This is a genomic window from Allobosea sp. TWI1241 (assembly GCF_039673065.1).
Lineage (GTDB): Bacteria > Pseudomonadota > Alphaproteobacteria > Rhizobiales > Beijerinckiaceae > Allobosea.
In genome coordinates, this window is the sequence record NZ_JBDJKW010000002.1 from 110792 (window position 1) to 166182 (window position 55391).

A 55391-nucleotide genomic window follows, 5' to 3' on the forward strand; every position below is an offset into this window, starting at 1 on the left:
CCGAAGATGATTCGCCCGCCCCGCCGCGCCGCTGGGTCGGCATAGGGCAGGTGCGTGAAGCCTTTCGCCAGTTCCGGCTCGCCATGCATGGCGATGGCGTGGTCCGCCTCGGCGCGGGCCGGCGCCACGGCGCCCGCGAAAAGCAGGGCCGCAACCGTAAGAAGGCCGCCAAGCCGCTGCCAGCCTGCGGTTTCGACAAGATTTCGGAGCATGAGAGACCTGATTCCCTGCCGGACCATATCATGCGGGCAAACTTGTCGCGCGAGCCTCTTCGGGCTGGAAACAGATGAAAGAACTCGCTAAACGCTAGCCGCGGCGTCATTCAAACGCCTCAATCGCGCCCGATGTGCTCAAGCCTTCCATAGGGCACCGCACATGCCGGTTGAGCCGGAAGGTGATGCCTGCGACCGTGTTCCGGTCGCCAGACAGTTTCCAAAAGGTCAGGGAATCTTCGATGTCAGCTTCGTCCCGCCTGTCCCCGCGTCAGGGCGCCACCGCGGCGAGCACGGTCCGTGGCCTCGCGCTCGTGCTGGGCGCCGCCGTCGCGCTCGCGCCGTTCGCCGCTCTCGCCCAGCAGAAGCCGGCGCAGCGCCCGGCCCAGCCCGCCCAGCAGCAGCAGCAGGCGCCCGCCAACGGCCCGACGGTCGTGCAGGTCAAGCCCGAGCCGTCCCAGACCAGCTGGACCAAGGTCTGCGGCCAGGACCAGGCTGCCGGCAAGGAAATCTGCTACACCACCCGCGACTTCGTCTCGGATCAGGGCCAGCCGGTCCTCGCCGCCGCCGTCTATGACGTGAAGGGCGACGCCAACAAGATCGTGCGCTTCCTGATGCCGCTCGGCCTGCTGCTGCAGCCCGGCATCCGCTTCGGCGTCGACAATGCGCAGCCGGTCACCGGCCGCTATGCGATCTGCTTCCCGAACGGCTGCTTCGCCGAGGCGCAGGTCAAGGACGACTTCATCAACGCGATGAAGAAGGGCAACACCCTCAATGTCAGCGTCCAGAACCAGGGCGCGCGCGAGGTCTCCTTCGCCATCCCGCTGACCGACTTCGCCAAGGGCTTCGACGGCGCGCCGATCGATCCGAAGGTGCTCGAGGAGCAGCAGAAGCAGCTGCAGGACGAGATGGCCAAGCGTCAGGAAGAGCTGCGCAAGCAGCTCGGCGGTGGCGGCGCGGCCGCACCTGCGCCCGCTCCGGCCCCCGCGCCGAAGCAGTAAGCGGCGTCTGCCGCTTCAGCTGATGACACCGGAACGCCGGGCCGCGAGGCCCGGCGTTCTGCGTTTCAGGAACCGGTCGAGGGGAGCTTGCGGCCGAGATCGTCGACGAGCCGGTCGATCCAGGAGCGCGGCAATTCGATCGACGTCACGCGCCAGCGCACGCCCTGAAGCCGCAGGCCCAGCGCGAGCGTGCCCTCAGCGCTGTCGGGCGCTTCGGCGCGGAAGGCGGTGGGACCGGTGAAACCCGCGGTGCGCAGCAGCTCCAGCCCGCCGCGCAGGCGCCCGAGCGAGGGCAGTGAGGCGGCCTCGCCGGCCAGCGCCGCCGGCGGGCGGCTGTCGCGCAGCAAGGCTTCCACGGCTTCTGGGGTGAAGGTCTCGGCGAGGTAGGCGTTGACGAAGCCGCCGACCACCATCGCGCCGGCCTGCCGACCGAGCGGCGACTGCTTCGCGATGTCGGGGTTCCTCGCCAGGAAGGCGCGCGCGAGCTGGCGTGCGATCGACTGGCGCAACTGGGGTAGGTCGAGGCGGGCGGTCACGGCCTCGACCCGGCGTGCCTCCAGATCCTGCGCCAGCCGGGCGACGGCGAGATAGGGCGAGGCGACATAGCCGAGGGCAACGGCCGCAAGCGCGGCGCCGATCAGAATCGTGCGGGTGTGACGAGCCATGCCCAGCCAACGCGCCGGGCGGGATCGGGTTCGGCCCTGCGACAGAGGGGCAGGTGAATCCGGCGCCTGTCACGAAAACGCCCCGGCCTGTCGGCCGGGGCGCGGAAGCGGATCAGTAGACCCAGCGGCAGTGGCGCACCGGGCGGCCGAACCGGTCACGGCGCACCGTGCAGACGCGGCGGCGGTGGCGCCGCGGGCGGCGGCGGTGGTGATACTGGCTGAACTCGGCCTCGAGCGTGTCGAGATCGCTGGCAGTATCGGCCGGCAGCGGGGCTGCGAGCGTGTCCGTGCTGGTCAGCGTGGCACCGGCGGCAGTCACGGCGAGGCCGCCGAAGAGTGCGGTCATGAAAGAACGGCGGTTCATGTCATGTCTCCTGAGTATAAATCGCCCACTTGAACGCTGTCACGGTCGGGTATGGACGATGAATGCAGCATGAAAGCTGATGGCATACGGGCCGACAGGTCCGCATTGCTGGACTGGATCGCCTTTGGGTTAGCGAAGGGTTAATCCGGCCGGTGGGGCCCGGCCTGTTCCGGGCGCATGAGGGCCCGCGCTCGCTCCGTCATGCCGCCGTGGCCGCCGCCTCGGATTCGCCGTCGAGGTGCAGGCCGAACCCTGCGGCGCCCCTGTCGCCGAGGCCGGGTCGGAGCTGCATGGTGGGGATGAGGTAGTCGCCGCCGTTCTGCCGGCGATAGGGGATCGGCGTGGTGGCCTCGAGCGTCCGCATGCGCGTGCGCAGGGCCTGCGCCAGCCCCTCGAACCCGGCGGCGTCGAGCCGGTCGACCTGATAGGCGACGAAGGGCGGCAGAACCGTGTAGCCGGGATAATGCAGGATGCCGTGATTGATCGGGAAGAGCAGGTCGTCGATCGGCCCGTTGATGCCGCGCGGCCCGTAATGCTCGGCCCAGCCGCCGGCGGTGACGACGAGCATCGCGCGCTTGCCCGCGAGACGGCCCTCGCCATAGCGGTCGCCCCAGCGCGTCGCGTCGTGCACACCGACGCCATAGGCGAAGCCGTGGGCATAGACGCGGTCGACCCAGCCCTTGAGGATGGCGGGCATCGAGAACCACCAGAGCGGGAACTGCAGGATCAGCATGTCGGCCCAGAGCAGCTTCTCCTGCTCGGCCTTGACGTCGTCGGTCAGCGTCCCCGCCGCGAAGTCGGCGCCCGATGCGGCCGGCACCTTCAGCCGGGAGTCGGTGGCCAGCGAGGGGAAGTCGGCCCGGTCGATCTGCGCCTTCCAGCCCTGGGCGTAGAGATCGCTGACGCCGACCGTGTGGCCCTGGGCCTCCAGTTCGGCGACGGCGATGTCGCGCAGCGCCGCGTTGAGCGATTGCGGCTCGGGATGGGCGAAAACGAGCAGGATGTTCATGGGGAAACTCCGGTGATGCGATCCTTCCCGAAATGGCCGATAAGGGGTTGCTGCGGAAGTCGGCGGCAATGGATATGATCCTGCCGGAAAATGGATAGACCAGACGCCACCCTGGAGCGCATGCGCAGCTTCGTCCGCGTTGCGGAGCGCGGCAGCCTGTCGGCCGTGGCGCGCGCCTTCGGCATCGGCCAGTCGAGCGTCACGCGGCATCTGCGCGAGCTCGAGCAGGCGGTCGGCGTGCCGCTGCTGAGCCGCACGACACGCCGCGTCACGCTGACCGCGGAAGGGCGCGGCTATTACGCCCACTGCCTGCAAATCCTGCGGCTGGTCGAGCAGGCCGCCGACGAGGCGCGCGCGGCGCGCGGCGCGCCGGCCGGCGCGATCCGCATCTCCTGCACCGGCGCGCTCGGGGTGCTGCATCTCGGCCGGCTGATCTTCGCCTTCCAGGACCGCTATCCCGAGATCTGCGTCGAACTCGGCCTCACCGACGAGCGGATCGACCTGGTGCGCGAGGGTGTGGACGTGGCGATTCGCCTCGGGCCGCTCAGCGACAGCTCGCTGAAGGTCAGGGCGCTCGGGCAGTCGCGGCGGGCCCTGGTGGCGGCGCCGTCCTATCTCGCCAGGCGCGGGCGCCCCGCGAGCCCGCAGGACCTGCGCGGCCATGAGGCGATCCGCATGACGAACATCGCCAGCAGCGACCTGCTGGTGCTGGAGGGGCGGGACGGTGCGCGCCACGAAGTGCCTTTCACCGGACGGCTGCGGCTCGACCACGGCCTCGCCGCGCGCGAGGCGCTGCTGGCGGGCCGTGGCGTCGCGCCGGCGCATTGCTGGCTGGTCGACGACCTGCTCGCCGACGGGCGGCTCGAGGTGGTCCTGCCGGATTACGCCCTGCCGCCTGTGCCGCTCAGCATGCTGATCCTGCCGGAGCGGGCGGCGATCGCCCGCGTCCGCCTGCTGATCGACGATCTCGCCGAGGCGATCGGCCGCCTGCCGGGCATCGAGCGGGCGCGGCCGGCCGGATAGGGCCGCCTTGCGCCCGGTCAATGGCCAGCGCCGCGGCCGGCGCTATGCTGCCTCCGGTGTACAGGCGGGAGGCGGCGCGATGGCGGACGATGTCCGGGACGAGGTGATCGCGCTGTTGCGGGCCGAGCTCGGCGGTGGCGAGATCCGGCTGGTGCGCACGCATATCTCGCTGGTGCTGATCGGCGCGACGCGCGTCTTCAAGCTGAAGCGGGCGGTGACGCTGCCCTATCTCGATTTCGCCACGCCGCGCCTGCGGCTCGCGGCCTGCGAGCGCGAGCTCGCGCTGAACCGGCGGACCGCGCCGGCGCTCTATCGCGGCGTGCGGCGCATCACCTGCGAGGCGGACGGAGGCCTGCGGCTCGACGGCGCCGGCGAGCTGGTCGACGCGGTGGTAGAGATGGCGCGCTTCGACGAGGCGGGGCTGTTCGACGCCATGGCGCAGGCCGGCACGCTGACGCCTGCGCTGGTCGCCGGGCTCGCCGAGCGGATCGCTTCCTTCCACGCGCTGGCCGCGCCGCGCCAGGACAGCGGTGGCGCGGCGGCGATGGCGGCGGTGCTCGCCGTCAATGCGCGAGCCTTCCGCAGCAGCCGCGTCTTCGCGCCGGATGCGCTCGCCAGGCTGGAGGCTTCTTTCCAGGACGCTCTCGCCCGGCACGCCCCGCTGCTCGATGCGCGCGGCCGCGCCGGCATGGTGCGGCTCTGCCATGGCGATCTGCATCTGCGGAACATCTGCCTGTTCGCCGGCGAGCCGACGCTGTTCGACGGGCTCGAATTCGACGAGGCGCTGGCGACGACCGACGTGCTCTACGATCTCGCCTTCGTGCTGATGGACCTGTGGCATCGCGGCCTGCCGGCGCTGGCGAACCTGCTGCTCAATCGCTATCTCGACGCCGCGCCGGAGCAGGAAGCCGGACTCGGCCTGCTGCCGTTCCTGATGGCGGTGCGGGCGGCGGTCAGGGCGCATGTCGCCGCGGCGCAAGCCGGCGAGGACGCGGACAAGCGCGCCGAGGCGCTGTCCTATGCCGCGCTGGCGGAGGCGCTGCTGGCGCCGCAGCCCGCGCTTCTGATCGCGGTCGGCGGCTTCTCGGGCTCGGGCAAATCGACGGTCGCGGCGGCTCTCTCTCATGCGGTCGGGCCGGCGCCGGGGGCGCGGATCCTGTCGAGCGACCGGCTGCGCAAGCAGCGTTTCGGCGTCTCCGCGCAGACGCGCCTGCCGCAGGAGGCGTACCGGCCGGAGGTCTCGGCCGAGATCTATGCCGGGCTGATGCGGCGCGCCGAAACCATCCTGCGCGGCGGCCATGGCGTCGTGGCGGATGCGGTGTTCGACCGGGAGGACGAGCGGGCGCGGACCGCCGCTGTGGCGCAGGCGGCTGGCGTGCCTTTCCTCGGCCTCTGGCTCGATGTGCCGCAAGACGCGCTGGCGGCGCGGGTTGCCGCCCGGCGCGATGACCCGTCGGACGCGACACCCGCCGTGGTCGCGGCGCAGCTCGCCCGCGGCGCCGGTCCGGTCGAGTGGCGGCGGATTGCGGGCGAGGGCGGGATCGCGGCGGTGGGGGCTGCCGCCTTGCAGGCGGTCGCTCAGGCCCAGGCGGTGGCTCAGGCCATGGTGTGAAAGCCGCCATCGGCGAAGACGACCGAGCCGGTCATCGGCGCTGCGGCCTCGCTGGCGAGGAAGGCGGCTACCTTGCCGATATCGTCGATGCTGACGAGCTGGCCGGCCGGGGTGCGCTCGCGCATGCGGTCGAGCAGTTCGTCGAAGCGGTCGATCCCCGAGGCCGCGCGCGTCTTCACCGCGCCGGCCGAGATGGCGAAGGCGCGGATGCGCTCGCCGGCGAGGTCGGCAGCCAGATAGCGCACGCTCGATTCCAGCGCGGCCTTGACCGGCCCCATCAGGTTGTAGTGCTCGACCACGCGGTCGGCGCCGTAGAAGCTCACGGTGAGCAGGGCGCCACCGTCCGTCATCAGCGGCCGGGCGAGCTTCGCCATCCGCAGGAAGGAATGGCAGGACACGTCCATCGCCATGGCGAAGCCCTCGGCCGAGCAGTCGATCACGCCGGCATGCAGATCCTCACGCGGGGCGAAGGCGATCGAGTGCAGCAGGAAATCGAGCCGGCCCCAGTCGCGGGCGATCTGCGCGAAGACGTCCTCCAGCTGGCCGGGCTCGCGCACGTCGCAGGGGCCGAGCAGCGAGGCGCCGAGCCCCTCCGCCACCGGGCGGACATGCGGCAGGGCCTTGTCGTTGAGCCAGGTCAGCGCGACTTCGGCGCCGGCCTGGCGGAAGGCCGCGGCGCAGCCGGCGGCGATGCTGTGCTGGTTGGCGACGCCGACCACGAGGCCGCGCTTGCCGGAGAGATCGACGATCGCGGTCACGAGGCTCTGCCTTTCGGGTGGAGCAGCGAGACCGCCTCGTCGGCGATGATCTGCTCCTCGTCGGTGGGGATGACGAAGACGCCGACGCGGCTGCCCTCGGCGGAGATGCGCGGGGCGTTATCGGCGTTGGCAGGCGCGTCCAGCGCGACGCCGAGCCAGGCCAGGCGGGCGCAGACGGCGGTGCGGATGGCCGGCTGGTTTTCGCCGATGCCGGCGGTGAAGACGATCGCGTCGAGCCCGCCCAGCGTGGTGGCGAGCCGGGCGATCTCGCCGGCGATGCGGAAGCTGAAGACGTCGAGCGCCTCGCGGGCTTCGGGCGCCGCGCTCTCGATCAGGTCGCGGCTGTCGGCGCTGATGCCGGACATGCCGAGCAGGCCGGACTGCTTGTAGAGCAGCGCCTCAACATCGTCGCGCGAACGGCCCTGCGAGCCGATCAGGTGCAGCACCACGCCGGGATCGAGCGCGCCGCAGCGCGTCGCCATCGGGATGCCGTCCAGCGCGGAAAAGCCCATGGAGGTGTCGCGGCTGCTGCCGGCCTCCAGCGCGCACAGGCTGGCGCCGCTGCCGAGATGGGCGACAACGGTGCGCGCCCCGGCCAAAGCGGGCTCGCGCCGCGCCAGCTCGCCGGCGATGAAGCGGTAGGACAGGCCGTGGAAGCCGTAGCGCTTGACTCCCTGATCGTGCAGCGCGCGCGGGATGGCGAAGCGGCGCACCAGCTCCGACTGGCTGCGGTGGAAGGCGGTGTCGAAGGACGCGGTCTGCGGCAGCTCGGGCCGCAGATGCCGGATGGCGCGCACGAGCCGAAGTCCCTGCGGCTGGTGCAGCGGTGCCAGCGGCACGAGCGCGTCGAGCGCCGCCAGCGCCGCGTCGTCGAGCCTGACCGGCCCCGCGAAGCCGTCGCCGCCATGGACGATGCGGTGGCCGACCGCCGCGACGGCGCCGATATCGAAATGCCAGGAGAGGCGGCGCAGCGCCTCACGCAGCACGTCGTGCAGTTCCTCGTCGGGCGCGGCCTCCAGCGCGATGTCGAAACGGTCCGGCCCCTCGCTGAGGACGAAGCGCAGCGGCTGCTGGCGGAAGTCGATCATGCCCTTGCCGATCCGGCGCGGCCCGCTCGCCTCCAGGGCGAACAGGCCGATCTTCACGGTGGACGAGCCGGCGTTGAAGGTGAGCAGCAGTGCGTCGCTCATGCGGCACCCTGCGCTGGATCGCGGCCGGCGGCGACGAGCTTGGCGAGCGCGGCCGAGGCGATGCGGGTCTTCAGGGAATCGGCGCGGCTGGTCAGGATGATCGGCACGCGCGCGCCGAGCACGAGCCCGGCCGCATCGGCGCCGCCGAGATAGATCAGCTGCTTGGCTAGCATGTTGCCGGCTTCGAGATCCGGCACGAGCAGGATGTCGGCCTGGCCGGCGACGGGCGAGACGATGCCCTTGGTGCGGGCGGCGTCCGGGCTGATCGCGTTGTCGAAGGCGAGCGGGCCGTCGACGCGGGCGCCGGTGATCTGGCCGCGCGCCGCCATCACCGTCAGCGCCGCGGCGTCGAGCGTCGACGGCATGCGGGCGTTGACGGTCTCGACCGCGGCGAGCACCGCGACGCGCGGCTCGGCGATGCCGAGCACATGCAGCATGTCGACGGCGTTCTGGCAGATGTCGCGCTTCTGCTCGAGCGTCGGCTGGATGTTGATGGCGGCGTCGGTGACGATCAGCGGCTTCGGGTAGGACGGGACCGACATCGCATAGACATGGCTGACCCGGCGTTCGGTGCGCAGGCCGCTGCCGGGCGCCACCACGGCGCCGAGCAGTTCGTCGCTGTGCAGGCTGCCCTTCATCAGCGCCGCGACCTTGCCAGCCACGGCGAGCTCGACGGCGCGGGCGGCGGCGGCATGGCTGTGCTCGGTCGACTCGATCGCCATCCCGTCGAGCGAGACGCCGACCTTCTCGGCGGCGGCGCGGATCTTCGCTTCCGGGCCGATCAGCAGCGGTTCGAGCAGGCCCTCGTCACGGATTTCGACCGCGGCGAGGATCGCCTCGGGCGAGCAGGGATGGACGATCGCCGCAGTCAACGCGGGCAGGGCGCGCGCCCTGGCGACGAAGGCGCGGTAGTCGTCGTCGCGGCGCAGCGAGACCTCCGGGAGGCGCGCGCCCGGCACGACGATCTCGCGGTCGGGCGCGATCACCGTGGCGACGCCGGCCAGCACTTCCTCGCCCGTCTGGTTGACGGCGCGGGTGTCGAGCCGGACGCGGCGCTTCTCCGCCTGCTTCTCGAGCACCGTGACGGTCACCGTGATCGTGTCGCCCGGGCAGACCGGCTTGAGGAAATGCAGCTCCTGCCCGAGATAGATGGTGCCGGGCCCGGGCAGTCTTGTGCCGAGCACGGTCGAGACCAGCGCTGCCGTCCACATGCCGTGAGCGACGATATGGCCGAACAGGTCGGTCGCGGCGAAGGCTGAGTCGAGATGGGCCGGGTTCACATCGCCGGAGACGGTGGCGAACAGGTCGATGTCGTCGCGGCCGACGATGCGCACCAGCGAGGCGCTCTCGCCGATGGCGAGCGCGTCGAAGGGGCGGTTCCTGAGAAGCGGTTGGTCCATCGAGGCCTCAGCGTTGCAGGACATAGGTGCCGGGCGCGTCGGCGAGCGGCGCGAAGCCGGCCTCGGGCGCGCCCATCGGCGGCGGGGCGATGCGTTCGGCTGTCCCTTGGCCGGCGAGCCACTCGATCCAGGGCGTCCACCAGGAGCCCTCGCGCAGTTCAGCCGCCTCGACCCATTCGTCGGGCGAGAGGCTGAGCGCGCCATGGGCCTGCGTCGCGATGCGGAAATGCCGGCGGGGATGGCCGGGCTCGCTGACGATGCCGGCATTGTGGCCGCCGCTGGTCAGCACGAAGGTGACGTCTGTATCTGTCAGGTTGTGGATCTTGTAGACCGAGCGCCAAGGCGCGACATGGTCGCGCTCGGTGCCGACGACGAAGAGCGGCGCGCGGATGTTCTGCAGCGAGACGGGCCGCCCCTCGACGACGAGGCGCGCTGCGGCGAGATCGTTGTCGAGATAGAGCTTGCGCAGATATTCGGCATGCATGCGGTAGGGCATGCGGGTCGCGTCGGCGTTCCAGGCCATCAGGTCGTTCATCGGCATGCGCTCGCCCAGCATGTAGTCGCGCACCAGCCGCGACCAGACCAGGTCGTTGGAGCGCAGCAGCTGGAAGGCGCCGGCCATCTGCCCGGAATCGAGATAGCCGCGGTTCCACATCATGCTCTCGAGCACGTGCAGCTGGCTGTGGTCGATGAACAGAGCGAGTTCGCCGGGCTCGCTGAAATCGGTCTGCGCCGCCAGCAGCGTCAGGCTGGCGAGGCGCTCGTCGCCGGCCTTCGCCATCGCGGCCGCCGCGATCGAGAGCAGGGTGCCGCCGAGGCAGTAGCCGGCGGCGTGGACACGCTGGCCGGGGACGATCGCGGCGATGGCGTCGAGCGCGGCCATCACGCCGAGCCTGCGATAATCGTCGAGCCCGAGATCGCGGTCCTGCTCGCCGGGATTGCGCCAGGAGATGCAGAACACCGTGCGCCCCTGCGCCACCAGATGGCGGATCAGCGAATTCCCCGGCGACAGGTCGAGGATGTAGTACTTCATGATCCAGGCCGGCACGATCAGAACCGGCTCGGCGTGCACCGTTTCGGTCGCCGGCGCGTACTGGATCAGCTCGATCAGATGGTTGCGGTAGACGACCTTGCCGGGCGTCACCGCCACCTCGCGGCCGACCGCGAAGTCCTCGGTGCCGACCGGCGGCTGGCCCGAGAGCTGCCGCGTCGCATCCTCGGCCCAGTTGCGCAGGCCCTCGACCAGATTGGCGCCGCCGGTCTCCAGCGTGCGCGCGACGATCTCGGGATTGGCGAAGGGCAGGTTGACCGGCGACATCATGTCGAGTACCTGCCGCGCCGCGAAGGAGACCACCGCCTCGTGATGCGGCGTCACGCCCGGCACCTCGCGCGTGACGTTGTGCCACCATTGCTGGTTGAGCAGGAAGGCCTGCGACCAGACATTGTAGGGAAAGCGCTGCCAGGCCTCGTCCCGGAAGCGGTCGTCCCCGGGCAGGGGCTCGATGCAGCCGGGCGCGTCCTTGTCGAAGGCGGTCGACAGCAGGTGCGCCAGCAGCCGCTGCGCCTTGCGCGTCGCCTTGTAGGCCAGCTCGGCGCGCTTTCCGGGCGCGGCGGCGAGATGGATCGCCCAGTCGTAATAGGCGAGCGCCAGGGCCTGCGGCGAGAGCCCGCCGGTGAACTGGGCAGCCAGCGCCTCGCGCATGCGGTCCATGGAGCGGAAGGCTTCCAGCCCGAGCGCTTCCGGCGGCGCCGGGATGGCGGTCTCGTCGGGCCGGCTGGCGTGGGGTGGAGACTTGCGCGGCATGGCGGTCCTTTCGGCGGGATGGTCGGTCTGGGCGCGGCGTCTGGCAAGGCCGGTCAGGCCGGCGTCGCGTCGGTCGGCACGCCGAGGCAGGCGTTCAGCATGGCTTCGAGCATCGGCACGACCTCCTCCATCCTCGCAGGGTCGAGGGCCGGGAGGCCGAGACCCTCACCCAGCAATGCGACGCCGGCGAGACAGGCGAGGGCGAGCGTGGCGCGCGTCTGGCCGTCCTCGTCGAAGCGGGCGGCGAGCGGGGCGACGAAGTCGCGCAGCACCATCTCGCGCAGCATCGGCCTGGCTTGGCCGCTGCACAGCGAGCGCACGATAATGTCGAAGGGCGCCGGCTCGTCGGCCTGCGCCTGGCCAAGCTGGCGGGAGAGCCGGGCGGCGAGGGGCCCGGCCGGGGCAGGCGCGGCCGCAGCTTGCGCGAAGCCGTCGTCGAAGGCGCTCGCGACCGCTTCGCGAAACAGCGCCTCCTTCGAGCCGAAGGCCCGGTGCACCAGCGCGACATCGACGCCGACATCGCCGGCGATGTGACGCAGCGCCGTCGCCTCGTAGGACTGCGCGGCGAAGCGCAGCCGCGCGGCGCGCAGGATGCGCTGGCGCGTGTCGCGTGCCGAACGGCCGGAGGTCACGGGGGCGGGCATCGGCTTGGGATCCCTGTCGAGCATGCAGGCGCAGCGTAGCGGCGTCGGCGTCAACGCGCGTTGATCTCGATCAATGCAGGGTGACCTAGCGGCAGATAATCCGGCTTGCCATGACGGGGCGGCCCGCCGGGTTACGGCCGGGACGCGCCGCCATCGAAAAGATGGAGATGCGACACGATGGCCGAGGCCCCCGACCGCGCCGCTGCGACCGCTGCCGGCCCCGCCTGGCACGCCATGACCACGGAGGCCGCGATCTTAAGGCTGGCGGCCGTGCCCGGCGGGCTGAGCGGCGCTGAAGCCGCGCTGCGCCTGGCGCGCAACGGGCCGAACCGCCTGCCGGTGCCGCCGCGCCCCAATCCGGCGCTGCGTTTCCTGCGCCAGTTCCACAGCGCGCTGATCTATTTCCTGATCGCCGCGGCGGTCGCCTCGTCGCTGCTCGGGCATCTCGTCGATGCCGCCGTCATCGTCGCGGTGGTGCTGGTCAATGCGGTGATCGGCTTCGTGCAGGAGGGGCGGGCCGAGCAGGCGCTCGACGCCATCAGCCGGATGATCGCGCCGCGCGCGCCGGTGCTGCGCGACGGCCATCGCCTGTCGGTCCCGGCCGAAGAGATCGTCGCGGGAGACGTGGTGCTGCTCGAACCCGGCGACCGGGTGCCTGCCGATCTGCGGCTGCTGCGTGCCCGCAGCCTGCTGATCGACGAGGCGATCCTGACCGGTGAATCGGTCGCGTCCGCCAAGGCCGTGGCGCCGGTGGTGGCCGAGGCCGCGCTCGGCGACCGCTCGTCCATGGCCTATTCCGGCAGCCTCGTCGCGGCCGGGCAGGGCGCCGGGCTCGTCGTCGCCACCGGCGAAGCCAGCGAGCTCGGGCGGATCAGCCGGCTGATCGGCGCCGCCCAGCCGCTCGAAACCCCGCGGCTGCGCCAGATCGACCAGTTCGGCCGGCGCTTCACCTCTGTCGCGATCGCGGGGGCCGTGCTGGTCTTCGCGCTGGCGACGCTGCTGCGCGGCTATCCCTGGGACGATGCGCTCGTCGTGGTGGTGGCGTTGGCGGTGGGCGTGGTGCCCGAGGGCCTGCCGGCGGTGATCACCATCACGCTCGCCATCGGCGTGCGGCGCATGGCGGCCCGCAACGCCATCATCCGCCGCCTGCCGGCGGTCGAGACGCTCGGCGCGACCTCGATCATCTGCTCCGACAAGACCGGCACGCTGACCCGCAACGAGATGGCGGCGCGCCGCATCGTCGTCTCCGATGGGACGATCTTCGCCGAAGGCGTTGGCTATGCACCGGCCGGCAGGCTGGCCGACGGCGCCGGGGAGGCCGTTCCGGCGGGCGACACCGTCGCAGTCCCGGTCGCCGAACTCGTGCGCTGCGGGCTGCTCTGCAACGACGCGGTGCTGCGCCAGCGCGGGGGCGAGTGGCATGTCGAGGGCGACCCGATGGAGGGCGCGCTGGTCGCGCTCGCCGGGCGCGCCGGCTGCAACGGCGAGGCTGTGCGCGGCGGGCACCGGCGCCTGGACGAGATTCCCTTCGACGCCGAGCACCGCTTCATGGCGACGCTGCACGAGGACGGCGCCGGCCGTCGCACGATCTTGGTAAAGGGCGCGCCAGAGCGGCTGCTCGCCATGTGCGCGCTCCAGGCGGGGGCGGGCGAGCCCCAGCCGCTCGACCATGCCTTCTGGACGGCTTCGATCGCCGAGGCGGCCGGCGCCGGCGAGCGCGTGCTCGGCTTCGCGGCGAAGCCTGTCGCGGGCGAGGTCGAGACGATCGCCCGTGATGTGCTGGCGGACGGTCTCGTCTTCCTCGGGCTGGTCGGCTTCATCGATCCCCCGCGCGACGAGGCGGTGGCTGCGGTCCGCGAATGCCGCTCGGCCGGGATCGGGGTCAAGATGATCACCGGCGACCATGGCGCGACGGCCGCGGCGATCGCCCGCCAGCTCGGCCTGGCCGAGGCGCCACGCGTGGTGACGGGGGCCGAGCTGGAGACGGTGAGCGAGGACGAGCTTCCGGCGCTTGCGCTGGCGACCCATGTCTTCGCGCGCGCCAATCCGGAGCACAAGCTGCGCATCGTGCGGGCCCTGCAATCGACCGGCGCGGTGGTGGCGATGACCGGCGACGGCGTCAACGACGCGCCGTCGCTGAAGCAGGCGGATGTCGGCATCGCCATGGGGCGAAAGGGCACGGAAGCCGCCAAGCAGGCCGCGCAGATGGTGCTGACCGACGACAATTTCGCGACGATCGTCGCCGCCGTGCACGAGGGCCGCACGGTCTACGACAACATCCGCAAGGTGATCGCCTGGACCATCCCGACCAATGGCGGCGAGGTGCTGATGATCATCGCCGCGATCGCGCTCGGCATGGCGCTGCCGATGACGGCGGTGCAGATCCTCTGGCTCAACCTGGTGCTGACGGTGACGCTCGGCCTGGTGCTCGCCTTCGAGCCGGCTGAGCCCGATACGATGCGGCGCATGCCGCGGGCGCCGGACAGCGCGCTGCTGACGCCGTTCCTGCTTTGGCGCGTGGTGCTGGTCTCGGCACTGTTCATGCTGGGCGGCTTCGGCATCTTCGCCTATGCCCGGGCGAAGGGCCTCTCCGACGAGACCGCACGCACCATGGTGGTCAACACGCTGGTCGTCATGGAAATCTTCTACCTGTTCAACGTCCGCTTCCTGCACGGGCGCTCGCTGAGCTGGCGCGGCGCGCTGGGCACGCCGAGCGTGCTGCTGGCGATCGCGGCGGTGGTGACGGCGCAGCTCGGCTTCACCTATGCTCCCTGGATGCAGGATCTGTTCGGCACGCGCCCGGTCGCCTTGGCCGACGGCGTCGTCATCGTGCTGATCGGCGTCGCCATGTTCGGCCTGCTGGAGGGCGAGAAGCTCGTCCTGCGCCGGACGGGGCTGATGGCACGGCTCGGCGGCGTCTGACGCCGCGGCTGCGCGAGACCACGGACTTCAAGGAGAGAGCGATGCCTTCGACCCCCGCCACCGCCAACCTGCCGCGCAGGCTCCTGCTGGCGACCGATCTGAGCTGCCGCTGCGACCGGGCGCTCGATCGCGCCGTGGCGCTCTGCCGCCAGTGGCAGGCGGAGCTGGTCGTGGTCCACGCGCTGGAGAGCCAGCGGGCGATCGTCCCGCGCGAGCAGATCTCGGCGGAGGCGCGCATCGCCGAGGTGGAAGGGCGCCTGAAGCGCGACCTCGCCGGGGCATTCCTGCAGCCGACGATCGTGGTCGAGCCCGGCGATCCGGCCGAGCTCGTGCTGCGCAGCGTCGCCGAGCAGGGCTGCGACCTGATCGTCGCGGGCATTGCGCGCGACGAGATCTTCGGCCGGATCGCGCTCGGCAATACGGTGGATGCGCTGCTGCGCGCCGCGCCGGTGCCGCTGCTCGTGGTCAAGGACCGTCCGCACGGCGCCTATGAGCGCGTGCTGGTGGCGACCGATTTCTCGGGGGACGCGCAGGCCGCACTCGCCATGGCGGTGCGGATCGCGCCGAACGGCCTGACCCTCTTCCATGCCTTCGATGCGCCGTTCTCGGGCTGGACCGGGCGGACGCAGTACCTCGCCGATGCGCAGGCGGCGGCGCTCGAGCGGTCGGCCGCCTTCCTGGCGGAGGCGCCGATCCCCGAAGCGGCCAAGGCGAGCATCGTCTCGATCGCCGAGAACGGCACGCTCGGCCCGCTCTTGCAGGCCCATGTCGCCAGCCAGCAGGTCGATCTCGTGGTGCTCGGCCTGCCGCAGCGCGGCTTCGTGGTCGAGACGCTGATCGGCAGCCGTGCGCGGGCCGTGCTCGACGAGGTGCATTGCGACCTGCTGCTGGTCAGGGCCGCGGCTGCCTCTACGTAAACTTTGGTAGGGGGTGCCTGCATCGGCCGGGCTGATTTGCGTCGGATCAATGGCATGGCGGCGAAAGCCGGTTCTAGTCCCGGCCGATCGCCGCAACGCCGCCGCCGCCCGATCCCAAGCGGCGGAGACGCACCAGGAGGAACCGATGACCGCGCTGCCGACCAGTTTTCGCAAGATCCGGCTCGAGCTCGCCCGTGAACCGGGGCACCCCCAGGGCAATCCGAACGACGGCTACGAGTTCGTGGCGCCGCTGCTGCTCGACGGCCGCATCGACGCCGCCGCCTGGCGCGAGCATCGCGAGCATTGCCGCGTGCGCCGCTTCCAGGACGACGCGGAGCAGCGCTCCGGCTGGCTGGCGCGCAAGCCCGGCGGCCAGTGGTTCTTCGACTACCAGCGCGGCCACGACGCCGACGACGAGGCGGGCTTCCGTTTTTCCGAGGAGCGGTTCGTGCCGGGCGAATACGCCTCGATCCGCAATGAGGACGATGAGATGCATACCTATCGCGTCGTCTCCGTCCTGCCGCTCTGACCCTGTGGCACCAGACCGAACAACGAGAGGGAGCCCGCCATCATGGCCCATGATTTCAAGAGCCTGCTGATCGGCCTTCTGCCGTCGGACGAGGATGCCGGCGCGGTGACGCCCGCCGTCGCCTGCGGCATCGCGCTGGCCCGGCGCTTCGGGGCGCGCGCCACCGTCCATGCCTTCGTTCCGCGCGTCGTTGCGCCCTACAGCGCGGTCGGCGGCTTCGCCTCCGGCCTCGTCGCCAGCGAGAATGCGCGCCGCCGCGAGCTGGCCTCGGCAGCGGCCGCAGCCGCGGCCGAGGCGGCGACCGCCGCCGGGATTGCCCATGTCGTGGACGTGCCGGACCTGCCCTTCGACGAGCTCAGCGACCGGTTCGACCAGCTGTCGCGCCTGCAGGATCTCGTGGTGCTCGACGCCGGCGACGACAAGCTGGCCGGTGGCGGCCACGTCATCGAGGAGGCGCTGTTCAACAGTGGCCGCCCGGTGCTGGTGGTGCCGAAGACCGGCGGCAATGCCGAGCCGCGTCGCATCGCCATCGCCTGGGACGGCAGCGCCCGCTCGGCGCGCGCCGTCGGCGACGCGCTGCCGCTGCTGAAGGCGGCGCGGGCTGTCTCGGTGATCGTCGTGGCAGGCGAGAAGGATCTCAGCCGCGCCGCGTCCGGCCGCGACCTGCTGGCCTATCTCGCGCTGCACGGCGTCACCGGCGAACTGGCGACGATCCAGGCGGTCGGCGGCGACGTCGCCGAGGCGCTGCGCCGGCATCTCGTCGCGGCCAAGGACGAAATGCTCGTCATGGGCGCTTTCGTGCACTCGCGCTTCCGGCAGGCCGTACTCGGCGGCGTCACGCGTTCGCTGTTGCAGAGCAGCCCGGTGCCGCTCTTCCTGGCGCATTGAGCGCGTAGACAGCGCATCACCCCGATCATGCGTCCCGTGCGGCTTGCCTGCGGGGTGCATGGGCGGTCCGGGGCGTCCCGTCCTCGTCCGCTCACCGCGGACGGGTCCGGGGGGAGGCCGACGGGCGTCGCCGGACCGCCACCGACATCTGCACCGCCCTGCGGCATGGGCTTGCCCCCGCGCCGCGGGGCGGTGACAGTCCGCCCGCCATTGGTGCGGAAGGATTTGTCGGACGATGTCGCAACAGCCGCTCACACCACCCGCCGACGCCGGGGCCCGTCGGGCCCGGCGCCCCGTCGTCGTCTATCCGAACGGCACGCTGCCCGGCGCCGACATGGCGCTGCTCGGCGCGGCGCGCCTCGGCATGACGCTCGTCGAGGCGCTGGAGGTGCCGCCGCGCGACGCCCGCGCCTTCCGCGTGCCGGCGGGCCATTTCGCGCGCATCGTCAGCATCGAGGGGCCGCAGGTCGGCGATCTCAACCTGTGGAACGTGCATGATCTTTCGGAGCGCTTCTTCAGCGGCAAGACGCGCGCGCTGCACGCCACCCATGTCGGCACGGGCGACCGGCTGTGGAGCACGCTGCCCTGGCTGCGGCCGATGGCGACGATCACGCACGACACGCTGGGCTGGTACGGTTTCGACGACGACGGGGCCGGCGTCCACGACGTGATCGGCACGCGCTGCGATCCCTATACCCATCGCCTGCTGGGCGGCGGCGACTATCACCAGTGCTGCCATTCCAACCTGGCGCGGGCGCTGGGGCAGGCGCTCGGGCGCAAGGCCGCGGAGGTCGAGCATCACGTGCATGACGTGCTCAACGTCTTCATGTGCACCGGCTTCACCCGCGACACCCACCAGTACTTCATGAAGGCGAGCCCGGTGCGGCCCGGCGACTATCTCGAGCTCTTCGCCGAGATCGATCTGCTCGCCGCGCTCTCGGCCTGTCCGGGCGGCGATTGCGGCGAGACTCACTCGAGCGACAGGGCCGCCTGCCATCCGCTCAGGGTCGAGATCTGGCGACCTGCCCCGGGCGCGCTGGACGGCTGGCGTGGGCCGGAGCGCAATCCTTATGGACGCGGCCATGGCGAAACGCCGCAGGCGGGCGGCTGAGGCGACTTTGCGGCAGCGCGGCGAAACCCCTGTCGGAATGCGGATTTTCGGGGGCGAAAGCGCCCTGGTCGGCGCGGAAAGATGGCGCGGCGATGGAGCCGGGTTGACAGCGGTCGCATTTCCGACACCTTTGTGCCCGCCAAACAGGGCTAAGGGTGTCGTTCACCGGAGTCGCGCCGTCGCGTGCCTTCGGCTTAACGACCTCTTAACGGAATTGGCCGAAGGCTTTGCTTTCACCGCGCGATCGCGGCGAAACCGGCATCGTTTTTGGCGCAGAAGCGAGATTCAGGCATGATGCGAGGCGAGAGCTCACCGGCCGAGGCCCTGGCCCACGCAGAGTCGGTCAGCGATCCTGCCTTCACCGGACAGCCCGCCTACCGCACGGCCGTCCGCCTCGGCTGCGTCGTTCTCGCCGGCGTCTTCCTCGCCAACTGCGCCAACGATCAGGTCGCGCGTCGCGGCAAGTCGAAGGAAATCGGCGCCTTCTCCCATCCGAAATACGGCCAGGCCAGCCCGCGCGTGGTCGAGGACGGCAAGCCCGTACCGAAGGGCGGCGGTCGCGAACTCGTCGGCCGCAGCTACACCGTCGCGGGCAAGCGCTATACGCCCTACGAGAAGCCGGTCGGCTACACCCGCACCGGTCTCGCCTCCTGGTACGGCGTCGCCTTCCACGGCCGCCGCACGGCGAATGGCGAGGTCTATGACCGCCATGCAATCAGCGCCGCGCATCCGACCATGCCGCTGCCGGCCTATGCCCGGGTAACCAACGTCACCAATAATCGTTCCATCATCGTGCGCGTGAACGATCGCGGGCCGTTCCATTCCAACCGCATCATGGACGTGTCGCAGAAGACCGCCGAGGCGCTGGCCTTCCGGCATCTCGGCACCGCGCGGGTCAAGATCGAGTACATGGGCCGCGCCTCGCTCGGCGGTTCCGACGACAATATGCTGCTCGCCTCGCTGCGCACCGACGGCAGCCCGGCCTCCATCCCGGGCCGCAGCTCGACCGCCCAGATCGCCGAGGCCGAGCCGGCCGAGGAGGCGACGCCGGTTCGTGCCGCGCCGCCGGCGCCGCGCGCCGCCCCGTCGCAGCCGGTCGTGCAGGCCTATGCCGAGCAGCCGGCGCCGCGCACGGTGCAGAGCCCGATCATCCCGGTCAGCGCCAGCATCCCCGCCGGCGGCGTGCCGGTGCGTGGCGTGCGCCTGCCGCCAGAGCGTCCGTTCGATCTCGACACCATCGCCAATGCCGGCAAGCCGGTCCCGGCCGTGCGCCGCGCCGCCGCCTCCCAGCCGGTTTCCGGGCCGCGCACCAGCGTGGCCAGCCTGTTCGCCGCGCCCGAGCGGGCGCCAAGCGAGCGTTTCTCGGCCGGTCATCCGCTCTCGGGCGTCAAGTCGGACGCCCTGCGCCCCCTGTCGCGGAATTGATCCGCGGCACGCTTGACCCGCTGCGCCTTGCCGGCATCTGATCGCGGCATGGCGCGGGCACTGCTCTTCTCGATCCCGAATCCGCCGAGGCGCCTGCGCCTCGGTCTGGCGTTGGCGTCCGCGCTGGCGCTGCTGCCGACGCTCGCCGCGGCGCAGGGCTTCCAGTCGGCCGCGCCCTATGCGGTGTTGCTCGATTCCGGCAGCGGCGCTGTCCTCTACGAGAAGGCCGCCGACGAATTGGTGGCTCCGGCCAGCATGGCCAAGATCGCCACCGCGCTGGTTGCCTTCGAGGAGATCGCCGGCGGCAAGATGACGCTCGAGACCGAGATCACCATCTCGGAGAACGCCTGGCGAAAGGGCGGCGGCGTCTCGGGCGGTTCGACCATGTTCGCGATCGTGCACAGCCGCGTGAAGCTTGGCGACATCCTGCAGGGCATGATCGTGCAGTCCGGCAACGACGCCTCGATCGCCTTCGCGGAGGCGGTGGCCGGCACCGAGGACGCCTTCGCGCGGATCATGACCGAGCGCGTCCGCAGGATCGGGCTGACGAAGTCGGTGTTCCGCAATGCGACCGGCATGGCGGACCCGCAGCAGAAGATGACCTCGCGCGACCTGGCGCTGCTCGCCGACCACATCATCCGGACCTATCCGCAGCACTATCACTATTTCGGCCAGCGCGAGTTCACCTGGAACAAGATCCGGCAGAACAACCGCAATCCGCTGCTGGCGATGGATATCGGCGCCGACGGGTTGAAGACCGGCAATATCGATGAGACCGGTTACGGGCTGGTCGGCTCCGCGGTGCAGAACGAGCGGCGCCTCGTCGTGGTGGTCAACGGGCTGAAGAACGCCCGCGACCGCGGCAACGAGGCGCGCAAGCTGCTGGAATGGGGCTTCCGCTCCTTCGAGCAGAAGGAATTGTTCGCCGCCGGCGAGACGGTCGGCGAGGCGAGCGTCTATGGCGGCGCGAAGGGGCGCGTCGCGCTGCGGGCCAAGGGGGCGATCAGCCTGCTGATGCCGCGCGGCGGCAGCGAGCGGCTCTCGGCCCGGATCGTCTACACCGGCCCGCTGACGGCGCCCGTCGCCGAGGGTGCCGAAGTCGCGCGGCTGGTGGTGCGGCGCGGCGAGGTCAAGACGCTGGAGCTGCCGCTCTATGCGGCCGAGACGGTCGCCGTCGGCACGCTGCGGCAGCGCGCGTTCGACGCCCTGTTCGAAATGGGCACGGGCTGGATCCGGCAGGCGTTCAAGCGGGGCTGACGGGCATGGCGAGGCGCGGTCAGGCCGGCAAGGGCGCGACGCCGGGCCGGTTCCTCACGCTGGAAGGCGGGGAGGGCGTGGGCAAGTCGACCCTGTCCAGGGCGCTGGCCGGCAGGCTCGAACGGCTCGGCATCGCTGTGGAGCTGACGCGCGAGCCTGGCGGATCGCCCAAGGCCGAGCGCATCCGGGAGGCGCTGCTCAGCGGACAGGTGAAGCCCTATGGCGCCTTCGCCGAGGCGCTGATGTTCTCAGCCGCCCGCATCGACCATCTCGACAACCGCATCCGCCCGGCGCTGGCGGCCGGCCGCTGGGTGATCTGCGACCGCTTCATCGACTCGACGCGCGTCTATCAGGGCGTGCTCGGCGAGATCGCGCCCGACAGGCTCGCGGCGCTGGAGGCGGTGGCGGTCGGCCCGACCATGCCGGACCTGACCTTCATCCTCGATCTCGCGCCCGAGACCGGGCTGGCGCGCGCGGCGCGGCGGCGGGCGCCGGGCGAGGCGGTCGACCGTTTCGAGGGCGAGACGCTGGCCTTCCATCGCCGGCTGCGCCAGGGCTTCCTCGATATCGCCGCCGCCGAGCCGGAGCGCTGCGTCGTGCTCGATGCCGGCCTGCCGGCCGAGACGCTGGCCGAAGCCGCCTGGGACGCACTGGCCAGCCGCCTGGGCTTGGCCCAGATTGCGCCGGCATGACCGAATCGCTGCCCGATCCCGACCGCCTGCCCAAGGCCCCGCACCCGCGCGTGGCCGGCGAGATCGTCGGCCACGACCGCCAGGAGCAGGCCTTCCTCGCCGCCCTGCGTTCGGGCCGGCTGCACCATGCCTGGCTGCTCGGCGGGCCGGAGGGGATCGGCAAGGCGAGCTTCGCCTATCGTGTCGCGCGCTTCATGCTGGCCGAGGGCGATCCGCTGCAGCGGGCTGCCGGCGCGACGAGCCTGGCGACGCGCGACAGCGATGGCGGGGTGCGCAAGGTGCTCGCCCAGTCGCATCCCGATCTCCATTTGCTGCGCCGGGTGCTGAAGAGCGACGGCAAGGGCCACACCAGCAACATCCCGGTGGACCTGGTGCGCCGGATCATCGACCGGTTCGGAGCCAGCGCCGGCGAGGGCGGCTGGCGCGTCTGCATCGTCGATTCCAGCGAGGATCTCGACCGCTCCGCCGCCAACGCCCTGCTGAAGTTGCTCGAGGAGCCGCCCGCACGGGTGCTGTTCCTGATCGTCGCTCATGCGCCGGGCCGCATCCTGCCGACGATCCGCTCGCGCTGCCGGCTCCTCGGCTTCGAGCCGCTGCGAGAGCCACAGGTGGTGCGCGCGGCCGAGTTGGCGCTGGAGCGCGCCGGGCGCGAGGCCGACCCGTCGGCGCTGGAACGCGCGGCGGCGCTGGCGGAGGGCTCGGTGCGTCGCGCGCTGACCTATGTCGACCCGGCGACGCTGGCGCTGGTCGAAGCGGTCAGGGCCAGGCTCGACGCCTTGCCGAGCGTCGATCTCTCGGCGCTGCTGGCGCTCGGCGAGGAGGTCGCCGGCAAGGCGGGCGAGGCGGGCTTCGCTATCCTGATCGAGACCGTGCAGAACTGGCTCGGCGAGCATCTGCGGGCGCATGCCGGGGCCGGGGCGGCGCGACTTGCGCCTCTGGCGGAGGTGTGGGAGAGATTTGGCCGCGCGGCCCGCGAGGTGGATGTCTACAATCTCGACCGTCGCCCCCTCGTCATGTCGCTGTTTCACGATCTGTCGGAGGCGGTCGCCCGGTCCCGCGCTGCCTGAAACCCTGTTTGAGACCGGACTGCCATGGCCTCGGCCCCGAAGTTCTACCTGACGACCGCGATCCACTACACCAACGGCCCGCCGCATATCGGCCACGCCTACGAGATGGTGGCGTCCGACGCGATCGCGCGCTTCAAGCGGCTCGACGGCTTCGACGTCTTCGCCATGACCGGCACCGACGAACACGGCCAGAAGGTGCAGCGCACCGCGGCCCAGCAGGGGCTCTCGCCGAAGCAGTTCGTCGACGGCATCGCCGCGCGCTTCCAGGAGATGGAGCAGCGCCTGGGCTGCTCCTTCGACCGCTTCATCCGCACCACCGACGCCGACCACCTGCCCTCGACGCACGAGCTGTGGCGGCGCATGGAGGCCAATGGCGACATCTACCTGTCGAAATATTCCGGCTGGTACTCGATCCGCGACGAGGCCTTCTACGGCGAGGAGGAGACCACCCTCCAACCCGACGGAACGCGCCTGGGCGGGCAGGGCACGCCGGTGGAATGGGTCGAGGAGGAGAGCTACTTCTTCCGGCTGAAATCCTATCAGGAGCGGCTGCTCAAGCTCTATGCCGACGTCCCGGACTTCATCATGCCGGACACGCGCCGCAACGAGATCGTCTCCTTCGTCCAGGGCGGGCTGGAAGACCTCTCGATCAGCCGTACCACCTTCGACTGGGGCCTGCCGGTCCCGAACGACCCGAAGCATGTGATGTATGTCTGGGTCGACGCGCTCAACAACTACCTGACGGGCTGCGGCTTCCCCAACGAGGATGATCCGCGCTGGCATTACTGGCCGGCGGACGTGCACATCATTGGCAAGGACATCGTGCGCTTTCACGCGGTCTACTGGCCGGCCTTCCTGATGGCGGCCGGCCTGCCGCTGCCGCGGCGCGTCTTCGGCCATGGGTTCCTGCTCAACAAGGGCACCAAGATGTCGAAGTCGCTCGGCAACGTGGTCGACCCCTTCGCGCTGGCGGAGACCTATGGCGTCGACCAGTTGCGCTACTTCTTCATGCGCGAGGTCTCCTTCGGCCAGGACGGCAATTACAGCCACGAGGCGATCGTCGGCCGCATCAATGCCGACCTCGCCAACGATCTCGGCAATCTGGCGCAGCGCTCGCTGTCGATGATCGCCAAGAACTGCGAGGGCAGGGTGCCGCAGGCCGACACGCTGACCGAGGGCGACAGAGCCATGCTGGCGCAGGCCGACGGGCTGGTCGCCAAGGCGCGCGGGGCGATGGGCGAGTTTGCCCTGCATCTGGTGCTGGCCGACATCTGGGCCGTGGTCGCCGAGGCGAACCGCTATTTCGCCAACAACGAGCCGTGGAAGCTCTCCAAGAGCGATCCGGCCCGGCGCGATACCGTGCTCTACGTCACCATCGAGACGATCCGGCAGGTCGCGATCCTGACGCAGCCCTTCATGCCGTCCTCGATGGCCAAGCTGCTCGACCTGCTGGCGGTCGACGCCGACGGGCGCGCCTTCGCGGCGTTGGGCGAGGCCGGCCGGCTGGTCAGCGGCACATCGCTTCCGGCGCCAAGCGCGGTCTTCCCGCGCTTCGTCGAACCCGAAGGCGGCGAGGCGGCCTGATGCTGATCGATACCCATTGCCATCTCGATTTCCCGGATTTCGCCGAGGATATCGAGGGTTATGTCGCGCGCGCCAAGGCGGCGGGCGTCTCGCGGATGGTGACGATTTCCACCCGCGTCGCGCGCTTCGCCGACTATGCGGCGTTGGCCGAGCGCTTCGACACGGTCTGGTGCAGCGTCGGCACGCATCCTCATGCCGCGCATGAGGAACTCGACGTCACCGCCGAGCAGCTGGTCGCGTTGTCGCGCCATCCGCGCTGCGTCGCCATCGGCGAGGCCGGGCTCGACTATCACTATGACAGCAGCCCGCGCGAGGCGCAGGCGCAGGGCTTCCTCACCCATATCGCGGCGGCGCGCGAAAGCCGACTGCCGCTGGTGATCCATGCCCGCGAGGCGGACGAGGACGTGGCGGCGATCCTGCGTGCCGAAATGGCCAAGGGCGCCTTCTCGGCGATCCTGCACTGCTTCACCGCCGGCTCGATGCTGGCGCGCACCGGGGTCGAACTCGGCCACTACGTCTCGTTCTCGGGCATCCTGACCTTCAAGACCTCGGAGGCGCTGCGCGAGATCGCGCGCTCGGTCCCGATGGACCGGCTGCTGGTCGAGACCGACGCGCCCTATCTCGCGCCGGTGCCCTATCGCGGCAAGCGCAACCAGCCGGCCTATGTCGTTGAGACCGCAAAGGTGCTCGCCGAGGTGAAGGGCGTCTCCTATGAGGAGATGGCGCGCATCACCTCGGAGAACGCCCGGCGCTGCTACTGGAAGATGGACAACGCCGCGCCGCTGGCGCAGGTCGCCTGAGGAGGTCGCGCGGCCCCGCCATGGCGATCGAGATCACGATCCTCGGTTGTGGCTCCTCCGGCGGCGTGCCGCGGCCGGGCTCGGGCTGGGGTGCCTGCGATCCCGTCGATCCGCGCAACCGCCGCCGGCGCTGCTCGATCCTGGTCGAGCGCCGGGGCGAGGGCGGCGCCACCTCCGTGCTCGTCGACACCTCGCCGGACCTGCGCGAGCAGTTGCTCTCGGCCGAGATCGGTCGGCTGGACGCCGTCCTCTTCAGCCACGACCATGCCGACCACACCCATGGCATCGACGATCTGCGGGCGCTCGTGCTGCACATGCGCCGGCGCATCCCGGTCTATGCCGACGCGCCGACCAGCGCGACGCTGCGGGCGCGCTTCGGCTATCTGTTCGAGACGCCGCCCGGCAGCCTCTACCCCCCGATCCTCGATCTGCTGCCGATGGCGGCGGGTGAGACGGTGAGGCTGAACGGTCCCGGCGGGGCGATCGACGCGCTGCCCTTCCTGCTCGAGCACGGGCCGGGCTATCAAGCGCTCGGCTTCCGCTTCGGCGACGTCGCCTATGCCCCGGACGTCAGCGAGATTCCGCCCGCGGCCATGGCAGCGATGCGGGATCTTGACCTCCTGATCCTCGACTGCCTGCGCGAGGCGCCGCATCCGAGCCATTTCAACCTCGACCGCTCGCTGGAGGCGATCGAGGCGCTGAAGCCGCGGCGCACGGTGCTGACCAACCTGCATGTCGATTTCGATTACACGAGTCTTTCCAGGCGCCTGCCGGCAGGTGTTGAACCGGCTTACGACGGCATGACGCTGCGCGCCTGAGCGCGCGGAGAGCTTTGGAAGGCGCCGGTCGACAGGCCGGCGGCAGACGGGAACCCGGACATGGTCACGCTCTACGGCATCAGGAACTGCGACACGATGAAGAAGGCGTGGAGCTGGCTCGACGCGCAGGGCGTCGCCTACGACTTTCACGACTACAAGAAGGCGGGAATCGACCGCGCGCGGCTCGAAGGCTGGGTGAAGGAGCTCGGCTGGGAGACGCTGCTGAACAAGGCGGGCACAACCTTCCGCAAGCTGCCCGAGGCCGACAGGCAGGGCCTCGACGCCGAAAAGGCGATCGCGCTGATGCTGGCGCAGCCGAGCCTGATCAAGCGCCCGGTGCTCGATCTCGGAAGCAGGCGCCTCGTCGGTTTCAAGCCGGAGGCCTACGCGCAGGCCTTCGCCGGCTGATTCAAGACCGGGCGGCGGAGCGCACAGCCCCGCCCGGCATCCGCCGCACTTCCGCCGGCCCGCGCCTTGGGCTAGGCCGGCGGCATGACCAGCGAATTCAGTTTCCATCTGCTCGGCCGCGACCGAGCCGCCCGCACCGGCGAGATCCGCATGCCGCGCGGGACGATCCGCACGCCGGCCTTCATGCCGGTCGGCACCGCCGCGACCGTCAAGGGCATGTATCCCGAGCAGGTCCGCCAGCTCGGCGCCGACGTGGTGCTCGGCAACACCTATCACCTGATGCTGCGGCCGGGCGCCGAGCGGGTGGCGCGCCTCGGCGGGCTGCATCGCTTCATGAACTGGCCGCACCCGATCCTGACCGATTCCGGCGGCTTCCAGGTGATGTCGCTGGCCAATCTGCGCAAGCTGACCGAGGAGGGCGTGACTTTCCGCTCGCATATCGACGGCTCGAAGCATGTGCTGAGCCCGGAGCGCTCGGTCGAGATCCAGAACCTGCTCGGCTCCGACATCGTGATGCAGCTCGACGAGTGCGTCTCGCTGCCCTGCGAGGACAAGGTCGCCGAGAAGGCGATGCGCCTGTCGCTGCGCTGGGCCGAGCGCTGCAAGACCGCCTTCGGCACCCAGCCGGGTCGGGCGCTGTTCGGCATCGTGCAAGGCGGGATCGTGCCGCGGCTGCGCGTCGAGAGCGCACGCGAACTGGCGGCCATGGATCTCAAGGGCTACGCGATCGGCGGGCTGGCCGTCGGCGAGCCGCAGGCCGATATGCTGGCGACGATCGAGGTGGTCGAGCCGCATCTGCCGCAGGAGAAGCCGCGCTACCTGATGGGCGTCGGCACGCCAGACGATATCGTGCAGGCGGTCTGCCGCGGCGTCGACATGTTCGACTGCGTGATGCCGACGCGCGCCGGCCGCCATGGCCAGATCTTCACCCGCTTCGGCCGGATGAACCTGAAGAACGCCCGCCATGCGGAGGATCCGCGGCCGATCGATCCGGAATCGTCCTGCCCGGCGGCCAATGGCTATTCGCGCGCCTATCTGCACCATCTGGTCAAGGCCGAGGAGATGCTCGGCAAGATGCTGCTGACCTGCGTCAACCTCGCCTATTACCAGGAGCTGATGGCCGGACTGCGCGCCGCCATCGCCGAGGGGCGCCTCGCCGATTTCGTGGTGCAGACCCGCGAGGGCTGGGAACGGGGCGACCCCGCGTGATCGACCTCTGGCTGGCGGCCCTGCTGTTCAAGATGGCGGCGGCCGCCGCCATCGTCGTCGCCTGCTCGGTTATCGCCGAGCGCAGCGGGCCCCTGCTGGCCGCCATGATCGCGACGCTGCCGATCTCGTCCGGCCCGGTCTACGTCTTCCTGGCACTTGAGCACGATGCCGCCTTCATCGCCGCCGGCTCGCCCGGCAGCGTCGTCGCCGACCTCGCCAATGCCGGCTTCTCGGTCGGCTACATCCTGATGGCGCAGCGCTTCGGCACCGTCGTCAGCCTCGGCACGGCGCTGGCCGGCTGGCTCGCCTCCGTGGTGGTGCTGCGCTGGCTCGCCTTGCCGTTCTTGGTGCTCGTCGTGCTGTTGCCGGTGGTGTTCGGCGCCGTGCATCTCTGGGCGCGGCCCTATCTCGCGGCGCGGCCCAGCGCGCCGCCGCCGCGCGCCTGGTTCATCATCCCGATGCGGGCGGCGATCGTCGCGCTGGTCGCCGGCGGCGTCACCGCGCTGAGCAACGCCGCGGGGCCGAGCCTGACCGGCGTGCTCGCCACCATGCCGGTGGTGCTGTCGAGCCTGTGCGCCTTCCTGCAGCCGCGGATCGGCGGGCCGGCCACGGCGGCGGTGATCGCCAACAGCCAGCTCGGCCTGATCGGCTTCGGGTTCGGACTGGCCTCGCTCCACGTCACGGCGCTGCCGCTCGGCGTCTGGGGGGCGCTCGCGGTCGGCCTGGTGATCTGCGTCGCCTGGAACGGCATGCTGATGGCGCTGGACTGGCGCCGCCGCACCGCCGGCGCGCGCCGCGCCCAGGCTTAGGGCCTATTCAGGAGGGGCGCCGGATCTGATGCAGGCTCATGAGGAGTTTGGATATGCGTGATCTCGCTGCACTTGAAATATGGATACACTTGGTCAAACAGCGCCGGCGGATTCAAGTGGAAACGGCATGTCAAAGTCATTGCAGTTGCCCAAAATCTGAGCCATAAGCCGCCGGCATCGCAAGCATACGATCCTGACTGGCGCTCAGTTTGCCAAAATGACGGTAAAGCGAGCCAAATGAACTTGTGAATGCTGACAAGACAAAATCGCTCTCGCTTCACAAGATCCGGATACAGGTATCGACATATGATCAAGAAGACTTTTCAAGCGCCCGTTTTTGTCTTGTCTCTTTCGCTGTCCCTTGGGGTCTCATTGTCGGGCGCTGGCGCGCAAAGCACAGCGGATTCCGCCTATCTGGAGCGACGCAACGATCACGGCATCGTTGTGTATTGCAGCAGCAAGGGCTTGCTTGACGCGGATGCCGAGCAGTTTTTCAAGGTCGGCACGGACGAGATGTTTGGCGAAGTTAAGAACACGCCTGAAGCCGACCTGCATGAACAGAAGGGCCGCGATGGGATTTCCTATCTCCAGGGCGAGGAACAGTCACTGGCCGATCTGGCTGAAGCGAACGACGTCAGCGTCGCCGAGGTCTGCGGCAAGTACAAGACTCAGATCACCCTTGGACGCATGATGGCAAAAAGGAAGGCCGGCAAGTAATCGGCGCAGCAAGACGAGGCGCGATGCAAAGCCGTTGCCGCGCTCTCTTCTCCGGCAGCAACTGTTCCGCACATGATGCTGGCATCGGCCGCATCGGCGGATGAAACGCAGCAGCGGTACGACCCCTTGAGACCCCGGCTCGGCCTGATCAGGCATTGCGTCGAGCCGGGCTACTCGAGCGACGATGCGGTCAAGGCCCTGCCGGAGTATCGTCAGTGTTCTGCTGCCCCTGCCGGGCTCAGGCCGCATTGCGGCGCAATCGCAGAGGGATCCTGCTCGGCAGGCCGAACGGGTGGCGACGGGGCGCCGGCCGCTACGATCGCTGCCCGACCGTCTGCCTGGCTGCCATGGCCCTCGCAGCGACCGCGCTCCTTCCGGCTATGAGTCGCGAGCCTGGCGGGGCTGCACGCCCGGCCGTCGCAGCGATGCGAAGAACAGGCCGGATACGATGAAGACGATGCCGACGATCTGGAGCCAGCCGGGGATCTCGCCGAGCAGCGGGATCGCCAGCACGGTGCCGACTACCGGGATCATCGGCGGAAAGCGCCCGGCGACCGAGGGGCCCAGGATCGGAGCCGACCAGCTCCAGAGCCAGAGCCCGACGACGACGTTGAGCACGCCCTGATTGACCGCGTGGACGAGCAGGACCCACCAGGGCGCGACGTCGAAGCCGCGGAACCAGAACAGGAAGTAGAACGGCAAATAGAGCATCGAGAGTACGGAGACGACGGCCGTGCCCTTCAGCGGGTCGACGCGCCAGAGCTGGATCGCCAGTGGATAGCCGCCCCAGATCAGCCCGACGCCGAGAAAGCAGAGATCGCCGAACAGGATTTCGGGCCTGGCCTGGCTGGTGCCGGCGATGCCGAGGCAGGCGAGGCCGATCAGCACCGCGACGACGCCCAGCACGAGATTGCGGGTCAGCTTGGCGCCGAAGAGCACGACGCCGCCGACGATGCCGATCAGCGTCACGGTGCCGGGGCCGATCACGGCGCCATGGGCGGCGGGCGCGTAGGTCAGCCCCGTCATCACCAGGAAGCTCATCGGAAAGCCGCCCATGACCGCGAGCGTCAGCGCGCGGCGGAAGCCCAGACCGCCCCAGCTGCGCACGCCCCCGGCCATCAGGAAGGTCGGCAGCAGGATGGCGCCGGCGGTGGCGAAGCGCAGTGCCAGCACGTCGTGCGAGGTCAGCCCGTTCAGGACGGCGTGGCGGCTGATCGGGAAGTTGGCGCCGAAGATCAGGATCGCGACGGCCAGCCCGGCGAAGGCGAGACGCCAGCGCTGCCGATCGTCGGCCGCTGCGCGGGGAGACGAGGATTCCATGCAAGGGCGATCCTACGTCGCTGGGCTGCTGCCGCGGTAGGCGGGGCGGAGCATGCCATGCCCGCGCCGGGCGCGTCCGGGCTTCGCCATGCCCTGCCCAACTCCCGCCGAAATGGCGCCCTGCGCGCGTCAAGGATGGGCGGCTTGAGTGGCGCCGTCCTGCCATCGGAGCCGCCGTCATGGGCCTGTTCGTTCCCCGCACCCAGCCGGTCGCCCGCCGACCCTCGCGCCTGTCCGTCACGTTCGCCCTTACCGCGTTCGCAGCGATCACGGTCGGGGCTGGCCAGGGACTGGTGCAGCATTTGTCGGAGCGGGCGGCGGCGGAGCTTCCCGAGATTGTGGGCGGCAAGATCGTCGCGCGCCATGCGGCCGCGCCGTCGTCCGCTGCCATGCACGGCCTGCTGCAGCCGGCGAGCGTCATCATGCCGCTGAATGCCGGCTGGCCGGAGACGGCGAGCTGGCGCGAGCGCGACGAGGCGCCGGCCGCCCCGGTCGCGGCGCGGCGCAAGGGCGATCCCGGCTTGGTGCGGGTCTCCGAGCCGATGCGGGTTTCGGCGCCGGTGCGCGTCAGGGTCCAGGAGGCGCGGGCGTTGCCGGCGATCCAGGCGGTGGCGCTGGCGCCGCCGCTCGAGATCGCGCCGCTGGCCCAGGCGGACGCGGCGATGCGGGAGGACGGGTTCTGGCAGCGGACCGCGTCGTTGGCGCGCCTGCCGGTCGATGCGACGCTGCGGCTGGCCTCCGGCACGGCGGACGGGCTGGTCTCCGCGGGGCGGTGGACCGCCGGGCTCGCCGGCGGTCTCCTGTCGGGTCTTTGAGGGGCGCGCGCGGCGCGCCCCGGGGCGCAAGGCTCAGGCCAGCGCCTTCAGCGCGGCGCGGCCGGCATAGATCGCCTGGTCGCCGAGCTCCTCCTCGATGCGGAGCAGCTGGTTGTACTTGGCGGTCCGGTCCGAACGGGCGAGCGAGCCGGTCTTGATCTGTCCGCAATTGGTGGCGACCGACAGATCGGCGATGGTGGTGTCCTCGGTCTCGCCCGAGCGATGCGACATCACGGCGGTGTAGCCGGCGCGATGGGCCATGTCGACGGCGGCCAGCGTCTCGGTCAGCGAGCCGATCTGGTTGACCTTGACCAGGATGGAGTTCGCCGTCTTCGCCTTGATGCCCTGCGACAGGCGGGTGACATTGGTGACGAACAGGTCGTCGCCGACCAGCTGGCACTTGTCGCCGACGAGATCGGTCAGCGCCTTCCAGCCCTCCCAGTCGTCCTCGGCCATGCCGTCCTCGATCGAGACGATCGGATAGGCGCCGACCAGCTTGGCGAGGTACTTGGCCTGGGCCTTCGGATCGCGGGTCTTGCGCTCGCCGGCATAGACATAGGCGCCGTCCTTGAAGAACTCCGTCGCGGCGCAGTCGAGCGCCAGCGCGATGTCCTCGCCGGGGCGGTAGCCGGCCTTCTCGATCGCGCCCATGACGAAGTCGAGCGCGGCCTCGGCCGACTTGATGTTGGGGGCGAAGCCGCCCTCGTCGCCGACATTGGTGTTGTGGCCGGCGTCGTGCAGCGCCTTCTTCAGCGTGTGGAAGACCTCGGCGCCCATGCGCAGCGCTTCGGCGAAGCTGGGCGCGCCGATCGGCATCACCATGAATTCTTGGAAGTCGATCGGGTTGTCGGCATGGGCGCCGCCATTGACGATGTTCATCATCGGCACGGGCAGGACGCGGGCCGAGGTGCCGCCGACATAGCGATAGAGCGGCAGGCCCGAGCACTCGGCCCCGGCCTTGGCGATGGCCAGCGAGACGCCGAGGATGGCGTTGGCGCCGAGCTTGCTCTTGTTGGGGGTGCCGTCGAGCTCGATCATCGCCGCGTCGACGCCGGTCTGGTCCTCGGCGTCCATGCCGACCAGCGCCTCGGCGATCTCGACATTGACCGCCTCGACCGCCTTCAGCACGCCCTTGCCGAGATAGCGGCTCTTGTCGCCGTCGCGCAGCTCGACTGCCTCATGCGCGCCGGTCGAGGCGCCGGAGGGAACCGCCGCGCGGCCCATCGAGCCGTCTTCCAGGACCACATCCACCTCGACCGTGGGATTGCCGCGGGAATCGAGGATCTGGCGGCCGATGATGTCGATGATCGCGGTCATGGCAGGCTCCGAGCAGGATCGGGTAGGGAACAAGGCGCTTCTAGACAGAAGCGGCGGCGGCGGGAAGGGGCGGTGGCATTTATCCGGGCCGCGCCTTAAAAGCCGCGCATGAAACGCCGCTCAGCGGCCGCCTCACAACACGGCCCTCGCGACGGCGCCCGCCGCTCGGGGCCGCGCCTGGACAGGAGCCCCCGATGACCATCGACGCCGCGACCCTTCAGCTCGGCAAGGCCAGCGAACTGCCGCGCTCGCCGGAGGAGGCGCGGCTCGACCGCGTGCCCAACGTGCATGCCGGCACCGACTATCTCGCCCGCTTCACCTGCCCCGAGTTCACCTCGATCTGCCCCGTCACGGGCCAGCCGGATTTCGGCATCCTGGTGATCGACTACCTGCCGGGCGACTGGCTGGTGGAATCGAAGTCGCTCAAGCTCTATCTCGGCGCCTTCCGCAACCATGGCGCCTTCCACGAGGACTGCACGGTGACGATCGGCAAGACGCTGGTCGAATTGCTGGCGCCGAAATGGTTCCGCATTGGCGGCTACTGGTATCCGCGCGGCGGCATCCCGATCGACGTGTTCTGGCAGACCGGCGAGCCGCCGAAGGGGCTCTGGCTGCCCGACCAGGGCGTGGCGCCGTATCGCGGCCGTTGAGCCGGCTCAGCTGCGGCTGCCGCCGAGCGGCAGCACGCGCGGCGTGACGACGCCGAGCAGGGCGATCCCGATCGCGCAGAACAGGATCGCCCCCGTCGTGCCGACCAGATGCGTGGCCGCGCCGATCAGGAGCGGCCCGAAAGCGTGACCGGCGAAGAGCGAGCAGGCGAAGAGCGCCACCGCCGAGCCGCGCGCCTCGGGCGCCAGCTCCGTCGCCACGGCCTGGAAGGTGCCGTGCATCAGGAAGAAGCCGAAGCCCTGGGTCAGGAACACGCCTATCGCTGTCCACCAGGGCAGGGGCAGCGCGAAGACGGCATAGGCGCTGGCCATGAGTAGACCGCCGGTCGTGGTCATCCGGGCGGGGCCGAGCCGCTTCACCAGCTTGCGTGTCAGGATGCCGTACAGAATGCCGCCGAGGCCCAGCGAGCCGATGACCAGCCCGGCCTCGGAGGAGCCGACGCCCGAGCGCGCATTGAGGATCGCCGCGACATAGGGCGGCAGGCCGAAGACCAGCGCGCCCTCGGTCAGCACCAGCGCGTAGAGCACGATCGTGGTGGGATTGGCGAAGACCTTGCGATAGCTGGCGAGCGCGGCGGCCGGGCTCAGCCTGGGGCGGTCGGCGATGGCGCGCGGCTTCAGCAGCACCAGCACCAGGACGAGGCTGGCCAGCGCCAGCAGCGCCGCCAGCGCGAAGACGGCCTGCCAGCCGAGATGATGCGCGATCACGCCGGAGACCGCCGCGCCGCTCATCTGACCGAAGATCATCACGACGAGGAAGCGGCCGAGCGCGATCTGGCGCTCCGCCATCGGGGCGCGGTCGCCGATCGCGGCCATGGCGGCGGGGATGATGCCGCCGGCGAAGATGCCGGCCACGGCCCGCAGCACCAGCATGGCGTCGAAGCTGCGGGCCATGGTGGCCAGCAGCCCCGCGACGCAGACGCCGCCGAGGCAGATCGCGATGCTGCGCAGTTTGCCGATGGAATCGGCGATCGGGCCGAGGAAGGGCTGCCCGAAAGCGTAGGAGAAGGAGAAGGCGGTCGCCAGGATCGCGGTCTGCTGAATCGAGCGGCCGAACTCTTCGGCCAGCGTCGGTACGATCGGGTCGACGAGGCGCAGGGTGAAGTTGGAGGCGAAGCCGCAGGCGCCGAGCACCGCGATCAGGACGGACAGGTCCCGGCCCGCGGCGCGCCCCTCTGCGGGGCTCTGGGGCGGGGTGGGACCTGGCGCGTCGTTCATGCGCGAAGCGTATCCTGCGTCCGGCGCTTGGCAAGGCGATCAAAGTCCTGCAGCTCTGCAACCAGCGCAGGGAACTCTTTCAGCGGCACCATGTTCGGGCCGTCGGACGGAGCCTTGTCCGGGTCGGGATGGGTCTCGATGAAGACGCCGGCGACGCCGACCGCCACGGCCGCGCGGGCGAGAACCGGCACGAACTCGCGCTGGCCGCCGCTGGACGAGCCCTTGCCGCCCGGCTGCTGCACCGAATGCGTCGCGTCGAAGATCACAGGCGCGCCGGTGTCCTGTGCCATGATCGGCAGGGCACGCATGTCGGAGACCAGCGTGTTGTAGCCGAAGGAGGCGCCGCGCTCGGTGAGCATCACATTGGGGTTGCCGCTCTCGGTCACCTTGGCGGCGACGTTGACCATGTCCCAGGGCGCGAGGAACTGGCCCTTCTTGACGTTGACGATCCGGCCGGTCTTCGCCGCCGCGACCAGCAAGTCGGTCTGGCGGCACAGGAAGGCCGGGATCTGCAGGATGTCGACGATCTCGGCGACGGCGGCGCACTGGCTGGCCTCGTGCACGTCGGTCAGCACCGGCAGCCCGGTGCGGGCCCGGATCTCGGCGAAGACGGGCAGGGCGGCCTCGAGCCCCATGCCGCGCTGGCCGCGCGCGCTGGTGCGGTTGGCCTTGTCGAACGAGGTCTTGAAGACGAGGCCTATGCCGAGCCCGGTCGCCATCTCCTTCAGCGCCAGCGCGACTTCGAGCGCGTGGTCGCGGCTCTCCATCTGGCAGGGGCCGGCGATCAGCGCCAGCGGCAGGGCGTTGCCGAAGCGGACGGGGCTGGCGAGGTCGGCGCCTGCGGTGACGACGGCGTTGGCGCTCATGGCATCTCGATCCTGCTGGCGGTGGGCGCTCCGGCTCTAGAGGGCGGGGGCGGCGCAGGTCAAGCCAAGGGCGCGCGCGACGTATGCGGGCGGCGAGCGCGTTCCGGCTCGCATTCCGCGGCCGAAAGTGCTACCCGGCTGGCGGAACGCATGTCCGAGGCCCCATGACCGATATTTTCCGCGAGATCGACGACGAGGTCCGCCGCGCCAAGGCGGCCGCCGTCTGGAACAGGTATCGCAACGTCTTCGCCGTCGTGGCCGTCGTCGCCGTCGCCGGCGTCGGTGGCTGGCAGTTCTGGCAGCATCAGGAGCGCCAGACGGCGTCCGGCCTCGGCTCGCGCTTCGAATCCGCGCTGCGCGCCTCCTCGGACGGCAACGCCACCGAGGCGGAAGCCATGCTCACCGAGCTCGCGGGCGCCGGCAAGGGTGGCTATGCCCGCCTCGCCCGGTTCCGGCTGGCGGCCGAGGTCGGCAAGCGCGATGCGGCGGCCGGTGCCGCCGCCTTCGAGGCGCTGGCGGCCGACACCACGCTCGACCAGGCCTATCGCGACCTGGCCCGGCTGAGGGCCGGCCTGCTGCGCGTCGACATCGCGCCCTATGCCGAGCTGAAGACGACGCTCGAGCCGCTGACGACGGGCACCAATTCCTGGCGCCACACCGCCCGCGAGTTGCTCGGCATTTCGGCGATGAAGGCGAGCCAATACGACGACGCCGGCCGCTGGTTCGATGCCATCGTGACGGATCCCCAGGCGCCGCAGGCGTTGCGCCAGCGTGTCGAGCTCTATCTCGCGCTGGTTCGCGGCGGCGCCGTCGAAACGAAGAACTGAGCCCCGCGCCGCCGGTCCCGACCGGCGGCCGCCGGCGTGACGGGACGGAACATGACTGCGACCATCGCCATCGTCGGCCGCCCCAATGTCGGCAAGTCGACATTGTTCAACCGCCTCGTCGGCCGCAAGCTGGCGCTGGTTGACGACCGGCCGGGCGTGACCCGCGACCGGCGCGAGGGCGAGGCGACGCTGGGCGACCTGCGCTTCACCGTGATCGATACCGCCGGCCTCGAGGAGGACGACGCGCACGCGCTCGCCGGGCGCATGCGCGCCCAGACCGAGACGGCGATCGCGCAGGCCGACGTCGTGCTGTTCATGATCGACGCCAGGCTCGGCCTGACGCCGATGGACCAGGGCTTCGCCGATCTGGTGCGCCGTTCCGGCAAGCCGGTGATCCTGCTCGCCAACAAGGCCGAGGGGAACAAGGGCCGCGACGGCGTCTTCGAGGCGTTCTCGCTCGGCCTCGGCGACCCCGTGCCGTTCTCGGCCGAGCATGGCGAGGGCACGTCCGACCTCTACGAGGCGCTGGCGCCCTATTTCCCTTCGGAAGACGCCGACGACGAGGAGGCCTTCGACGCGTTCGACGAGGCGCCGGAAGACGCGGCGGACACGGATGAGGACGAGGACGGGATCGGCCCGGACCGGCCGCTGCGTGTCACCATCATCGGCCGCCCCAATGCCGGCAAGTCGACGCTGGTCAACCGCATGCTCGGCGAGGAGCGGCTGCTGACCGGTCCCGAGGCCGGCATCACCCGCGACACGATCTCGGTGAACTGGAGCTGGCGCGAGAAGCCGGTGAAGCTGTTCGACACCGCCGGCATGCGCAAGCGTGCCCGCATCGACGAGAAGCTGGAGAAGCTCGCCGTCGCCGATTCCATCCGGGCGATCCGTTTCGCAGAGGTGGTGGTCGTGCTGCTGGACGCGACGATCCCCTTCGAGAAGCAGGACCTCACCCTGGTCGACCTGACCGAGCGCGAGGGTCGGGCGGTGGTGATCGGCCTCAACAAATGGGACCTCGTCGCCGACCGGCAGGGCCTGCTGGCCGAACTGAAGGAGAAGGCCGGCTACATGCTGGCGCAGGTCCGCGGCGTCGAGATCGTGCCGCTCTCCGGCCTCGCCGGCGATGGCATCGACCGGCTGATGCAGGCGGTGTTCCGCGCCTACGCGGTGTGGAACCGCCGTGTCTCGACCGCGCGCATCAACCGCTGGCTCGAAGGCGTGCTCTCGGCCCATCCGCCGCCGGCCGTGGCCGGGCGCCGCATCAAGATCCGCTACATGACGCAGGCCAAGGCGCGCCCGCCGACCTTCGCGCTGTTCGGCAACCAGCTCGAACACCTGCCGGTGTCGTATATCCGCTACCTGACCAACAATCTGCGCGACGCCTTCGATCTGCCGGGCACGCCGGTCAGGCTGCACCGCCGCGGCGGGCAAAACCCCTACGACAAGTCTAAGGGATGACGACGGCGCCGCCGGAAACGGTGAGCGCGCTGTTCCTGGCGGTCGACGGACGCGTGCTGCTCGGCCTGCGCGCGCCGTGGAAGCGCGCCTGGCCCGACCATTGGGACGCCGTCGGCGGCCGCGTCGAACCGGGCGAGGGGTTGGAGCAGGCGCTGCTGCGCGAGTGCCGCGAGGAGGTCGGGCTGACGCCGCTGCGCTACCGGCTGATGCTCTCGGCGCCGGAGTATTTCCCCGAGCGCCATGGCGCGGCGCTGCACCATATCTACGTGGTCTCGGACTGGGAGGGCGGCGAGCCCGCCAATCTCTGCGACGAGCATGTCCGCATCGGCTGGTTCACGCTCGACGAGATGGCGCGCCTGCCGAACCTGACGGTGCAGGATTTGATCGCGGTGGTGCAGGCCTATCGCGCCGGCTGAGCGCCGGCGCGCAGCCCCAGAATGCAGTCCGCCTCAGACCGGCATCTGCGGCGTCAGCACCTTGCCCTTGGGGAAATCGAAGATCTTGCCGGTCTCGGCCCAGTCGGGCGCGCCAAGCGCGACCAGATGCGGGGCGAGATCCTGCGGCGTGCGCAGCGTCATTGGATCCTCGCCCGGCATGGCGTTGGCGCGCATGCGGGTGCGCAGCGGGCCTGGATTGACCATCATGACGCGCAGCGGCGTGCTCTCGGTCTCGGCGGCGTAGCTGCGGGCCATCGCCTCCAGCGCGGCCTTGGAGGCGGCGTAGGGGCCCCAATAGGCGCGGCAGCTATGGGCGGCGCCAGAGGAGACGAAGATTGCCCGGCCGGCATCGGAGGCCTTCAGCGCCTGCTCGACGGATTTCAGTAGGCGCCAGTTCGCGGTGACGTTGATGTCGAAGACCTGGGCCCATTCCTTGGGGCTGACATGGGTCAGCGGCGCCAGCGGGCCGAGGATGCCGGCATTGGCCAGCATAATGTCGAGCTTGCCCCAGCGCTCCAGCAGGGCCGGGCCGAGCCGCTCGATCGCCGCGGCATCGGCGAGGTCGGCGGGAACGAGGGTGGCGCTGCCGCCGACGGCGCGGATCTCGTCGTCGAGTTCCTCGAGCGCGCCGCTGGTGCGCGCCAGCGCGACGACATGGGCGCCGGCCTGCGCATAGGCGAGGGCGGCGGCACGGCCGATGCCGCGCGAGGCGCCGGTGACGAGCGCGATGCGCCCAGCGAGAGGCTTGGTCATGTCGTCTGGTCCTGTGCTGCGCGGCGTCGCCGCCGTCCGCATCGTCGCTGCCGGGTCACGCGATCTGCCCGCGCCCCGACCTCATGACCACGCGGCCGCCCGAGAGGCAAGGCGCGCGGCCAACTGCCGGTGGCCGTGCTTGGCGAAGGCCGGTCAGCCCGCCTCGGCCAGCAGCGACATTTCCTGCTTGGCGCTCTCGCCGACCACGTCGGTCAGCGAGGTCGGATAGTCGCCGGTGAAGCAGTGATCGGTGAATTGCGGCCGGGTGGCATCGCGCCGCTCGTGGCCCATGGCGCGATAGAGCCCGTCCACCGAGATGAAGGCGAGCGAATCGGCGCCGACGAACTGCCGCATCTCCTCGAGCGAATGCGTCGCGGCGAGCAGCTTCTTCTGGTCGGGCGTGTCGATGCCGTAATAGTCGGGATGGGTGATCGGCGGCGAGGAGATGCGGAAATGCACCTCGCGGGCCCCGGCCTCGCGCATCATCTTGACGATCTTGAACGAGGTGGTGCCGCGCACGATCGAATCGTCGACCAGGATGATGCGCTTACCCTCGACCACGCTGCGGTTGGCCGAGTGCTTCAGCCGCACGCCGAGCTCGCGGACCTTCTGCGTCGGCTCGATGAAGGTGCGGCCGACATAGTGGTTGCGGATGATGCCGAGCTCGAAGGGGATGCCGCTGGCCTGGGCGTAGCCCAGCGCCGCCGGCACGCCGGAATCCGGCACGGGCACGACCACGTCGGCCTCGGCCGGGGCCTCGCCGGCCAGCACCGCGCCCATCGCCTTGCGGCGCTCGTAGATGCTGCGGCCCTTCACCACGGAATCCGGGCGGGCGAAATAGATGTACTCGAAGATGCAGGGGCGCTCGGCCACCGGCGGGAAGGGCTTGTGGCTCTCGATGCCGCTCTCGGAGATGACGACGACCTCGCCATTTTCGATCTCGCGGACGAACTTGGCGCCGATGATGTCGAGCGCGCAGGTCTCGGACGCCAGGATCGGCGCGCCGTCGAGCTCGCCGAGAACCAGCGGGCGGATGCCGAGCGGATCGCGCGCGCCGACCAGCTTCTTGTTGGTGATGCCGACGAAGGCATAGGCGCCCTCGATCTGGCGCAGCGCATCGATGAAGCGCTCGATGAAGACCGGCTTGCGGCTGCGGGCGACGAGATGCAGCAGCACCTCGGTGTCCGAGGTCGACTGGTAGATCGCGCCGTCGCGCACCAGGTTGCGGCGCAGCGTCAGCCCGTTGGTGAGATTGCCGTTATGGGCGACCGCGAAGCCGCCGCCATGCAGCTCGGAGAAGAGCGGCTGCACATTGCGCAGGATGGTCTCGCCGGTGGTCGAATAGCGGACATGGCCGACCGCCTGCGCGCCCTTGAGCTTCTCGATGACGCTGGCGTCGGAGAAGGCGTCGCCGACCAGGCCGAGGCGGCGCTCGGAATGGAAGCGCTTGCCGTCGAAGGAGACGATGCCCGTCGCCTCCTGGCCGCGATGCTGGAGCGCATGCAGGCCGAGCGCGGTCAGCGCGGCGGCGTCGGCATGGCCGAAGATGCCGAAGACCCCGCATTCCTCGCGCAGGCGGTCGGCATTGGGGTCGAACACGTCGTCGGACACGCGAGACTGGTTCATCGCTGGCTCCATGGGACGGGGGACGCCGGTCAGGGCCGGGCGGGCTTAGCCGTCGAACCGGTCGAATCGATGACGCGCTGCAGCGCCTGCCTGTCGGTGGCCGGGGCCTGGCTGCGGCGGTCGGTCCCGGTCGGGGCTGGCGACTGCGCGGGCGGGGTCTGCCCCGGCGCGGTGCGCGGCTCCTCGGCTGGCGCCTCGGTCGGCTCCGGGCCGGCCTTGGACGGGATCAGCTTCTTGAAGAAGTCCGAGTTGACGTCCTGCGGCAGCATGGCCAGCAGGCTGCGGCCGGTCTCTTCGAGAATCGGCTTGGCGCGCGCCTCGCGCGCCCAGACGGGCTGCATCTTCTCGGGCACCAGCGCGGTGAAGAACAGGTAGCCGACGACGGCGAGCAGCAGGCCGCGGGCCGCGCCGAAGACGAATCCCAACGTGCGGTCGAGCGCGCCGATGCGGGAATCGAGCACGAAGTCCGAGATGCGCGCGGTGATGAGCGAGACAACGATCAGCGTCGCCAGGAACAGCGCCGCGATCACCGCCACCAGCGCCACCGTCTGGTTGGGGATGTGCTGCTGCGCGAAGGGCATCAGCTGGGGATGGAAGATCCAGGCGACGACGGCCGCGGCCGCCCAGGAGGCGATCGCGAGAACCTCGCGCGTCAGCCCCCGCACTGCCGCGAGCAACGCCGAGATGAGCACCACGCCGATGACGACGAGATCGAGAATGGTCACAGGCATGTCTGGGCCGCTTCGCTGAGAAACCGGGGCCGGCCCGCGTCAAATGGGGAGGCCGGACGGCTTTTGCTATACTCGGTCGCAGGGTGCGCGTCACCCATGCAGTCGGCTCATTTTGCAGCGCGGCGCGGGGCCGTGGCCGCGATCTCGGCGACGAGTTCCCCGACATGGGCCAGCCGGCGCAGCCTGAGCCCGCCGCCATCGCCGATATCGGCGCCCGCCGCGGGAAGTACCGCGCTCTCGAAACCGAGCTTCGCCGCCTCGCGCAGCCGCGCAGAAGCGACCGAGACCGGCCTGATCGCGCCCGAGAGTGCGATCTCGCCGAAATAGACCGCGCCCGAGGGCAGGATCGCGCCCGTCAGCGAGGAGATCAGCGCCGAGGCGACGGCGAGATCGGCCGCGGGCTCGCCGACGCGCAGGCCGCCCGCGACGTTGAGATAGACGTCGTGCTGTCCGAGCTTGAGCCCGCCATGGGTCTCCAGCACCGCCAGCACCATGGCGAGGCGGCTGTTCTCCCAGCCGACCACGGCGCGGCGCGGCGTGCCGAGCGCGCTCGGCGCCACCAGCGCCTGGATCTCGACCAGAACCGGCCGCGTGCCCTCGATGCCCGCGAGCACGGCCGCGCCCGGCGCGCTCTGGTCGCGGCCGGCGAGGAAGAGCGCGGAGGGATTGCCGACCTCCGAAAGGCCGAGCCCGGTCATCTCGAACACGCCGATCTCGTCGGTGGCGCCGAAACGGTTCTTCTGGCCGCGCAGGATGCGGAAGGCGTGCGTGCCCTCGCCCTCGAAGGAAAGCACGGCGTCGACCATGTGCTCGACGACGCGCGGACCGGCGATCTGCCCGTCCTTGGTGACGTGGCCGACCAGGATCAGGCAGGCGCCGGACACCTTGGCGTAGCGGATCAGCGCCTGCGCCGAGCCGCGCACCTGGGTCACGGTGCCCGGGGCGCTCTCGACCTCCGACGACCACATGGTCTGGATCGAATCGATCACCACCAGCGCCGGGCGCTCGCCCTGGCCGAGGGTGGCGATGATGTCCTCGACGTTTGTTTCGGCTGCGAGGTCGACCGGCGCCTCAGCCAGCCCCATGCGCTGGGCGCGCAAGCGGACCTGGCTGGTCGATTCCTCGCCCGAAACATAGACGACGCGGCGGCCCTGCACCGCCATGGCGGCGCAGGCCTGCATCAGTAGGGTCGACTTGCCGATGCCCGGATCGCCGCCGATCAGCAGGACCGAGCCCGGCACGAAGCCGCCGCCGGTGACGCGATCGAGCTCGCCGATGCCGGAGACGATGCGCGGCGCGTCCTGCGTCTCGCCCTTCAGGCTCTCCAGCGCGAAGATCCGCCCCCGGGCCCGGCCGCCGGAGGGAACGCGCCCGCCGCCGGGGACCGGAGCGGCCTTGGCCTCCTCCGAAAGCGAGGACCAGGTGCCGCAGGCGTCGCACTTGCCCTGCCAGCGGTGATAGACCGCGCCGCAGGCCTGGCAGATGTAGGATGGGCCGCGTTTGGCCACCCGCTAGAGCCCCGTATAGCGGCGCTGGTAGCGCCGGCCGAGGCTGGTCAGGATTTCGTAGCCGATCGACTTCGCCCCCGTGCCGACCGTCTCGAGATCGAGCGCGCCGCCGATCACGGTGACGGGCGCGCCGCGCACCGTCGCCTCGGCCGGGGCGTCGCTGACATCGACGATGATCAGGTCCATCGAGACCGTGCCGACGAAGGGGCAGAGCACGTCGCCGACGATGGCCGAGCCGCCGGTGGCGGCGTCCGTCCAGCTCGCATTGCGCGGATAGCCGTCGGCATAGCCCAGGCTGATCGTGGCGAGGCGGCGGCGGCCCTTGGCGGTCCAGCGACCGTTATAGCCGATCTGCATCCCTGCCTCGACCTCGCGCGTCTGGATGATTCTGGCGGTGAGGCCGACCACCGGGCGCATCGGATTGGGCCGGCCCGGCGTCGGGTTGCCACCATAGAGCGCATAGCCCGGCCGGGTGAGATCGTAGGAGGGGCAGCCCGGCAGGAAATGGCCGGAGGAGTTCTTCAGCGAGGCCGGGATGCCGGGCAGGGCGGCGGCCACGGCCGCGAACGCTTCGATCTGGCGGGCGTTGGCCGGGTCGGCCTCGTCCTCCGAGGAGGCGAAATGGCTCATCACCAGCCCGATGCCGGCGGCTGCGATGACGCCGTCGCGCTCGCGCACGAGATCGACGCCCTCGCCCTGCCAGAGGCCGAGCCGGTTCATCGCGGTGTCGACATGCAGCGCGGCCGTGGCGAGCTGGGCGCCGCTCTGGCGGAAGGAGGCCCATTCAAGCAGTTCGGCGTGGGAGCCGAGGACGGGGGAGAGCCGGTGCTCGGCGAAGAGGCCGGCGCTGTCCGGCGGCAGGCCGTTGAGGACGTAGATCGTGGCGTCTCCGGCGACCTTGCGCGCGCGGACGGCCTCGGAGAGATGGGCGACGAAGAAGCTGCGGCAGCCGGCGCGCGCGAGCGCCGTGACGACCGGCTCGATGCCGAGCCCGTAGGCATCTGCCTTGACCACGGCGGCGGCTTCGGTGCCGGCGCGCCGGCCGAGATCGCGCCAGTTGGCGACCAGGGCGGCGAGGTCGATGGAGAGGAGGGCGCCGTGGCCCGCCTGAGCGGGCGTGTCGAACTCGGTCACATCTGCTCCGGAAGATGCGCGTCGTCGGCGCGGTCGGAGAAGCGTGTCACCTCCGCGTCGAACTGCAGGTTGATCGTGCCGGTCGGGCCGTGACGCTGCTTGCCGATGATGAGCTCGGCCAGCCCATGGGCCGCCTCCATCTCCATCACCCATTTGTTGTGGTCCTCGGTGCCCGGCCGGGGCTCCTTGCCCTTGAGGTAGTATTCCTCGCGGTAGACGAACATCACCACGTCGGCGTCCTGCTCGATAGAGCCGGATTCACGCAGATCCGAGAGCTGCGGACGCTTGTCGTCGCGCGATTCGACCTGGCGCGAGAGCTGCGACAGCGCGATGATCGGCACCGCGAGCTCCTTGGCCAGCGCCTTCAGGCTGGTGGTGATCTCGGTCAGCTCCTGCACGCGGCTCTCGCCCTTCTTGGCCGAGCCGGAAAGCAGCTGCAGGTAGTCGATGAACAGGACGTCGAGGCCCTTCTGCCGCTTGAGGCGCCGCGCGCGGGCCATCAACTGGGCGATCGAGATGCCGCCGGTCTGGTCGATATAGAGCGGCAGCTTCTCGATCTGGGCGGCGACGTCGGAGAGCCGGGCGAACTCGGCCTCGGTGACGCGGCCCTGCCTGATCTTGTGCGAGGAGATGCCGGCCTGCTCGGCGATGATACGGGTCGCGAGCTGGTCGGCCGACATTTCGAGCGAGAAGAAGCCGACGATGCCGCCGTCCACGGTCTTGAGCGAGCCGTCGTCCTGCCGCTCCGCCCGCCAGGCCTTCGCCATGTTGAAGGCGATGTTGGTGGCGAGCGAGGTCTTGCCCATGGCGGGACGGCCGGCGAGCACGATCAGGTCGGAGTGCTGGAAGCCGCCCATGCGGTGGTCGAGATCGCGCAGGCCCGTCGAGATGCCCGAGAGGCCGCCGGCACGCTGGAAGGCGTTGGCGGCCATGTCGATGGCGAGGCGCATCGCCTGGTCGAATTTCTGGAAACCGCCCTCGTAGCGGCCCTTTTCCGCCAGCTCGTAGAGGCGCCGCTCCGCCTCCTCGATCTGGGCGCGGGGCTCCATCTCGACGGGCGCGTCATAGGCGGTGTTGACCAGGTCCTCGCCGACGGTGATCAGCTGGCGGCGCACCGCCAAGTCGTAGATCGTGCGGCCGTAGTCCTGGGCGTTGATGACGGTGGTCGCCTCCGCCGCCAGCCGCGCGAGATATTGCGGGGCGGTGATGCCGCCGAGATCGACCTCGCCGAGGAAGGTCTTGAGCGTGATCGGCGTCGCGATCTTGCCGGCCCGGATCAGGCTCGACATCAGCTCGAAGATGCGCCGGTGCAGCTCCTCGAAGAAGTGGTCCGGCAGCAGGAAGTCGGAGACGCGGTAGAGCGCGTCGTTGTTGACCAGGATGGCGCCGAGCAGCGCCTGCTCAGCCTCGATATTGTGAGGCTGGACGCGATAGCTGGCCTCGGGGGTGTCGAGGCGGGCGACGAGGGCTGTGGCTGTGGACATGGCTCTGGATAAGTCAGTGGAAGCTTATCATGAACCTGAACGAAAAGCGAACGCTATCCTTCCTCGGGTTGTCCACACCGCTCAACAGGATAGGGGCGCCGTGTCGCCACGGCGCCCCTTGACTTGTACGCGGCGAAAGCCGGTGGACCTCAGCGGTCGTCGTCGTCGCCGGCTTCGGCCAGCGCAGCGCCGACCTCGAGGCCGAGATCGTCGAGATCCAGCTCCTCGCGGGCGGTGACGTTCTCGCCGGCGGCCTGGCGCTCGGCTTCCTCGGCCGAACGGGCGACGTTGACGGTGATCGACACCGAGACTTCCGGATGCAGCACGACCGGGACGGGGTGCAGGCCGAGGGTCTTGATCGGGGTGTTCATGGTGATCTGGCTGCGCTCGACGGTGTAGCCGTCCTCCTCCAGCGCGGCGGCGATGTCGCGCGGCGAGACCGAACCGTAGAGCACGCCCGACTCACCCGACTGGCGCAGGATGACAACGCTGTGACCCTCGAGGCTCTCGGCGACCGAATCGGCCTCCTGCTTCAGCTCGAGGTTGCGGGTCTCGAGCTGGGCGCGCTGGGTCTCGAAGCGCTTCTTGTTCTCCTCGGTGGCGCGCAGGGCCTTGCCGCGGGCCAGCAGGTAGTTTCGGCCGTAGCCGTCGCGCACGCGGACGGTCTCGCCCATCTGGCCGAGCTTGGCGACGCGTTCGAGCAGGATCACTTCCATGATGTGGTCTCCTTGAGATGTGCCGTGAGGTTTCTGGAAAAGTCAGGCGGCGGGTGTTGCCGGCGGTCTGCGCCGGCGCAGGTCGATCAGCGCGTCCGCGATGCCGAACAGCGCCAGGAAGGGGAAGACGGTGACCAGCATGATCAGCAGCGCGAGATAGACGCCGAGCAGGGCCGGCGCCCGCCACGCCTTGCCGCGGCTGAGATCGTGCAGCGCCGCCAGCCCCGAGAGGCCGAAGGCGGCGACGAGCGCGCCGGTCGCGGCGATGCCCGCAAGGCCGGCATAGCCGTCGACGAAGCTGAGGATGACGGTGGCCCCGAGCGCGCCGACCGCCTTGGCCGGCATGCGGGTCGAGGGAATGAACGGCCAGGGCCGGGGCAGGCGCCCGGAAAGGCGCACCGTGCGCGCCGCCAGCCAGAGATTGGCGACGATCATCGGCACGAAGGAGGCGCCGGCCGCAGCGGGCACCAGCGCGGCGAGGCGCGCCGACAGCTCCGGCACGTTGATGTGCGCCGGCAGCCGCATCTCGGCGCCGGCGCCCTGGCCACCGGTCAGCACGAGCTCGAGCCCGCGGGCCATCGCGCTGCGATAGGTCTCGTAATCGGTGGAGATCGCCATCGCGCCGCCGACGGTGACCAGCGTCGCGACGCAGGCGATCCAGACGAGGAGGCGACCGAGCGGGTACCATTCGGCATGGCCCTTGTCGTCGACGCGGGCCAGCAAGGCGAGATAGGCGATCCACCAGGCCGGAAGCGCGGCGCCGACCGCGAAGGCGAGGCCGAGCGGCAGCTTCAGCACGATCGCGACGGCGGCGGTGCCGGCGGCGGCGGCGATCAGGCCGGCGCGGTGGTTCCAGCCGAGGGCCGCGATGAAGACGGGCAGGGGTGCGACATAGGACAACAGCAGCGCCAGCGGCGATCCGGTGATCACCACTGCGAACAGAAGGGCCGATACCAGCCCTGCGCCGATGCCTACGATGGGTAACATGTCCGTCCTGCTGTCCCGCTGCTCGGCGCCTGCATCCCCGACCGGGGTGGCGCCATGATGGCAGGGTGAGAGGCGCTTCGGCCTCAACATACCCGGAGGGAATTCCACCCCCGGGCGACCTGGTCTCGATTGCGTAAAGTCAGTGGGACCGGCGGCTGAGCGCCGCCGGTCCCGTAATCCGTGTCAGCGGATTAGATAGGGCAGCAGGCCCAGGAAGCGGGCGCGCTTGATCGCCTGGGCGAGCTCGCGCTGCTTCTTGGCCGAGACGGCGGTGATGCGCGACGGCACGATCTTGCCGCGCTCGGAGATGTAGCGCGAGAGCAGGCGCACATCCTTGTAGTCGATCTTCGGCGCGCCCTCGCCCGAGAACGGGCAGGACTTGCGACGGCGGAAGAAGGGGCGACGGGCGCCGGCAGAAGCGGTCGACATCGATCAGGCCTCCACGGCGGCGGTTTCGGTGGACTCGTCCTCGCGGCGCGGACGCTCGCGACGCGGGCCGCGATCGAAGCCGGAGCCGCCACGGTCGAAGCGGTCGCCACGATCGTCGCGATCGCGCTTCTGCATCATGACCGACTGGCCTTCCTCGAGCGCCTCGACGCGCACGGTGAGGAAGCGCAGGACGTCCTCGTTGATGCGCAGCTGGCGCTCCAGCTCGGCCACGGCGGCCGGCGGGGCGTCGATGTTCAGCAGCGAGTAGTGAGCCTTGCGGTTCTTCTTGATGCGATAGCCGAGGGACTTGACGCCCCAGTACTCGACCTTGGCGACCGAGCCGCCATTCGCCTCGATGATACCCTTGAACTGCTCGATCAGGGTGTCGACCTGCTGCGCGCTGATGTCCTGGCGCGCGAGCAGGACGTGCTCGTACAATGCCATGTGTGGCCTTTCTCTCTTCACATGCTTCGTTCGGCGCGGAGCCCTTCGAGCCCTGGATAAAGGCCCGACAGGATTTCATCGAAGGCGGAGACACGGGATGCGGGCCCTGGCGGATCCCACGACGGCCGCCCCGCAGACCGGGACGACCGACGCCATCCGTTCAGCCTCCGGCCGAACAAGCAGGGCGGTCGTTACAGCCGAACGGGCCCTGACGCAAGACGAAACCATCGGAAAACGCCCGCACAAGAGGAGAATCGTGCAGGCGGCGCCTTGACTTGCCCTGCCGCACGGTGCGACTGCGCCGCGACGGTTAACGAAATGTGATCTTCAGGACCAGTTCGGCATGGCGACGGCTTTCATCTTTCCGGGGCAGGGCTCTCAGTCCGTGGGCATGGGCAAGAGCCTGGCCGAGACCTTTCCGGCCGCGCGCGCGGTCTTCGACGAGGTCGATGCGGCGCTCTCGCAGAAGCTCTCCGCCCTAATGTGGGAAGGTCCTTCCGAGGAGCTGACCCTGACGGCCAATGCCCAGCCGGCGCTGATGGCGGTGAGCCTGGCGGCGATCCGGGTGCTCGAGGCCGAGGCCGGCCTGTCGCTCGCCCGCGACGCGGCCTTCGTCGCCGGCCATTCGCTCGGCGAGTATTCGGCGCTCGCCGCCGCCGGCACGTTCTCGATCTCCGACGCGGCGCGCCTGCTGCGCATCCGCGGCGATGCGATGCAGCAGGCGGTGCCGGCCGGCCAGGGCGCCATGGCGGCGCTGCTCGGCGTCGATCTCGATCAGGCGCGGGCCATCGCGGCCGATTCGGCGCAAGGCGAGGTCTGCGAGGCCGCCAACGACAATGGCGGCGGGCAGGTCGTGCTCTCGGGCGCCAAGGCGGCGATCGACCGCGCCATCGTGCTGGCTGGCGAGCGCGGCGTGCGCCGCGCCATGCTGCTGCCGGTGTCCGCTCCCTTCCATTGCGCCCTGATGCAGCCGGCCGCCGACGCGATGCGCGCCGCGCTCGCCGATGTCGCGATGCAGGCGCCTGTGGTGCCGGTGATGGCCAATGTCGGCGCCGGGCCGCTCAGCGACCCTGACGCGATTCGCGCCTCGCTGGTGGCCCAGGTGACCGGCACGGTGCGCTGGCGCGAATGCGTCGAGGCGATGGCCGCCGCCGGCGTCTCCGATTTCCTCGAGGTCGGCTCCGGCAAGGTGCTGTCCGGGCTGGTCAAGCGGATCGCCTCCGGCGCCACCGCGGCGACCGTCGGCACGCCTGAAGACGTCACGGCATATAAGGCCCGCCAGGGCTGAGCGGCGGCACGCCGAACGACAGGGAGGCAGCATTGCTTGATCTCACGGGTAAGAAGGCGTTGGTCACCGGCGCCACGGGCGGGCTTGGCGGCGCGACGGCGCGGCGGCTGCATGCCCAGGGCGCGACGGTCGCGATCTCCGGCACGCGCGTCGAGGCGCTGGAGGCGCTGGCGGCCGAGCTCGGCGAGCGCGTGGTGGTGACGCCCTGCGATCTCTCCGACCGCGAGTCGGTCGAGGCGCTGGTGCCGGCGGCCGAGCAGGCGCTCGGCGGGCTCGACATCCTGGTGAACAATGCCGGCGTGACGCGCGACGGCCTGTTCATGCGCCTCAAGGACGAGGACTGGGACTTCGTGCTGGCGGTCAACCTGACGGCCGCCTTCCGCCTGTCGCGCGCCGCCGTGAAGACGATGATGCGCCGCCGCTATGGCCGCATCATCTCGATCGGCTCGGTGGTGGGCACGACCGGCAATCCGGGGCAGGGCAACTACGCCGCCTCCAAGGCCGGCTTGGTCGGCATGTCCAAGGCGCTCGCCGCCGAGGTCGCCAGCCGCAACATCACCGTGAACGTCGTCGCGCCGGGCTTCATCGAGTCGCCGATGACCGCCGCGCTGAACGACAAGCAGCGCGAAGGCATCCTCGCCAGCGTGCCGATGGGCCGCCTCGGCGTCGGTGACGAGATCGCCTCGGCCGTGGCCTATCTGGCCAGCGACGAGGCGGCCTACGTCACCGGCCAGACGCTTCATGTGAATGGCGGAATGGCAATGATCTGAATGGCTTGTGGATATGTCCGCAAGCCGTTCCAGAGTGTCGCGATGCTCTCGCCAGCCCCTCGCGAGTGTGTTAATGACCCAGCCGGCGGTGGCCTCCGCGACCCCCGGGGGACTTGACGCCAACCCGGTTGTTGCGTTTGTGCAGCCGTGAACAGCCGACCCGCCGCGTCATCGCGCGGCCCCGGGCCGGAGATCGATTTCAACCACGCGTCGCTGCCAGCGGTGTGTTTCTAGGTTCAGAGGTAAAAACCCATGAGCGATGTCGCCGAGCGCGTGAAGAAGATCGTGATCGAGCATCTCGGCGTTGAGCCGGAGAAGGTCGTGGAAGGCGCCAACTTCATCGAGGACCTGGGCGCGGACAGCCTCGACACCGTCGAGCTGGTCATGGCGTTCGAGGAAGAGTTCGGCGTCGAGATCCCCGACGACGCCGCCGAGACGATCGTGACCGTCGGCGACGCGGTCAAGTTCCTGTCGAAGTCCGCCTGAGCGGCTCCGCGACCGGCGCGCCTCGGCGCGCCGGCACAGAGCGAGGATAACCGATGCGGCGTGTCGTCGTCACCGGACTTGGCATGGTCACCCCGATGGCTAACGGGGTGGAGGCGAGCTGGTCGCGCATTCTGGCCGGCGAGAGCGGTGCCGGTCCGATCACCACGTTCGATGTCTCTGACCTGCCCGCGCGAATCGCCTGCAGCATTCCGCGCGGCGACGGCACCAACGGCACCTTCAATCCCGATGAGTGGCTGGAGCCGAAGGAGCAGCGCAAGGTCGACGACTTCATCGTCTTCGCCATGGCGGCCGCTACGCAGGCGCTGCGCGATTCCGGCTGGAAGCCCGATAGCTACGAGGACCAGATCGCGACAGGCGTCGCGATCGGCTCCGGCATCGGCGGGCTCGGCGGCATCTACGAAGCCTCGATCCTGATCAAGGAGCGCGGCCCGCGCCGCCTCTCGCCCTTCTTCATTCCCGGCCGGCTGAGCAATCTCGCCGCCGGCTACGTCTCGATCGAGCACGGCCTCAAGGGGCCGAACCATGCCGTCGTCACCGCCTGCTCGACCGGCGCGCACGCCATCGGCGACGCCGCCCGCATGGTCGCGCTCGGCGATGCCGAGGTGATGGTCGCCGGCGGAGCCGAATCCGCGATCAACCGCATCGGGATCGCGGGCTTCTGCGCCTGCCGGGCCCTGTCGACCGGCTTCAACGACACGCCCGAGAAGGCCTCCCGGCCCTATGACCGCGACCGTGACGGCTTCGTCATGGGCGAGGGCGCCGGCGTCGTCGTCCTCGAGGAACTGGAGCACGCGAAGGCCCGCGGCGCCCGGATCTATGCCGAGATCGTCGGCTACGGCATGTCGGGCGACGCCTACCACATCACCTCGCCGGCCGAGGATGGCGACGGTGCCTATCGCTGCATGCAGGCCGCGCTGAAGCGCGCGGGCCTGCGCGCCTCGGACGTCGACTACATCAACGCCCATGGCACCTCGACGCAGGTCGGCGACGAGATCGAGCTGCGCGCCGTCGAGCGCCTGCTGGCGAACGCGCCCGAGCGTCCGGCCATGTCCTCGACCAAGTCGGCGACCGGCCACCTGCTCGGCGCCGCCGGTGCGATCGAGGCGATCTTCTCGGTGCTCTCGATCCGCGACCAGATCGTCCCGCCGACGATCAATCTCGACAATCCGTCGGTCGAGACCGAGCTGGACCTGGTTCCGCACAAGGCGAAGAAGCGCAAGGTCGACATCGCCCTGTCGAACTCCTTCGGCTTCGGCGGCACCAACGCCTCGCTGGTGATGCGCCGCTTCGTCGACTAGGCGGGGACAGCGCGGTTTCGCCACATTTTTCGCTAGCCTGTCGCAGCCGTCCTGCCAGTATGCGGCGCATGCTGCGGCCGGCCGAACGCTATGCTGACGAGCAGGACCTGATGTCGGAACAACGGGCGAGAGCAGCATGAACCAGTCGCCCCGGGTCGCTCCCAGAAGTCCGAACGAAGCCCTGAAGCCGGTGGCGCCGCCGTCGCCGCCGCCGCCGAAGAAGCCGCGCCGCCGTCGCTCGCCCTTCGTCGCGCTGCTCAGCGGCCTGTTCACCGCGCTGCTGGTGCTCGCCGGCCTCGTCGGCGGCGGCATCGCCTTCGTCGAGAACCGCAGCCGCGCACCGGGCCCGCTCGCCAGCGACAAGGTGGTGATCATCCCGCGCGACAGCGGCCTGACCGACATCGCCGAATTGCTGCAGCGCGAGGGGCTGATCGAGCATTCCTGGGCCTTCCGGCTCTCGGCCATGCTGTCGGGCAACCGCGCCCGTCTGAAGGCCGGCGAGTACCTGTTCAAGGCTCGCAGCAGCCAGAACGAGATCATCGACATCATCGCCGAGGGCAAGGCTGTCGAGCATTCGGTCACCGTGCCGGAGGGGCTGACCAGCGAGCAGATCATCGCGCGCCTCGCCGAGAACGAGCTCCTGACCGGTGAGGTGAGCAAGACGCCGCCCGAGGGCGTGATGCTGCCCGACACCTACAAGTTCCAGCGCGGCGCCAGCCGCCAGTCGATCGTCGACCGCATGATGCGCGACCAGAGCCGCATCCTGAAGGAGATCTGGGCGCGCCGGCCGGCGGACCTGCCGATCAAGACGCCGCAGGAACTGGTCGTCCTGGCCTCCATCGTCGAGAAGGAGACCGGCCGCGCCGACGAGCGCACCCGCGTGGCGGGCGTCTTCATCAACCGGCTGAACCGCAAGATGCGCCTGCAGTCGGACCCGACCATCGTCTACGGGCTGGTGGGCGGCAAGGGCACGCTGGGCCGCGGCATCATGCGCGCCGAGATCACCCAGGCGACGCCCTACAACACCTACACGATCGACGGCCTGCCGCCCGGGCCGATCGCCAATCCCGGCCGTGCCGCGATGGAGGCGGTGGTCAACCATTCGCGCACGAAGGACCTCTACTTCGTGGCGGACGGTTCCGGCGGGCACGCCTTCGCCGAGACGCTGGAGCAGCACAACCGCAACGTCGCCAAATGGCGGCAGATCGAGGCCGGGCGTCGCGACGGCACCCGCCCGGCGGGCGAGTCCGGCGTGGACAAGGCCGAGCCGCTGCCCTCGCCGGACAGCCGCACCGAGGCGCCCGCGGCGCAGCCGGCGACGGCTGCGAGCAACACCGCGACCGGCGGGCGCGGCCGCGCCTTCGACGCCTCCGAGGGCACCGAGCGCGATCCGCTGCTCAACCGCAGCTTCGACCTCAACAGCCCGCAGACGGTTCCGCCGCTGCGGCCCTGAGCCTGTCCACAGGTCAGGCCGGCCGATGCCTCGGGCCGCAGTGGCCTGATCGGCCGCCGGACGTTATCGCTGCACCAGCAGTTTACGCGACGCGACATCCGGCGCGGGGCCAGCCGCCTCCCGCCGGACCGGGGTCGCAGGGGGCAATCGCATGTCGATCGAGAGCATGACCGGATTCGCGCGCGAGGCGGGGGCCGTCGGCGGCCACGCCTTCGCCTGGGAGGTCCGCAGCGTCAACGGCCGCGGGCTCGACGTGCGCGTCCGCGTGCCGCCGGGTTTCGACCGGTTCTCGGAAGCGGCGCGCAAGCTGGTCTCGTCCGCCTTCTCGCGCGGCACGCTGCATATCAACCTGACCGTAACCAGCCAGGCCGCTTCGGCCCGCCCGCGCATCAACCGCGAGGCGCTGGAGGCGCTGGTGGCGGAAGCCGGCCGGGTCGCTCTGCCGCCGGGCATGGCGCCGGCCTCGCTCGACGGGCTGCTGGCGATCCGCGGCGTGGTCGAGATCGCCGAGGAGGACGAGGATGCGGCCGGAGCGCTGGAGGCGCCGCTGACGGCGGCGCTTACGGCGCTGGTCGCCTCGCTGAAGCAGGCGCGCGGCGCCGAGGGGCAGGCGCTGGAGGCGGTGCTCCGCGGTCATCTCGAGACGATCGCGCGGCTGACCGCCGAGGCGGAGGCGCATCCGGCGCGCAGCGTCGAGGCGATCCGCGAGCGGCTCGCCGGGCAGGTCGCGGCGCTGATGGAAGGCAATGCGGCGCTCGATCCGCAGCGCCTGCACCAGGAGGCGGCGCTGCTGTCGGTGAAGGCCGACATCCGTGAGGAGATCGACCGGCTGCACGCGCATGTCGCGGCGCTGCGCGCATTGCTGGTCCAGGGCGGCCCGATCGGCCGCAAGCTCGATTTCCTGGCGCAGGAGTTCGGTCGCGAGGCCTCGACGCTCTGCGCCAAGGCCGGTGATCCCGGCCTCTCGCGCATCGGGCTCGACCTCAGGACGACGGTCGACCAGTTGCGCGAGCAGGTCCAGAACGTGGAGTGACGACGATGGCCGAGCCCGTCCGTCCGGCCCGCAGGGGCCTGATCATGATCATGTCCTCGCCGTCGGGCGCGGGCAAATCGACGCTGACCCGGACGCTGAAGTCGTCCAGCGAGGCCAATCTCGACCTGTCGATTTCGGTGACGACGCGCGCCAAGCGGCCCTCCGAGATCGAGGGCGTGCATTATCACTTCATCGACCGCGAGACCTTCGACAGGATGCGGGCGCACGACGAGTTGCTGGAATGGGCGGAAGTCCATGGCAACGGCTATGGCACGCCGCGCAAGCCGGTCGAGGACTCGCTGAAGGCCGGGCGGGACGTATTGTTCGACATCGACTGGCAGGGCACCCAGCAGATCCTGGAGCGCGCCCGGGAAGACGTCGTCACCATCTTCATCCTGCCGCCCTCGATGCGGGAGCTGCGCTCGCGCCTCGTCCGCCGGGCCGAGGATGCGCCGGAGGTGATCGCCAAGCGGCTGGCGAACGCCCGCGACGAGATCGCGCGATACGCCGTCTACGACTACGTCATCGTCAACGACCATCTCGAGACGGCCTATGAGGTGGTGCGCTCGATCCTGATCGCCGAGCGCTTCAAGCGCACGCGTGCGGTCGGCCTCGACACGTTCGTCGATGGCCTGCTGACCGAGGATTTGTCCTGAGGCCGGTTCAGGTCCTGGCAGAAGCGTCCTGACGGGCGGCCGACAGGGCATTCGCCAGCCTGACGAAGCCCGAAACCGGGATTTCCTCGGCGCGCGCGGTCTGCTCCAGCCCGGCCGCCTCGATCACCGGGATGGGATCGGGCACCACGGCCTTCAGGCTCTGGCGCAGCATCTTGCGGCGCTGGCCGAAGGCGGCGAGCGTGACGCGTTCCAGCATGCGCCGGTCGCAGGGCTCCGGATGGGCGCGGGGCACCAGCTGCACCACCGAGGAGGTGATCTTCGGCGGCGGCACGAAGGCGCTGCGCGGCACGTCGAACAGGATCCTCGTCTCGCAGCGCCAGTTCGCCAGCACGGCGAGGCGGCCATAGTCCGCGCGCTGCTCCGGGGTCGCGACGATGCGCTCGGCGACCTCCTTCTGGAACATCAGCGTCAGCGAGCTCCACCAGGCCGGCCAGGGCTCGGCGCTGAGCCAGCCGACCAGCAGCGGCGTGCCGATGTTGTAGGGCAGGTTGGCGACGATACGCGCCTCCTGCCCGCCGGTCAGCGCGGCGAGATCGACCGCGAGCGCGTCGCCGTCGACCACCTCGAGCCGGCCGGGATAATGCGCGGCGACCTCGGCAAGCGCCGGCATACAGCGCCGGTCGCGCTCGACCGCGATGACCTTGCCGGCGCCGTTGGCGAGCAGAGCGCGCGTCAGCCCGCCCGGACCCGGCCCGATCTCGACCACGGTGCGGCCCTCCAGCGGGCCGGAGGACCGAGCGATGCGGCCGGTCAGGTTGAGGTCGAACAGGAAGTTCTGGCCGAGGGCCTTCT

Annotated in this window: 55 protein-coding genes (2 of these 55 running past the window's edge); 31 read left to right on the plus strand and 24 right to left on the minus strand. The window is 70.3% G+C overall.

Features of this window, described 5'->3' with window-relative positions; genetic code table 11:
* Positions 1 to 128, minus strand: the 5' portion of a protein-coding gene (locus ABE438_RS03500) for an extracellular solute-binding protein (protein WP_346501146.1). It extends 1627 nt beyond the left edge of the window; only the first 128 of its 1755 coding nucleotides appear in the window; it begins with the start codon at positions 126 to 128; its stop codon lies beyond the left edge, outside the window.
* A 326-nt stretch (positions 129 to 454) separates the two neighbouring features.
* Here ABE438_RS03500 and ABE438_RS03505 point away from each other — a divergent pair, with 326 nt between their 5' ends.
* Entirely contained in the window at positions 455 to 1213 is a 759-nt protein-coding gene (locus ABE438_RS03505; protein WP_346501147.1) for an invasion associated locus B family protein, read from the plus strand.
* Positions 1214 to 1278: 65 nt separating this feature from the next.
* On the opposite strand, the gene ABE438_RS03510 is transcribed toward ABE438_RS03505, so the two are convergent.
* From ABE438_RS03510 to ABE438_RS03520, 3 genes are all read right to left on the minus strand, one after another.
* Entirely contained in the window at positions 1279 to 1878 is a 600-nt protein-coding gene (locus ABE438_RS03510) for a DUF2939 domain-containing protein (RefSeq protein WP_346501148.1), read from the minus strand.
* Between the two features lie 112 nt (positions 1879 to 1990).
* A complete protein-coding gene (locus ABE438_RS03515) occupies positions 1991 to 2242 on the minus strand; it encodes a hypothetical protein (RefSeq protein ID WP_346501149.1) in 252 nt (83 codons plus the stop codon).
* 199 nt (positions 2243 to 2441) lie between these two features.
* Entirely contained in the window at positions 2442 to 3251 is an 810-nt protein-coding gene (locus tag ABE438_RS03520; RefSeq protein ID WP_346501150.1) for an NAD(P)H-dependent oxidoreductase, read from the minus strand.
* Positions 3252 to 3341: 90 nt separating this feature from the next.
* On the opposite strand from ABE438_RS03520, the gene ABE438_RS03525 reads away from it, so the two are divergent.
* Both ABE438_RS03525 and ABE438_RS03530 read left to right on the plus strand, forming a co-directional pair.
* Positions 3342 to 4274: a LysR family transcriptional regulator gene (locus tag ABE438_RS03525; protein WP_346501151.1), complete on the plus strand. Its 933-nt coding sequence runs from the start codon at positions 3342 to 3344 to the stop codon at positions 4272 to 4274.
* A gap of 79 nt (positions 4275 to 4353) precedes the next feature.
* The gene (locus ABE438_RS03530) at positions 4354 to 5886 is read left to right on the plus strand and encodes a bifunctional aminoglycoside phosphotransferase/ATP-binding protein (protein WP_346501152.1); all 1533 of its coding nucleotides are present in this window, start codon (positions 4354 to 4356) and stop codon (positions 5884 to 5886) included.
* On the opposite strand, the gene fabI is transcribed toward ABE438_RS03530, so the two are convergent.
* From fabI to ABE438_RS03555, 5 genes are read right to left on the minus strand one after another with little or no spacing between them, the layout of a single operon-like run.
* Positions 5871 to 6644, minus strand: a complete 774-nt coding sequence (gene fabI, locus ABE438_RS03535) for an enoyl-ACP reductase FabI (RefSeq protein ID WP_346501153.1) — start codon at positions 6642 to 6644, stop codon at positions 5871 to 5873. The genes ABE438_RS03530 and fabI overlap by 16 nt on opposite strands.
* Positions 6641 to 7834, minus strand: a complete 1194-nt coding sequence (locus ABE438_RS03540; RefSeq protein WP_346501154.1) for an acetate/propionate family kinase — start codon at positions 7832 to 7834, stop codon at positions 6641 to 6643. Before ABE438_RS03540 ends, fabI begins: the two co-directional genes overlap by 4 nt.
* Positions 7831 to 9234, minus strand: coding sequence for a bifunctional enoyl-CoA hydratase/phosphate acetyltransferase (locus tag ABE438_RS03545; protein WP_346501155.1), 1404 nt, complete (start codon positions 9232 to 9234; stop codon positions 7831 to 7833). The genes ABE438_RS03540 and ABE438_RS03545 overlap by 4 nt, the downstream gene beginning before the upstream one ends.
* 7 nt (positions 9235 to 9241) lie before the next feature.
* Positions 9242 to 11038 (minus strand): PHA/PHB synthase family protein, encoded by a 1797-nt coding sequence (locus tag ABE438_RS03550; protein ID WP_465248547.1) that lies wholly within the window; start codon positions 11036 to 11038, stop codon positions 9242 to 9244.
* Between the two features lie 53 nt (positions 11039 to 11091).
* Positions 11092 to 11682, minus strand: coding sequence for a TetR/AcrR family transcriptional regulator (locus ABE438_RS03555; protein WP_346501156.1), 591 nt, complete (start codon positions 11680 to 11682; stop codon positions 11092 to 11094).
* Positions 11683 to 11859: 177 nt separating this feature from the next.
* Between ABE438_RS03555 and ABE438_RS03560 the strand changes: the two genes are divergently transcribed.
* The 16 genes from ABE438_RS03560 (at position 11860) to ABE438_RS03635 (ending at position 28835) form a co-directional block, all read left to right on the plus strand.
* Positions 11860 to 14604, plus strand: a complete 2745-nt coding sequence (locus ABE438_RS03560) for an HAD-IC family P-type ATPase (protein ID WP_465248548.1) — start codon at positions 11860 to 11862, stop codon at positions 14602 to 14604.
* Between the two features lie 41 nt (positions 14605 to 14645).
* On the plus strand, positions 14646 to 15521 hold the full coding sequence (locus ABE438_RS03565) for a universal stress protein (protein WP_346501157.1): 876 nt from the start codon (positions 14646 to 14648) through the stop codon (positions 15519 to 15521).
* 145 nt (positions 15522 to 15666) lie between these two features.
* Positions 15667 to 16050, plus strand: a complete 384-nt coding sequence (locus tag ABE438_RS03570; protein ID WP_346501158.1) for a hypothetical protein — start codon at positions 15667 to 15669, stop codon at positions 16048 to 16050.
* 42 nt (positions 16051 to 16092) lie between these two features.
* The gene (locus tag ABE438_RS03575) at positions 16093 to 16938 is read left to right on the plus strand and encodes a universal stress protein (RefSeq protein ID WP_346501159.1); all 846 of its coding nucleotides are present in this window, start codon (positions 16093 to 16095) and stop codon (positions 16936 to 16938) included.
* 235 nt (positions 16939 to 17173) lie between these two features.
* On the plus strand, positions 17174 to 18049 hold the full coding sequence (locus tag ABE438_RS03580) for an urea carboxylase-associated family protein (RefSeq protein ID WP_346501160.1): 876 nt from the start codon (positions 17174 to 17176) through the stop codon (positions 18047 to 18049).
* Between the two features lie 291 nt (positions 18050 to 18340).
* Positions 18341 to 19474 (plus strand): septal ring lytic transglycosylase RlpA family protein, encoded by a 1134-nt coding sequence (locus tag ABE438_RS03585; protein ID WP_346501161.1) that lies wholly within the window; start codon positions 18341 to 18343, stop codon positions 19472 to 19474.
* Between the two features lie 48 nt (positions 19475 to 19522).
* Positions 19523 to 20731, plus strand: coding sequence for a D-alanyl-D-alanine carboxypeptidase family protein (locus ABE438_RS03590; RefSeq protein WP_346501162.1), 1209 nt, complete (start codon positions 19523 to 19525; stop codon positions 20729 to 20731).
* Between the two features lie 5 nt (positions 20732 to 20736).
* Positions 20737 to 21423, plus strand: a complete 687-nt coding sequence (tmk, locus tag ABE438_RS03595; RefSeq protein ID WP_346501163.1) for a dTMP kinase — start codon at positions 20737 to 20739, stop codon at positions 21421 to 21423.
* On the plus strand, positions 21420 to 22490 hold the full coding sequence (locus tag ABE438_RS03600) for a DNA polymerase III subunit delta' (RefSeq protein ID WP_346501164.1): 1071 nt from the start codon (positions 21420 to 21422) through the stop codon (positions 22488 to 22490). The genes tmk and ABE438_RS03600 overlap by 4 nt, the downstream gene beginning before the upstream one ends.
* A 24-nt stretch (positions 22491 to 22514) precedes the next feature.
* Positions 22515 to 24074: a methionine--tRNA ligase gene (gene metG, locus ABE438_RS03605; RefSeq protein WP_346501165.1), complete on the plus strand. Its 1560-nt coding sequence runs from the start codon at positions 22515 to 22517 to the stop codon at positions 24072 to 24074.
* Positions 24074 to 24874 (plus strand): TatD family hydrolase, encoded by an 801-nt coding sequence (locus ABE438_RS03610; RefSeq protein ID WP_346501166.1) that lies wholly within the window; start codon positions 24074 to 24076, stop codon positions 24872 to 24874. The genes metG and ABE438_RS03610 overlap by 1 nt, the downstream gene beginning before the upstream one ends.
* 20 nt (positions 24875 to 24894) lie before the next feature.
* Complete coding sequence (locus ABE438_RS03615; RefSeq protein ID WP_346501167.1) at positions 24895 to 25692, plus strand: MBL fold metallo-hydrolase; 798 nt, start codon at positions 24895 to 24897, stop codon at positions 25690 to 25692.
* Positions 25693 to 25752: 60 nt separating this feature from the next.
* Complete coding sequence (locus ABE438_RS03620; protein ID WP_346501168.1) at positions 25753 to 26100, plus strand: ArsC family reductase; 348 nt, start codon at positions 25753 to 25755, stop codon at positions 26098 to 26100.
* Between the two features lie 84 nt (positions 26101 to 26184).
* Entirely contained in the window at positions 26185 to 27309 is a 1125-nt protein-coding gene (gene tgt, locus ABE438_RS03625; protein WP_346501169.1) for a tRNA guanosine(34) transglycosylase Tgt, read from the plus strand.
* Positions 27306 to 28118, plus strand: a complete 813-nt coding sequence (locus ABE438_RS03630; RefSeq protein WP_346501170.1) for a hypothetical protein — start codon at positions 27306 to 27308, stop codon at positions 28116 to 28118. Before tgt ends, ABE438_RS03630 begins: the two co-directional genes overlap by 4 nt.
* Before the next feature lie 306 nt (positions 28119 to 28424).
* Positions 28425 to 28835 (plus strand): hypothetical protein, encoded by a 411-nt coding sequence (locus ABE438_RS03635; protein WP_346501171.1) that lies wholly within the window; start codon positions 28425 to 28427, stop codon positions 28833 to 28835.
* 378 nt (positions 28836 to 29213) lie between these two features.
* Here ABE438_RS03635 and ABE438_RS03645 read toward each other — a convergent pair whose 3' ends face one another.
* On the minus strand, positions 29214 to 30155 hold the full coding sequence (locus tag ABE438_RS03645; protein ID WP_346501172.1) for a DMT family transporter: 942 nt from the start codon (positions 30153 to 30155) through the stop codon (positions 29214 to 29216).
* A 179-nt stretch (positions 30156 to 30334) separates the two neighbouring features.
* Between ABE438_RS03645 and ABE438_RS03650 the strand changes: the two genes are divergently transcribed.
* The gene (locus ABE438_RS03650; protein ID WP_346501173.1) at positions 30335 to 30970 is read left to right on the plus strand and encodes a hypothetical protein; all 636 of its coding nucleotides are present in this window, start codon (positions 30335 to 30337) and stop codon (positions 30968 to 30970) included.
* Positions 30971 to 31003: 33 nt separating this feature from the next.
* Here the strand turns inward: ABE438_RS03650 and eno are convergent, their stop codons facing one another.
* Positions 31004 to 32287: a phosphopyruvate hydratase gene (eno, locus tag ABE438_RS03655; RefSeq protein WP_346501174.1), complete on the minus strand. Its 1284-nt coding sequence runs from the start codon at positions 32285 to 32287 to the stop codon at positions 31004 to 31006.
* Between the two features lie 194 nt (positions 32288 to 32481).
* Between eno and queF the strand changes: the two genes are divergently transcribed.
* Entirely contained in the window at positions 32482 to 32937 is a 456-nt protein-coding gene (gene queF / locus ABE438_RS03660; RefSeq protein ID WP_346501175.1) for a preQ(1) synthase, read from the plus strand.
* 6 nt (positions 32938 to 32943) lie between these two features.
* On the opposite strand, the gene ABE438_RS03665 is transcribed toward queF, so the two are convergent.
* Complete coding sequence (locus ABE438_RS03665; RefSeq protein WP_346501176.1) at positions 32944 to 34173, minus strand: MFS transporter; 1230 nt, start codon at positions 34171 to 34173, stop codon at positions 32944 to 32946.
* Positions 34170 to 35039: a 3-deoxy-8-phosphooctulonate synthase gene (gene kdsA / locus ABE438_RS03670; RefSeq protein ID WP_346501177.1), complete on the minus strand. Its 870-nt coding sequence runs from the start codon at positions 35037 to 35039 to the stop codon at positions 34170 to 34172. The genes ABE438_RS03665 and kdsA overlap by 4 nt, the downstream gene beginning before the upstream one ends.
* Before the next feature lie 164 nt (positions 35040 to 35203).
* Here kdsA and ABE438_RS03675 point away from each other — a divergent pair, with 164 nt between their 5' ends.
* Genes ABE438_RS03675 through ABE438_RS03685 form a run of 3 tightly spaced genes read left to right on the plus strand, consistent with a single transcriptional unit; the run spans position 35204 to position 37740 of the window.
* Positions 35204 to 35866 carry a tetratricopeptide repeat protein gene (locus tag ABE438_RS03675; RefSeq protein ID WP_346501178.1) on the plus strand — a complete coding sequence of 221 codons (663 nt, stop codon included), beginning with the start codon at positions 35204 to 35206 and terminating at the stop codon, positions 35864 to 35866.
* Positions 35867 to 35917: 51 nt separating this feature from the next.
* A complete protein-coding gene (gene der, locus ABE438_RS03680; RefSeq protein WP_346501179.1) occupies positions 35918 to 37324 on the plus strand; it encodes a ribosome biogenesis GTPase Der in 1407 nt (468 codons plus the stop codon).
* Positions 37325 to 37344: 20 nt separating this feature from the next.
* Positions 37345 to 37740 (plus strand): NUDIX hydrolase, encoded by a 396-nt coding sequence (locus tag ABE438_RS03685; protein ID WP_346501180.1) that lies wholly within the window; start codon positions 37345 to 37347, stop codon positions 37738 to 37740.
* 33 nt (positions 37741 to 37773) lie between these two features.
* Here the strand turns inward: ABE438_RS03685 and ABE438_RS03690 are convergent, their stop codons facing one another.
* The 10 genes from ABE438_RS03690 to rpsF all read right to left on the minus strand — a co-directional run bounded on the left by ABE438_RS03690 (position 37774) and on the right by rpsF (position 47573).
* A complete protein-coding gene (locus ABE438_RS03690) occupies positions 37774 to 38514 on the minus strand; it encodes an SDR family NAD(P)-dependent oxidoreductase (protein WP_346501181.1) in 741 nt (246 codons plus the stop codon).
* Positions 38515 to 38667: 153 nt separating this feature from the next.
* Positions 38668 to 40140, minus strand: coding sequence for an amidophosphoribosyltransferase (gene purF, locus ABE438_RS03695; protein ID WP_346501182.1), 1473 nt, complete (start codon positions 40138 to 40140; stop codon positions 38668 to 38670).
* Between the two features lie 29 nt (positions 40141 to 40169).
* Complete coding sequence (locus ABE438_RS03700) at positions 40170 to 40871, minus strand: CvpA family protein (protein ID WP_346501183.1); 702 nt, start codon at positions 40869 to 40871, stop codon at positions 40170 to 40172.
* Between the two features lie 107 nt (positions 40872 to 40978).
* On the minus strand, positions 40979 to 42379 hold the full coding sequence (gene radA / locus ABE438_RS03705; protein WP_346501184.1) for a DNA repair protein RadA: 1401 nt from the start codon (positions 42377 to 42379) through the stop codon (positions 40979 to 40981).
* 3 nt (positions 42380 to 42382) lie between these two features.
* Positions 42383 to 43513 (minus strand): alanine racemase, encoded by a 1131-nt coding sequence (alr, locus tag ABE438_RS03710; RefSeq protein ID WP_346501185.1) that lies wholly within the window; start codon positions 43511 to 43513, stop codon positions 42383 to 42385.
* Complete coding sequence (locus ABE438_RS03715; RefSeq protein ID WP_346501186.1) at positions 43510 to 44997, minus strand: replicative DNA helicase; 1488 nt, start codon at positions 44995 to 44997, stop codon at positions 43510 to 43512. Before ABE438_RS03715 ends, alr begins: the two co-directional genes overlap by 4 nt.
* Before the next feature lie 149 nt (positions 44998 to 45146).
* Positions 45147 to 45713 (minus strand): 50S ribosomal protein L9, encoded by a 567-nt coding sequence (gene rplI / locus ABE438_RS03720; protein WP_346501187.1) that lies wholly within the window; start codon positions 45711 to 45713, stop codon positions 45147 to 45149.
* Positions 45714 to 45755: 42 nt separating this feature from the next.
* Positions 45756 to 46700, minus strand: coding sequence for a DUF2232 domain-containing protein (locus ABE438_RS03725; RefSeq protein ID WP_346501188.1), 945 nt, complete (start codon positions 46698 to 46700; stop codon positions 45756 to 45758).
* 183 nt (positions 46701 to 46883) lie between these two features.
* Entirely contained in the window at positions 46884 to 47129 is a 246-nt protein-coding gene (gene rpsR, locus ABE438_RS03730; protein WP_346501189.1) for a 30S ribosomal protein S18, read from the minus strand.
* Between the two features lie 3 nt (positions 47130 to 47132).
* Positions 47133 to 47573: a 30S ribosomal protein S6 gene (gene rpsF, locus ABE438_RS03735; protein ID WP_346501190.1), complete on the minus strand. Its 441-nt coding sequence runs from the start codon at positions 47571 to 47573 to the stop codon at positions 47133 to 47135.
* Positions 47574 to 47916: 343 nt separating this feature from the next.
* On the opposite strand from rpsF, the gene fabD reads away from it, so the two are divergent.
* From fabD to gmk, 7 genes are all read left to right on the plus strand, one after another.
* The gene (gene fabD, locus ABE438_RS03740; RefSeq protein WP_346501191.1) at positions 47917 to 48861 is read left to right on the plus strand and encodes an ACP S-malonyltransferase; all 945 of its coding nucleotides are present in this window, start codon (positions 47917 to 47919) and stop codon (positions 48859 to 48861) included.
* 32 nt (positions 48862 to 48893) lie between these two features.
* The gene (gene fabG / locus ABE438_RS03745) at positions 48894 to 49631 is read left to right on the plus strand and encodes a 3-oxoacyl-[acyl-carrier-protein] reductase (protein ID WP_346501192.1); all 738 of its coding nucleotides are present in this window, start codon (positions 48894 to 48896) and stop codon (positions 49629 to 49631) included.
* A 252-nt stretch (positions 49632 to 49883) separates the two neighbouring features.
* Positions 49884 to 50117: an acyl carrier protein gene (locus ABE438_RS03750; protein WP_043236751.1), complete on the plus strand. Its 234-nt coding sequence runs from the start codon at positions 49884 to 49886 to the stop codon at positions 50115 to 50117.
* A 53-nt stretch (positions 50118 to 50170) separates the two neighbouring features.
* Positions 50171 to 51436, plus strand: a complete 1266-nt coding sequence (fabF, locus tag ABE438_RS03755) for a beta-ketoacyl-ACP synthase II (RefSeq protein ID WP_346501193.1) — start codon at positions 50171 to 50173, stop codon at positions 51434 to 51436.
* A 136-nt stretch (positions 51437 to 51572) separates the two neighbouring features.
* Entirely contained in the window at positions 51573 to 52889 is a 1317-nt protein-coding gene (mltG, locus tag ABE438_RS03760; RefSeq protein WP_346501194.1) for an endolytic transglycosylase MltG, read from the plus strand.
* A 166-nt stretch (positions 52890 to 53055) separates the two neighbouring features.
* A complete protein-coding gene (locus tag ABE438_RS03765; protein ID WP_346501195.1) occupies positions 53056 to 53922 on the plus strand; it encodes a YicC/YloC family endoribonuclease in 867 nt (288 codons plus the stop codon).
* A 5-nt stretch (positions 53923 to 53927) separates the two neighbouring features.
* Entirely contained in the window at positions 53928 to 54578 is a 651-nt protein-coding gene (gene gmk, locus ABE438_RS03770; protein ID WP_346501196.1) for a guanylate kinase, read from the plus strand.
* Positions 54579 to 54585: 7 nt separating this feature from the next.
* Here gmk and rsmA read toward each other — a convergent pair whose 3' ends face one another.
* Positions 54586 to 55391 carry the 3' portion of a 16S rRNA (adenine(1518)-N(6)/adenine(1519)-N(6))-dimethyltransferase RsmA gene (rsmA, locus tag ABE438_RS03775; RefSeq protein ID WP_346501197.1) on the minus strand. Its footprint extends 64 nt past the window's final position, so the window shows 806 of its 870 coding nt (coding positions 65-870); its start codon lies beyond the right edge, outside the window — the gene reads right to left on this strand; it ends in the stop codon at positions 54586 to 54588.

Bases quoted from the DNA above. Each gene is read 5' to 3' on its own strand.
- ABE438_RS03505 (WP_346501147.1), top strand. From the start codon at position 455: ATGTCAGCTTCGTCCCGCCTGTCCCCGCGTCAGGGCGCCACCGCGGCG.
- ABE438_RS03510 (WP_346501148.1), bottom strand. From the start codon at position 1,878: ATGGCTCGTCACACCCGCACGATTCTGATCGGCGCCGCGCTTGCGGCC.
- ABE438_RS03515 (WP_346501149.1), bottom strand. From the start codon at position 2,242: ATGAACCGCCGTTCTTTCATGACCGCACTCTTCGGCGGCCTCGCCGTG.
- ABE438_RS03520 (WP_346501150.1), bottom strand. From the start codon at position 3,251: ATGAACATCCTGCTCGTTTTCGCCCATCCCGAGCCGCAATCGCTCAAC.
- ABE438_RS03525 (WP_346501151.1), top strand. From the start codon at position 3,342: ATGGATAGACCAGACGCCACCCTGGAGCGCATGCGCAGCTTCGTCCGC.
- ABE438_RS03530 (WP_346501152.1), top strand. From the start codon at position 4,354: ATGGCGGACGATGTCCGGGACGAGGTGATCGCGCTGTTGCGGGCCGAG.
- ABE438_RS03540 (WP_346501154.1), bottom strand. From the start codon at position 7,834: ATGAGCGACGCACTGCTGCTCACCTTCAACGCCGGCTCGTCCACCGTG.
- ABE438_RS03545 (WP_346501155.1), bottom strand. From the start codon at position 9,234: ATGGACCAACCGCTTCTCAGGAACCGCCCCTTCGACGCGCTCGCCATC.
- ABE438_RS03550 (WP_465248547.1), bottom strand. From the start codon at position 11,038: ATGCCGCGCAAGTCTCCACCCCACGCCAGCCGGCCCGACGAGACCGCC.
- ABE438_RS03555 (WP_346501156.1), bottom strand. From the start codon at position 11,682: ATGCCCGCCCCCGTGACCTCCGGCCGTTCGGCACGCGACACGCGCCAG.
- ABE438_RS03560 (WP_465248548.1), top strand. From the start codon at position 11,860: ATGGCCGAGGCCCCCGACCGCGCCGCTGCGACCGCTGCCGGCCCCGCC.
- ABE438_RS03565 (WP_346501157.1), top strand. From the start codon at position 14,646: ATGCCTTCGACCCCCGCCACCGCCAACCTGCCGCGCAGGCTCCTGCTG.
- ABE438_RS03570 (WP_346501158.1), top strand. From the start codon at position 15,667: ATGACCGCGCTGCCGACCAGTTTTCGCAAGATCCGGCTCGAGCTCGCC.
- ABE438_RS03575 (WP_346501159.1), top strand. From the start codon at position 16,093: ATGGCCCATGATTTCAAGAGCCTGCTGATCGGCCTTCTGCCGTCGGAC.
- ABE438_RS03580 (WP_346501160.1), top strand. From the start codon at position 17,174: ATGTCGCAACAGCCGCTCACACCACCCGCCGACGCCGGGGCCCGTCGG.
- ABE438_RS03585 (WP_346501161.1), top strand. From the start codon at position 18,341: ATGATGCGAGGCGAGAGCTCACCGGCCGAGGCCCTGGCCCACGCAGAG.
- ABE438_RS03590 (WP_346501162.1), top strand. From the start codon at position 19,523: ATGGCGCGGGCACTGCTCTTCTCGATCCCGAATCCGCCGAGGCGCCTG.
- tmk (WP_346501163.1), top strand. From the start codon at position 20,737: ATGGCGAGGCGCGGTCAGGCCGGCAAGGGCGCGACGCCGGGCCGGTTC.
- ABE438_RS03600 (WP_346501164.1), top strand. From the start codon at position 21,420: ATGACCGAATCGCTGCCCGATCCCGACCGCCTGCCCAAGGCCCCGCAC.
- metG (WP_346501165.1), top strand. From the start codon at position 22,515: ATGGCCTCGGCCCCGAAGTTCTACCTGACGACCGCGATCCACTACACC.
- ABE438_RS03610 (WP_346501166.1), top strand. From the start codon at position 24,074: ATGCTGATCGATACCCATTGCCATCTCGATTTCCCGGATTTCGCCGAG.
- ABE438_RS03615 (WP_346501167.1), top strand. From the start codon at position 24,895: ATGGCGATCGAGATCACGATCCTCGGTTGTGGCTCCTCCGGCGGCGTG.
- ABE438_RS03620 (WP_346501168.1), top strand. From the start codon at position 25,753: ATGGTCACGCTCTACGGCATCAGGAACTGCGACACGATGAAGAAGGCG.
- tgt (WP_346501169.1), top strand. From the start codon at position 26,185: ATGACCAGCGAATTCAGTTTCCATCTGCTCGGCCGCGACCGAGCCGCC.
- ABE438_RS03635 (WP_346501171.1), top strand. From the start codon at position 28,425: ATGATCAAGAAGACTTTTCAAGCGCCCGTTTTTGTCTTGTCTCTTTCG.
- ABE438_RS03645 (WP_346501172.1), bottom strand. From the start codon at position 30,155: ATGGAATCCTCGTCTCCCCGCGCAGCGGCCGACGATCGGCAGCGCTGG.
- ABE438_RS03650 (WP_346501173.1), top strand. From the start codon at position 30,335: ATGGGCCTGTTCGTTCCCCGCACCCAGCCGGTCGCCCGCCGACCCTCG.
- eno (WP_346501174.1), bottom strand. From the start codon at position 32,287: ATGACCGCGATCATCGACATCATCGGCCGCCAGATCCTCGATTCCCGC.
- queF (WP_346501175.1), top strand. From the start codon at position 32,482: ATGACCATCGACGCCGCGACCCTTCAGCTCGGCAAGGCCAGCGAACTG.
- ABE438_RS03665 (WP_346501176.1), bottom strand. From the start codon at position 34,173: ATGAACGACGCGCCAGGTCCCACCCCGCCCCAGAGCCCCGCAGAGGGG.
- kdsA (WP_346501177.1), bottom strand. From the start codon at position 35,039: ATGAGCGCCAACGCCGTCGTCACCGCAGGCGCCGACCTCGCCAGCCCC.
- ABE438_RS03675 (WP_346501178.1), top strand. From the start codon at position 35,204: ATGACCGATATTTTCCGCGAGATCGACGACGAGGTCCGCCGCGCCAAG.
- der (WP_346501179.1), top strand. From the start codon at position 35,918: ATGACTGCGACCATCGCCATCGTCGGCCGCCCCAATGTCGGCAAGTCG.
- ABE438_RS03690 (WP_346501181.1), bottom strand. From the start codon at position 38,514: ATGACCAAGCCTCTCGCTGGGCGCATCGCGCTCGTCACCGGCGCCTCG.
- purF (WP_346501182.1), bottom strand. From the start codon at position 40,140: ATGAACCAGTCTCGCGTGTCCGACGACGTGTTCGACCCCAATGCCGAC.
- ABE438_RS03700 (WP_346501183.1), bottom strand. From the start codon at position 40,871: ATGCCTGTGACCATTCTCGATCTCGTCGTCATCGGCGTGGTGCTCATC.
- ABE438_RS03715 (WP_346501186.1), bottom strand. From the start codon at position 44,997: ATGTCCACAGCCACAGCCCTCGTCGCCCGCCTCGACACCCCCGAGGCC.
- rplI (WP_346501187.1), bottom strand. From the start codon at position 45,713: ATGGAAGTGATCCTGCTCGAACGCGTCGCCAAGCTCGGCCAGATGGGC.
- ABE438_RS03725 (WP_346501188.1), bottom strand. From the start codon at position 46,700: ATGTTACCCATCGTAGGCATCGGCGCAGGGCTGGTATCGGCCCTTCTG.
- rpsR (WP_346501189.1), bottom strand. From the start codon at position 47,129: ATGTCGACCGCTTCTGCCGGCGCCCGTCGCCCCTTCTTCCGCCGTCGC.
- rpsF (WP_346501190.1), bottom strand. From the start codon at position 47,573: ATGGCATTGTACGAGCACGTCCTGCTCGCGCGCCAGGACATCAGCGCG.
- fabD (WP_346501191.1), top strand. From the start codon at position 47,917: ATGGCGACGGCTTTCATCTTTCCGGGGCAGGGCTCTCAGTCCGTGGGC.
- ABE438_RS03750 (WP_043236751.1), top strand. From the start codon at position 49,884: ATGAGCGATGTCGCCGAGCGCGTGAAGAAGATCGTGATCGAGCATCTC.
- fabF (WP_346501193.1), top strand. From the start codon at position 50,171: ATGCGGCGTGTCGTCGTCACCGGACTTGGCATGGTCACCCCGATGGCT.
- mltG (WP_346501194.1), top strand. From the start codon at position 51,573: ATGAACCAGTCGCCCCGGGTCGCTCCCAGAAGTCCGAACGAAGCCCTG.
- ABE438_RS03765 (WP_346501195.1), top strand. From the start codon at position 53,056: ATGACCGGATTCGCGCGCGAGGCGGGGGCCGTCGGCGGCCACGCCTTC.
- gmk (WP_346501196.1), top strand. From the start codon at position 53,928: ATGGCCGAGCCCGTCCGTCCGGCCCGCAGGGGCCTGATCATGATCATG.